The organism is Acinetobacter sp. YH12097 (assembly GCF_013419225.1).
Taxonomy (GTDB): Bacteria; Pseudomonadota; Gammaproteobacteria; order Pseudomonadales; family Moraxellaceae; genus Acinetobacter; species Acinetobacter amyesii.
Map to the genome: position 1 here is coordinate 1 of NZ_VPAN01000026.1, position 45,911 is coordinate 45,911.

The 45,911-nt window shown below is 40.6% G+C and carries 45 protein-coding genes and 1 pseudogene; 28 read left to right on the forward strand and 18 right to left on the reverse strand.

Features of this window, described 5'->3' with window-relative positions:
* Nucleotides 1-133: 133 nt before the first annotated feature.
* Nucleotides 134-1,102, forward strand: a pseudogene (locus tag FTU37_RS11220) (TonB-dependent receptor); the annotation flags it as partial.
* Between the two features lie 63 nt (nt 1,103-1,165).
* Here FTU37_RS11220 and FTU37_RS11225 read toward each other — a convergent pair.
* The 4 genes from FTU37_RS11225 to FTU37_RS16745 all read right to left on the reverse strand — a co-directional run bounded on the left by FTU37_RS11225 (nt 1,166) and on the right by FTU37_RS16745 (nt 3,713).
* A complete protein-coding gene (locus tag FTU37_RS11225; RefSeq protein ID WP_180124368.1) occupies nt 1,166-2,230 on the reverse strand; it encodes an aldehyde reductase in 1,065 nt (354 codons plus the stop codon).
* 325 nt (nt 2,231-2,555) lie between these two features.
* Nucleotides 2,556-3,044 (reverse strand): hypothetical protein, encoded by a 489-nt coding sequence (locus FTU37_RS11230; RefSeq protein WP_180124369.1) that lies wholly within the window; start codon nt 3,042-3,044, stop codon nt 2,556-2,558.
* A 190-nt stretch (nt 3,045-3,234) separates the two neighbouring features.
* Nucleotides 3,235-3,480 (reverse strand): hypothetical protein, encoded by a 246-nt coding sequence (locus tag FTU37_RS16740; protein WP_257225318.1) that lies wholly within the window; start codon nt 3,478-3,480, stop codon nt 3,235-3,237.
* A gap of 56 nt (nt 3,481-3,536) precedes the next feature.
* A complete protein-coding gene (locus FTU37_RS16745) occupies nt 3,537-3,713 on the reverse strand; it encodes an SMI1/KNR4 family protein (RefSeq protein ID WP_257225319.1) in 177 nt (58 codons plus the stop codon).
* A gap of 416 nt (nt 3,714-4,129) precedes the next feature.
* On the opposite strand from FTU37_RS16745, the gene rlmF reads away from it, so the two are divergent.
* Together rlmF and bfr are read left to right on the forward strand one after the other, a co-directional pair.
* Nucleotides 4,130-5,104, forward strand: a complete 975-nt coding sequence (rlmF, locus tag FTU37_RS11240; RefSeq protein ID WP_180124382.1) for a 23S rRNA (adenine(1618)-N(6))-methyltransferase RlmF — start codon at nt 4,130-4,132, stop codon at nt 5,102-5,104.
* 361 nt (nt 5,105-5,465) lie between these two features.
* Nucleotides 5,466-5,930, forward strand: coding sequence for a bacterioferritin (bfr, locus tag FTU37_RS11245; RefSeq protein WP_067762676.1), 465 nt, complete (start codon nt 5,466-5,468; stop codon nt 5,928-5,930).
* Nucleotides 5,931-5,987: 57 nt separating this feature from the next.
* Here the strand turns inward: bfr and FTU37_RS11250 are convergent, their stop codons facing one another.
* Complete coding sequence (locus FTU37_RS11250) at nt 5,988-6,521, reverse strand: peroxiredoxin (RefSeq protein ID WP_373686317.1); 534 nt, start codon at nt 6,519-6,521, stop codon at nt 5,988-5,990.
* Nucleotides 6,522-6,744: 223 nt separating this feature from the next.
* On the opposite strand from FTU37_RS11250, the gene FTU37_RS11255 reads away from it, so the two are divergent.
* The 6 genes from FTU37_RS11255 to FTU37_RS11280 all read left to right on the forward strand — a co-directional run bounded on the left by FTU37_RS11255 (nt 6,745) and on the right by FTU37_RS11280 (nt 11,933).
* Nucleotides 6,745-7,476, forward strand: coding sequence for a YqiA/YcfP family alpha/beta fold hydrolase (locus FTU37_RS11255; RefSeq protein ID WP_180107865.1), 732 nt, complete (start codon nt 6,745-6,747; stop codon nt 7,474-7,476).
* Between the two features lie 86 nt (nt 7,477-7,562).
* A complete protein-coding gene (bioA, locus tag FTU37_RS11260; RefSeq protein ID WP_180124371.1) occupies nt 7,563-8,855 on the forward strand; it encodes an adenosylmethionine--8-amino-7-oxononanoate transaminase in 1,293 nt (430 codons plus the stop codon).
* Complete coding sequence (locus tag FTU37_RS11265) at nt 8,852-10,018, forward strand: 8-amino-7-oxononanoate synthase (protein WP_180124372.1); 1,167 nt, start codon at nt 8,852-8,854, stop codon at nt 10,016-10,018. The genes bioA and FTU37_RS11265 overlap by 4 nt, the downstream gene beginning before the upstream one ends.
* Nucleotide 10,019: 1 nt before the next feature.
* Nucleotides 10,020-10,793 (forward strand): malonyl-ACP O-methyltransferase BioC, encoded by a 774-nt coding sequence (bioC, locus tag FTU37_RS11270; protein ID WP_180005440.1) that lies wholly within the window; start codon nt 10,020-10,022, stop codon nt 10,791-10,793.
* Complete coding sequence (bioD, locus tag FTU37_RS11275) at nt 10,794-11,435, forward strand: dethiobiotin synthase (RefSeq protein WP_168379573.1); 642 nt, start codon at nt 10,794-10,796, stop codon at nt 11,433-11,435.
* A 39-nt stretch (nt 11,436-11,474) separates the two neighbouring features.
* A complete protein-coding gene (locus FTU37_RS11280) occupies nt 11,475-11,933 on the forward strand; it encodes a nucleoside deaminase (protein ID WP_180124373.1) in 459 nt (152 codons plus the stop codon).
* A 104-nt stretch (nt 11,934-12,037) separates the two neighbouring features.
* On the opposite strand, the gene FTU37_RS11285 is transcribed toward FTU37_RS11280, so the two are convergent.
* From FTU37_RS11285 to FTU37_RS11305, 5 genes are all read right to left on the reverse strand, one after another.
* Nucleotides 12,038-12,451 carry a biopolymer transporter ExbD gene (locus tag FTU37_RS11285; protein WP_078190075.1) on the reverse strand — a complete coding sequence of 138 codons (414 nt, stop codon included), beginning with the start codon at nt 12,449-12,451 and terminating at the stop codon, nt 12,038-12,040.
* 18 nt (nt 12,452-12,469) lie between these two features.
* Entirely contained in the window at nt 12,470-12,895 is a 426-nt protein-coding gene (locus FTU37_RS11290; RefSeq protein ID WP_078190074.1) for a biopolymer transporter ExbD, read from the reverse strand.
* A gap of 14 nt (nt 12,896-12,909) precedes the next feature.
* On the reverse strand, nt 12,910-13,773 hold the full coding sequence (locus FTU37_RS11295; RefSeq protein WP_078194237.1) for a MotA/TolQ/ExbB proton channel family protein: 864 nt from the start codon (nt 13,771-13,773) through the stop codon (nt 12,910-12,912).
* A 28-nt stretch (nt 13,774-13,801) separates the two neighbouring features.
* Entirely contained in the window at nt 13,802-14,500 is a 699-nt protein-coding gene (locus tag FTU37_RS11300) for an energy transducer TonB (RefSeq protein WP_180124374.1), read from the reverse strand.
* 148 nt (nt 14,501-14,648) lie between these two features.
* Nucleotides 14,649-17,360 carry a TonB-dependent receptor gene (locus FTU37_RS11305; RefSeq protein WP_180124375.1) on the reverse strand — a complete coding sequence of 904 codons (2,712 nt, stop codon included), beginning with the start codon at nt 17,358-17,360 and terminating at the stop codon, nt 14,649-14,651.
* Nucleotides 17,361-18,134: 774 nt separating this feature from the next.
* On the opposite strand from FTU37_RS11305, the gene FTU37_RS11310 reads away from it, so the two are divergent.
* The 6 genes from FTU37_RS11310 to FTU37_RS11335 all read left to right on the forward strand — a co-directional run bounded on the left by FTU37_RS11310 (nt 18,135) and on the right by FTU37_RS11335 (nt 27,581).
* Nucleotides 18,135-19,862, forward strand: a complete 1,728-nt coding sequence (locus FTU37_RS11310) for an ABC transporter substrate-binding protein (protein WP_180063870.1) — start codon at nt 18,135-18,137, stop codon at nt 19,860-19,862.
* Between the two features lie 67 nt (nt 19,863-19,929).
* Nucleotides 19,930-21,693: an ABC transporter substrate-binding protein gene (locus FTU37_RS11315; RefSeq protein ID WP_373686319.1), complete on the forward strand. Its 1,764-nt coding sequence runs from the start codon at nt 19,930-19,932 to the stop codon at nt 21,691-21,693.
* Nucleotides 21,694-21,716: 23 nt separating this feature from the next.
* Complete coding sequence (locus tag FTU37_RS11320; RefSeq protein ID WP_180124376.1) at nt 21,717-23,732, forward strand: M3 family metallopeptidase; 2,016 nt, start codon at nt 21,717-21,719, stop codon at nt 23,730-23,732.
* Nucleotides 23,733-23,742: 10 nt separating this feature from the next.
* On the forward strand, nt 23,743-24,681 hold the full coding sequence (locus FTU37_RS11325; RefSeq protein ID WP_078190067.1) for an ABC transporter permease: 939 nt from the start codon (nt 23,743-23,745) through the stop codon (nt 24,679-24,681).
* Between the two features lie 7 nt (nt 24,682-24,688).
* Nucleotides 24,689-25,828: an ABC transporter permease gene (locus tag FTU37_RS11330; protein WP_078194230.1), complete on the forward strand. Its 1,140-nt coding sequence runs from the start codon at nt 24,689-24,691 to the stop codon at nt 25,826-25,828.
* Between the two features lie 13 nt (nt 25,829-25,841).
* Nucleotides 25,842-27,581, forward strand: coding sequence for an ABC transporter ATP-binding protein (locus FTU37_RS11335; protein ID WP_180026725.1), 1,740 nt, complete (start codon nt 25,842-25,844; stop codon nt 27,579-27,581).
* Nucleotides 27,582-27,631: 50 nt separating this feature from the next.
* Here the strand turns inward: FTU37_RS11335 and rluB are convergent, their stop codons facing one another.
* From rluB to FTU37_RS11350, 3 genes are read right to left on the reverse strand one after another with little or no spacing between them, the layout of a single operon-like run.
* Nucleotides 27,632-28,750, reverse strand: coding sequence for a 23S rRNA pseudouridine(2605) synthase RluB (gene rluB, locus FTU37_RS11340; RefSeq protein WP_180005438.1), 1,119 nt, complete (start codon nt 28,748-28,750; stop codon nt 27,632-27,634).
* A gap of 41 nt (nt 28,751-28,791) precedes the next feature.
* The gene (gene scpB / locus FTU37_RS11345) at nt 28,792-29,388 is read right to left on the reverse strand and encodes an SMC-Scp complex subunit ScpB (protein WP_168379583.1); all 597 of its coding nucleotides are present in this window, start codon (nt 29,386-29,388) and stop codon (nt 28,792-28,794) included.
* On the reverse strand, nt 29,385-30,179 hold the full coding sequence (locus FTU37_RS11350; RefSeq protein ID WP_078190062.1) for a ScpA family protein: 795 nt from the start codon (nt 30,177-30,179) through the stop codon (nt 29,385-29,387). The genes scpB and FTU37_RS11350 overlap by 4 nt, the downstream gene beginning before the upstream one ends.
* Nucleotides 30,180-30,518: 339 nt before the next feature.
* Between FTU37_RS11350 and FTU37_RS11355 the strand changes: the two genes are divergently transcribed.
* Entirely contained in the window at nt 30,519-31,238 is a 720-nt protein-coding gene (locus tag FTU37_RS11355) for a GNAT family N-acetyltransferase (RefSeq protein ID WP_180124377.1), read from the forward strand.
* 14 nt (nt 31,239-31,252) lie between these two features.
* On the opposite strand, the gene FTU37_RS11360 is transcribed toward FTU37_RS11355, so the two are convergent.
* The 3 genes from FTU37_RS11360 to FTU37_RS11370 all read right to left on the reverse strand — a co-directional run bounded on the left by FTU37_RS11360 (nt 31,253) and on the right by FTU37_RS11370 (nt 33,052).
* On the reverse strand, nt 31,253-31,579 hold the full coding sequence (locus tag FTU37_RS11360; protein WP_180108966.1) for a hypothetical protein: 327 nt from the start codon (nt 31,577-31,579) through the stop codon (nt 31,253-31,255).
* A 103-nt stretch (nt 31,580-31,682) separates the two neighbouring features.
* On the reverse strand, nt 31,683-32,300 hold the full coding sequence (locus FTU37_RS11365) for an L-threonylcarbamoyladenylate synthase (RefSeq protein WP_078190059.1): 618 nt from the start codon (nt 32,298-32,300) through the stop codon (nt 31,683-31,685).
* A gap of 89 nt (nt 32,301-32,389) precedes the next feature.
* Nucleotides 32,390-33,052 (reverse strand): elongation factor P hydroxylase, encoded by a 663-nt coding sequence (locus FTU37_RS11370; RefSeq protein WP_180011969.1) that lies wholly within the window; start codon nt 33,050-33,052, stop codon nt 32,390-32,392.
* A gap of 97 nt (nt 33,053-33,149) precedes the next feature.
* On the opposite strand from FTU37_RS11370, the gene FTU37_RS11375 reads away from it, so the two are divergent.
* The 7 genes from FTU37_RS11375 to FTU37_RS11405 all read left to right on the forward strand — a co-directional run bounded on the left by FTU37_RS11375 (nt 33,150) and on the right by FTU37_RS11405 (nt 38,242).
* Nucleotides 33,150-33,707 (forward strand): DUF177 domain-containing protein, encoded by a 558-nt coding sequence (locus FTU37_RS11375; RefSeq protein ID WP_078190057.1) that lies wholly within the window; start codon nt 33,150-33,152, stop codon nt 33,705-33,707.
* A gap of 77 nt (nt 33,708-33,784) precedes the next feature.
* Complete coding sequence (gene rpmF / locus FTU37_RS11380) at nt 33,785-33,967, forward strand: 50S ribosomal protein L32 (protein WP_004279227.1); 183 nt, start codon at nt 33,785-33,787, stop codon at nt 33,965-33,967.
* A gap of 205 nt (nt 33,968-34,172) precedes the next feature.
* A complete protein-coding gene (gene fabD / locus FTU37_RS11385) occupies nt 34,173-35,153 on the forward strand; it encodes an ACP S-malonyltransferase (RefSeq protein ID WP_180005433.1) in 981 nt (326 codons plus the stop codon).
* A complete protein-coding gene (gene fabG / locus FTU37_RS11390; protein WP_180124378.1) occupies nt 35,150-35,884 on the forward strand; it encodes a 3-oxoacyl-ACP reductase FabG in 735 nt (244 codons plus the stop codon). Before fabD ends, fabG begins: the two co-directional genes overlap by 4 nt.
* Nucleotides 35,885-35,969: 85 nt before the next feature.
* Nucleotides 35,970-36,206: an acyl carrier protein gene (gene acpP / locus FTU37_RS11395; RefSeq protein WP_078190054.1), complete on the forward strand. Its 237-nt coding sequence runs from the start codon at nt 35,970-35,972 to the stop codon at nt 36,204-36,206.
* A gap of 191 nt (nt 36,207-36,397) precedes the next feature.
* Nucleotides 36,398-36,871, forward strand: coding sequence for a peptidoglycan-binding protein LysM (lysM, locus tag FTU37_RS11400; RefSeq protein ID WP_180008199.1), 474 nt, complete (start codon nt 36,398-36,400; stop codon nt 36,869-36,871).
* 108 nt (nt 36,872-36,979) lie between these two features.
* Complete coding sequence (locus tag FTU37_RS11405) at nt 36,980-38,242, forward strand: hypothetical protein (protein ID WP_180124379.1); 1,263 nt, start codon at nt 36,980-36,982, stop codon at nt 38,240-38,242.
* Between the two features lie 69 nt (nt 38,243-38,311).
* On the opposite strand, the gene hemJ is transcribed toward FTU37_RS11405, so the two are convergent.
* Both hemJ and FTU37_RS11415 read right to left on the reverse strand, forming a co-directional pair.
* Nucleotides 38,312-38,764: a protoporphyrinogen oxidase HemJ gene (gene hemJ / locus FTU37_RS11410; RefSeq protein WP_180022661.1), complete on the reverse strand. Its 453-nt coding sequence runs from the start codon at nt 38,762-38,764 to the stop codon at nt 38,312-38,314.
* Nucleotides 38,765-38,832: 68 nt separating this feature from the next.
* Nucleotides 38,833-40,062 (reverse strand): beta-ketoacyl synthase N-terminal-like domain-containing protein, encoded by a 1,230-nt coding sequence (locus FTU37_RS11415; RefSeq protein ID WP_078190050.1) that lies wholly within the window; start codon nt 40,060-40,062, stop codon nt 38,833-38,835.
* A gap of 273 nt (nt 40,063-40,335) precedes the next feature.
* On the opposite strand from FTU37_RS11415, the gene FTU37_RS11420 reads away from it, so the two are divergent.
* The 5 genes from FTU37_RS11420 to FTU37_RS11440 all read left to right on the forward strand — a co-directional run.
* The gene (locus FTU37_RS11420) at nt 40,336-41,796 is read left to right on the forward strand and encodes an EcsC family protein (RefSeq protein WP_180124380.1); all 1,461 of its coding nucleotides are present in this window, start codon (nt 40,336-40,338) and stop codon (nt 41,794-41,796) included.
* Between the two features lie 155 nt (nt 41,797-41,951).
* Nucleotides 41,952-42,326 (forward strand): 30S ribosomal protein S12, encoded by a 375-nt coding sequence (gene rpsL, locus FTU37_RS11425; RefSeq protein WP_000246374.1) that lies wholly within the window; start codon nt 41,952-41,954, stop codon nt 42,324-42,326.
* 178 nt (nt 42,327-42,504) lie between these two features.
* Complete coding sequence (gene rpsG, locus FTU37_RS11430) at nt 42,505-42,975, forward strand: 30S ribosomal protein S7 (RefSeq protein WP_005011815.1); 471 nt, start codon at nt 42,505-42,507, stop codon at nt 42,973-42,975.
* Nucleotides 42,976-43,105: 130 nt separating this feature from the next.
* Nucleotides 43,106-45,241, forward strand: a complete 2,136-nt coding sequence (fusA, locus tag FTU37_RS11435) for an elongation factor G (protein WP_168379594.1) — start codon at nt 43,106-43,108, stop codon at nt 45,239-45,241.
* Between the two features lie 93 nt (nt 45,242-45,334).
* The coding region (locus FTU37_RS11440; RefSeq protein WP_180124381.1) for a GTP-binding protein at nt 45,335-45,911 on the forward strand (577 nt) is incomplete at its 3' end.

A 45,911-nucleotide genomic window follows, 5' to 3' on the forward strand; every position in this document is an offset into this window, starting at 1 on the left:
GTAACTTGGACCAGTGTTGATCATTTAGCATTGTTCGAGGCATAGCGAGTGTAAAATTGGGTTTGGCGATTTAATTTTACTATCTCGCTATTTTTTTAATCAACAAATGTCAACAGACCCTAATATTCAGACAGATCAGCATAACCCTGCTACATCCAGTGGATATTCAACTAACTTATATAACCCCGGTCAAAATGGATTCATGGCGGTCGCACCAAGTGTCATGCCATTAAATGACAATACGTTTGCAAGTTATACTTTGAGTGATCAAATTTCATTACTTCAAGACAAACTTCAATTTATTCTCGGTTTACGTTACCAAGATATGGATTTGAAGAATTTTAGTTCACAACGTAAAAATAGTGCTGATTGGCGTTATGAAGAAAATGCTTGGTCACCTAGTTTAGGTCTTGTAGTTAAACCTTTTGGTGAAAATCTTTCTTTATATGCCAATTATGTAGAGGGTTTGAGTCAAGGTAAAACAGTTACAGATGAAAGTGATCTGAATTTTGGAAAAACTTTTGCACCTTTTAAAACCGAACAATATGAAGTGGGTGCTAAATACCAAAATGGATCATGGTTAAATACACTTGCTTTGTATGAGATTAAAAAGCCTGACACTATGGTAATTGATGGGGCGACTACTGATGGTGCAGAAACACGTGCTCGAGGCATTGAATGGAGTTTCTCAGGACAAGTTCGTGATGGTTTAACGATATTAGGTAACATGGCTTATCTTGATACGGAATATACCAAAGCATTAGGCAATAAAGGCAATGAGCTTCTAGGTATGCCAGATCTTACAGCGACAATTGGTTTGGATTATGCCTTACCTTTACTCGACGGTTTATCTGTGAATGGTCGAGTAAACTATGTAGGTGAACAATATGTTGATTCAGCAAATACCTTACAATTACCTGATTTCACGACAGTGGATTTAGGTGCACGTTATAAAACAAATTTAGGTGGTGTATCTACAACATTTATGGCAAATGTCGACAATGTGACCAATAAAAAATATTGGGAGGGCGTATTTAATGAAAACTTTGCCACGATTGGTGCAGACCGTACCTATAAAGTTGGTGTGACTTTTGATTTCTAAGTTAGATTAGTTTTTTAATATAAAAAGCCACCTATTCAAGGTGGCTTTTTATTGATGAGTGATTCACGGAATATATTGCTTCACAACACCGTCATCGAGAAGTTGTTGGAAATGCTCAACCACACTGTTTTGAATATCACGGTATTCGATCCCTAATTCTTTCTTGCTCTTAGCTGCATTAAAGTAAATTGGGTAGCCCATATTGAGTTCAACAAATTTACGAGGGAAGCCGGCAAGAGGGCCAAATGCCTTAAAAGCAAACTTCGGTAAGGTATTGCGCGGAAATGGAAATTTATTCCCAAAATGTGCGCGCAATAATTTGCCCATATCTAATAGGCTTAATGTGCCACCACTAATTATATAACGTCCGCTCGCTGCGGGATTGAGAGCTGCTTGTATGTGCGCATCGGCAACATCGCGAACATCGACGATACCATTCCACATTGGTGGAACACCCGCCAAAGTCATACCATTGGCAAACTGTTGTAGCACTTCAACGCTTCCTGACTGTGTTGACGCAGTTAAAGATGGCCCCATGACCAATGCTGGATTGACACAGACCAGATCCCAGCGGTTCTGTGCTTTTTGCATTTCCCACGCTTTGCGCTCAGCCATTACTTTTGAATATGGATAAGGCTGATGAGTTTCTGAACTGGAGGTATTCCAGTGAGACTCATCAAATTCATTATGCTCGGTCTGTAGAATATCAATGGCATCACCATAGGTTGATGCGATGCTTGAAGTCACGACAACACGTTTTACTGACTCAGTTTTATTGACACTGTTGAGCACATTTTCAGTGCCTAAAATGGCTGGCTCAATAATATCTTTAATCGCGTCTTTATAGTTGGTCACTACAAAAGGAGATGCCATATGGATCACAATGTCACAACCTTGCATGGCTGAATCAAATGCACCCTCATCTAATAAATTGGCTTGGAATAGTTTTAAAGTGCCAGTTGTACCAGCTGCAATTTTTTCGAGATGTGCAAATCCTGATGTTTTATTCAGATCACGAACTGTGGCATGCACTGTATGACCTAATTCAAGTAAGTTTTTAATTACCCAACTGGCAATATAGCCTGTCGCGCCTGTGACGAGTATCTGTTTTGTTGTCTTGCTATTCATATTCTTCAACTTTAATTGACGCATTTTTTTATCATATTGAGAATATTTAGTTTTGTCTTTGATTGATTTGAAAAAATATATGTTGATGATTGGGTTTAATGCGCACTAAATTCAGCAGAGAATGCATGTGAATGCTGTAAAAGTACTTTTTTATGATCTTAAAAAGTGTGAATATGGGATGAATGTTGGATAGATGCATATTATTATGATTATGGACGCAAAATCTCACAAATAAATGGACAAAGAGTCATATCTAACTTGTGAGCTTTAATTTAAAGCCTAGATCTTAGGTCTTGGTTTTTTATTTCGTATAACCTCTATGATGTTAAATAGGCTTCAAAAGCCACCCATGAATGACATTAATCTGATGCTGTATAGCATCTATTAAATGAGGTGAATTTTCGATTGTCCATGTTTCATCGCACCAGTCACAAGCGTCATAGAGGTCACCTATCCATTCGGGATAGTAAGCTATGTTATTTTCAAGTCCTCTTGGTGCATCAAGGAACCCTTTTTCTAAATTACTAAAAATTTTACATAGCTTAAGAGGGTTTAAATTACCATTTTTATAGTCAGCTAAAACATCTAAAAAGAATTTAGCTGCCAATATTTCGGCTTCTAAACAATTGGATGAAAATTCAGAATCTTTTATCTGTATTACACTGAGTAATAGTGGTTCATAATTAGGATATAGTTCAAGTAATTCAGCAGGAGTATTTTCATTGTTATCAATATATTCAATTAATTTTTTTCTCCTTTCTGAGTAAGAATATTCTCCATAATAAAGTTCTATATATAACGCTTTTAATGTCATTGATTATTCCAACTGATTCTTGATTTTCTCTAAAATTAGCATAATACACGTGATGCGAAGTTGAAAAAATTGATACTATAGACTTAATTTTTATATATTTTTTAAATTTAAAGCCTAGATCTTCGGTCTAGGCTTCTTCATTTTGTATAACAGCCATCATTTTAAATAAAAAATAGCCTTTTGAAACCTTTTAATATTCAATATCTTCATGTAATGAATTTATAAAATATACAAATCTATCAACTAAATAAAGAACTTTTCTCTTATCCTCATTTACACCGTAATCATAGAAATCATCATGTAGGACTAAGACAATTTTAGGTTGATATTTTATCCATGGAAATCTGTAATCAAAGCAAATAAAGTCGCCTCCAGGCGTCATACCAAATCCAATTAACTTGCCACTATAGTCATCGTCACCTTCAGGGAACTGCATACCTTCTATTCGAGGCGTATGTATATATCCACCAAATTCAGCAATACAAGAAATATTTAGCTCTCCATTAGTATCAACAAAATCAAAGCTACTAATTTGGGGAAAAATCCATCATGTTGTGAAATAAGTTTAATATATTCAGGTGGGAATTCTACACCTAGAGTATTAGCAAAGTTTTGAATTACTTTCTTTTCAACTTCACCATTTGGATATAGATCGCCAATATCTTGCATTACTCAATACCTTTAATTATTTTCATTCATAGTTCCCACATCGTTAATATTATCTAAAATTAACATAATACACGTTATACGAAATACTATTTTTTATTTGATATAAATCGTTGCTTTATGCTGGTGCGAAAAACCCAGACATCACCGAGTGGACTTTTTTTGATTCCTCATGTTGTTTGGCTATTATTTAATCAATGTTTCACAGTTTTGTTTAATGAGATTGAATGCTATAGCAAACAAAAATGTCCAGATAAAATAAGAATAGGCTTCCAAGTGGTTATGGATTTTGCAGATAGGCAAATAAAAGGATTGGGGCGTCATTGTCAGTTAAATTCACGTACAATATCGATTCATTTGCAGGTATAGATCCTGCCTTATCAGATGATTCTGTTCTCCCGTTAAATATTGGCATACACATGGCGCAAGCAAAGAAATCTTTTCCGCAGCAAAAATCGGAATTACATGCACGAAATCTGCATCGCAGTCGTTACGATTTTCCTCAGTTAATCAAGAGCTGTCCGGAACTTGCACCTTTTGTCAGCCCAAATAAATATAACGATTTATCGGTAGATTTTTCTGATCCTCACGCTGTGAAAATGCTCAATAAAGCATTGCTCAAGCATTTTTATGGCATTCAATATTGGGATATTCCCAAAGATTTTCTTTGCCCGCCTATTCCAGGCAGAGCTGACTATATTCATTATTTGGCTGACTTGTTGAGTGCCAACAATAAAGCTCAGATTCCAACTGGACACGCTGTTCAAGTTTTAGATATTGGGGTTGGCGCGAACTGTATTTATCCGATTATTGGTCATCGCAGCTATGGCTGGAAATTTGTAGGCTCAGACATACATGCTGCATCGGTTAAAAGTGCTCAATTTATTGTGGAGGCCAATCCGAATCTGCGTAAAGGCATTCAGATTCGATTGCAGAAAAAAGCGAGCAATATTTTCAATGGTGTGATTAAACCTTCAGATCGTTTTGATTTGACTATGTGTAATCCACCATTTCATGCCTCACAAGATGAAGCCAACGCGACAGCAACGCAAAAATTAAGAAAACTGGGCAAGCCAGTTGATCGGAGCAAGGTGGTATTAAACTTTGGCGGTCAAAAGAACGAACTCTGGTGTGATGGCGGCGAAGAGCGATTTGTCTGCCAAATGGTACAAGAGAGCATCCAGTTTGCTGAACAATGTCTTTGGTTTAGTACGCTGGTTTCCAAGAAAACAACATTGCCAGTGCTTTTAAAGGCCTTAGCGAAGAGCGGTGCAGTGGATGTGAAAACCATTAAAATGACGCAGGGACAAAAAGAAAGCCGTTTTGTCGCTTGGACTTTTCTAGATTTAAGGCAACAGCAAGCGTGGAAGAATGCACGTTGGACTTCAGCTTAAGTCTGTCTTCGTTGGAGATTTTCGCCTTGTCTTTGACAGCAATGCATAGGGCATCAATATAAAGTTTCCCATAGCGATAAGCTCAGTGTGTTGAATCAATCTGGAGATATTTTTGCTAAACAAGACGCATTGTTAATTGTTACAAAAAACAGCATCCAGCGATTTTTGATTATTTCGTGTTCTAAATGCCTTAAATTTTCTGCAAGGGCTTCTTTTATATGTGAAAAATGCGCGGAATTGAACTGCAAATGCGTATGTTTATCATTTAAATTTTATATAAATCATAAACTTACAAAAATTATATTTTGCATTCATTTTGAAACTTGTCCATAATATTTGAAAAGGGTATGGAGTGAAGAAAATGCGTGGCAATCCAGAAGTCGTAGACTACTTAAATATGCTGATCGGTGGCGAACTGGCTGCTCGTGATCAATACTTAATTCATTCCCGTATGTATGAAGATTGGGGCTTAAGTAAAATCTTTGAACGTATCGATCATGAAAGCCAAGAAGAAGGCTCACATGCAGATGCATTGATTCGTCGTGTATTGTTCCTTGAAGGTACGCCGAATATGAATCGTGATGATATTGAAGTCGGTACAGACGTCGTGACCTGTTTAAAAGCAGATTTGGCGCTTGAATATCATGTTCGTGAGAAACTAGCACAAGGCGTAAAATTGTGTGAAGAAAAAGGTGACTATGTGACCCGTGACATGCTACGTCAGCAAATGTCGGATACTGAAGAAGATCATACCTACTGGCTTGAAAAGCAAATGCGTTTGATCGAACTGATTGGCTTACCAAACTATATTCAGTCTCAAATGTAAATTGCGAAAGAATCTAAAGACCCAGCACAAGCTGGGTTTTTTATTAAGTCATGAAAACTATTGTTGTAGTTTTTTGATATCTGCCAAAACTTGCGCCGCATGTGTCTGTGTATTCACACTACTGTAGTGATACACAATAATGCCTTTCGGATCAATCAGAAAGGTTTCACGTTTGGCAACTTTCAAAATCCCTAAGTTTCGTACAATACCTAACTGTGTCGCCAGTTTATGTTGTTGATCGGCAAGAATTGGAAAGGGAAGTCCGAGTGCTTTAGAGAATTTTTGATGTGATGCAACATCATCTAAGCTTGCGCCCAAAACAACAGCATTAGTTTTTAAAAATTGTGGATATAGGGTTTTAAATTGATTGGCTTCTTCTGTACAACCGGGTGAGTTGTCTTTAGGGTAAAAGTACAGAACGAGCCATTTCCCTTGATATTGCTTCAGTTCGTGCCATTTTTCATTTTGATCTTGCAATTTAAAGTTGGGTGCGGGTGTGCCTACCCATTGTTTTTGTTTGTTTTGATTGGTGCTGAGTATGGATGTTTCAGCAACTGTGATTTGGGTAGTTGCTATTAAAGCACATGTCATGAAACAGATTTTTAGCAATGAAGAAACTTTCATAGAGCATCAGTTTATATTGTTCTTTATCTGATCTTAGCAAATTTTAAAGCGCTGTAGGCTAGCTGATTTTATATTTATTGAAGTAGATTTCGAATGTCTTTTGGCAAATCGGTTGATGTGCTGAAATGCCACTATCAAACGTGCTCTGAACTTTTATACTATTTGGAATCGTTTAATTTTAGAGTTTGCATTGAAACAACAGATTTTACTTATTACTGGATGGGGCGGAGGTCGTAAATTACTTGCTCCTTTACAGCAGGCATTGATCACCCAAGGTTATCAGGTCGAATTATGGAATATTTTTGATGCCTTAAATCTAGCAGTGCTGGAACAGAAAGTTGAATTGGCGCAGCAATTTGATGTGATTATTGGCTGGTCCCTTGGTGGTCAATTGGCGACGATTTTGGTAGATGAAATTCAAAAAAAATATCAACAACAGAAAGTGCTGATCACATTAGGCTCAAATCCAAGTTTTGTAGCTGATGAACAGTGGCCTGCTGCGATGGATCAAGCGAGTTTTCAAAGCTTCAAACAATCTTTCGAGCAGGATGCGATTTCTACCTTAAAGAAGTTTGGTTATATGGTTTGTCAGGGTACTGATAGCACTAAGCAAGATTTCATCACCTTGCAAAGTTTGATTCAAGCGCAAAATTTAGATGTGCTTCGAGCAGGATTGAACTGTTTGGAGAAGCTTAATAATGTCAGTATCTTGAAAAATTACACTGGTCATCAATACCATTTGTTTGCTAAGCAAGATTATTTGGTTAGTTACAAAGTTGGACGCTTACTGCATAATTTAGCTGTAAAGTTTTTGGAGACTGAATTGGTTTCTGGCTCACATGGCTTTCCATTGTTTCAATCTGAAGTCATAAGTTGCAAAATCTGCCAATATTTAAAGAAAATAGAACAAATCTCTGAATAGCTGGGCTTTATGGCAATTTATTTTTCATTGCCGTGGGTTTAACATCTTGCCACATTGATGTTTTAGCCTGATACATGGAGTGAGGGATGGCCAATTTAACCGATCTACAATTTGATCAGCAGCATATTTGGCATCCCTATACATCCATGACTCAGCCCCTTCCAACGTTTAAAGTGAAACGTGCGCAAGGGGTGATGATTGAGCTTGAAGATGGTCGTCAATTGATTGATGGTATGTCTTCATGGTGGTGTGCGATTCATGGTTATAACCATCCCGAGCTAAATCAAGCTGTGACCGATCAACTGCAACAAATGTCACATATCATGTTTGGTGGATTGACGCATGATCCCGCGATTCAATTGGCTAAATTACTGTTAAAAATCACCCCGCCCAGTTTAGATAAAATCTTCTTTGCTGATTCAGGTTCGGTTGCTGTCGAAGTAGCCTTGAAAATGGCAGTGCAGTATTGGGCGTCTTTGCATCAACCGAATAAAACCAATTTTATCACACCGCGTTCTGGCTATCATGGCGACACTTGGAATGCGATGTCTGTGTGTGATCCCGTGACAGGGATGCATCAGATTTTTGGTTCAAGTTTGCCAAATCGAATTTTTGTTCCTGCGCCGCAAGTTGGCTTTGACCAAGCGTGGAATCCTGCGGATATTGCTGAACTAGAAAAGACTCTCTCTGAACAGCATGAAAATATTGCGGGATTGATTCTTGAGCCGATTGTGCAAGGTGCAGGAGGCATGCGTTTCTACCATCCTGAATATTTGCGTCAAGCTAAATTACTCTGCGAAAAATACAATATCTTGCTGATCTTCGATGAGATCGCGACAGGTTTCGGGCGTACAGGAAAACTCTTTGCTTGGGAATGGGCCGCAGTTGAGCCAGATATTATGTGTATTGGTAAAGGACTGACAGGCGGTTATTTGACCTTGTCTGCAACCCTGACTACGCAGAAAGTCGCGAATACGATTAGCCAAGGCGAAGCCGGCGTGTTTATGCATGGCCCAACCTTTATGGCAAATCCTTTGGCTTGCGCTGTGGCTGTAAAAAGTACCGAACTGCTGCTGTCTCGAGATTGGCAAGCGAATATTCAACGTATCGAAGCTCAATTAAAGTTTCATTTACTAGCACTTTCATCGCTTGAACATGTCAAAGATGTGCGAATACTTGGTGCTATTGGTGTGGTGGAATTGACCTTCAATGTAGATATGAAAACGCTACAACAGGAGTTTGTCCGTCGTGGTATTTGGATTCGTCCATTCGGTAAGCTAGTGTATGTGATGCCGCCATATATTATTTCTGAGCATGAATTAAAAATTTTGCTAGAACAAATGGTTGAGGTGGTGAAAAATATGGAGCAGTCGGTATGAATCTGCTCAACCATTTTTCAGATCAACTTGATCAACTGAAACAGCAAGGCAACTTACGTCAGTTCACTTCAAGTCATCAGCACGATCGTTACATTAGTATTCACGATCACAACATGTTGAATTTAGCGTCAAATGACTATTTAGGTTTGGCTTCAAACCTACATCTACGTGAACAGTTTTTTGATGAAACCCCGAACGCACAGCGTTGGATGAGTTCATCCTCTTCGCGGTTACTGACGGGAAACTTTCCTGAATATGAACAACTTGAATCAACATTAAGTGATGCCTTTCATGGCCGATCAGCACTGTTATTTAACAGCGGCTATCACATGAATATCGGGATTTTACCTGCACTGGCAGACAGTAAAACCTTGATATTGGCGGATAAGTTAATTCATGCCAGTTTGATTGATGGCATCCGATTATCGACTGCGAAATATGTACGTTATCGCCATAATGATTTGGCGCATCTTTCTCAGCTTTTATACAAATATCATGAAGATGAGGCTTTTGAGCGGATCATTGTGGTGACGGAATCGATTTTCAGTATGGATGGTGATGAAACTGATCTTGCCGCATTGGTCGCGATTAAACAGCAATTTGCTAAAGTCATGCTGTATGTTGATGAGGCGCATGCAATCGGTGTGCGCGGTGAGCTTGGTTTAGGCTGTGCTGAACAATATCGGGTGATGGATGATATTGATCTTTTAGTCGGGACATTTGGTAAAGCACTGGCTTCAATAGGGGGATATCTCATCTGTCATGCGATTATTCGTGACTATTTGATTAACTCGATGCGACCGTTGATTTTTAGTACCGCACAGCCCCCGATCTGTATGGCGTGGACAGATTTTATTTTCAAGAACGTTTTAAATTTAAAAGCAGAGCGTCAACATTTACAGCAAATCAGTCAAAATTTGCAGCAAGCTGTGCAAGCCAAAGGTTTTGATTGTCCATCTACATCACATATTGTGCCGGTCATTATTGGCGAGTCGAATAAAACTGTGGCAAAGGCTCAAGCTTTGCAAGCGGCAGGTTTTTATATCATGCCTGTACGTCCACCCACTGTGCCGCAGCATAGTTCGCGCTTACGCATCTCTTTGACTTCCAACATTGGTCAAGAAGAGCTGCATACATTAATCAAGCAACTAATGGCAGAGTAAGATGCTGGATAAATCTCAAATTAAGCAGCGCTTTTCTAAAGCTGTGTTGACCTATGATCAGCAGGCTGTGGTTCAAAAAAGAATCTGCACAGAGCTGGCAGGACTGATGGATCAGTATGTCGGGAAAAAACATTGGCATCAGGCTTTGGAAATTGGTTGCGGTACAGGAATGTTCACGCAGGAAGTGTTAAAGCATTGTTCAATTGATACTTTATATTTGAATGACTTGTCTGAAAATATCGTCACTTTGCAAGATGCTACCTTTTTGCAAAAGACCCATACCCATCTGCTGATGGGTGATATTGAAAAGCAGGCGCTTCCGCAAAACTTAGACTTGGTTATTTCAAGTTCTGCTTTGCAGTGGATGTCCGATTTACCGCAGTTGTTTAGCAAAATATATGAAGCTTTAAAGCCACAAGGATATTTTGTATTCAGCAGTTTTGGTACGGAAAATTTGCGTGAAATGAAGCAACTGACGGGCTGCGGTTTGGATTATTTTGAAATTCATCTGCTGCAACGGTTTTTGATGGATTGTGGTTTTGAATTTGTCATGATGAAGCAAGAGGTACAGCAATTGTATTTTGAGCATCCCCGCGATGTGCTTCAGCATATTAAGGCAACGGGAGTGACTGCAACGGCACAACATCGCTGGACAAAAAGCACTTTGCAACAGTTTTATCTGGATTATGCACAGTTTGTACATGCTCCTGATTCAGAGGATTTTCAGTATCCGCTGACCTATCATCCCATCCAATGTATTGTAAGGAAAAAATAAGTGGCTCAAATTTACTTTATCAGTGGAATAGACACAGGCATCGGTAAAACTTATGCGACGGGTTATTTAGCGAAATTGTGGAATGAGCAGGGCCAAAAAACTATTACCCAAAAGTTGATCCAAACGGGCAATGTCGATATTTCTGAGGATATAGAACAACATCGTCAAATTATGGGTACGGGGTTGTTGGTTGAAGATGAAACCAAACTCACGATGCCTGAAATATTTAGTTATCCTGCGTCGCCACATCTCGCCACCAAAATCGATGGACGTGACATTGATTTTGCTAAAATCGAATACGCGACAAAACGTTTAACTGAAAAATATGACAACGTTTTACTCGAAGGTGCGGGTGGGTTGATGGTGCCATTAACCACGGATCTTTTAACCATCGATTATGTTGTAGAAAAACGATATCCCGTTATTTTGGTGACATCAGGTCGTTTGGGCAGTATTAACCATACGATTTTAAGTTTGGAAGCATTGAAAAGTCGGGGCTTGGCGCTTTATGCACTGGCTTATAATTTAAATGACGAGTCGAAAGATGCATTGATTTCTAAAGATACCGCTGAATTTTTAAAAGCGTATTTGGCAAAACACTTTGCACAAGCCTTATGGATTGATGTTCCTGTATTGGCATAATGGGCTAACTTTTTATATTGACAATCATTGGGCGTATTTATGACGGATCATACGTTTATAGAACTTGCGATTCAACTTGCAAAAGAAAATGTTGAGCAAGGTGGTCGACCATTTGGTGCTGTGATCGTTAAGCAAGGCATTGTGGTGAGTACAGGGGTGAATCAAATATTAATCTCAGGTGATCCGACATCTCATGTCGAGTTAAATGCATTAAGACAAGCCGCACAAAATTTAAATACGACGTCTTTGAAGGACTGTGTCGTTTATGCGAGCGGACAACCGTGTCCAATGTGTTTGGCAGCTCTGCGAATGGTTGGAGTTGAAAAAATTGTGTATGCCTATTCAAATGCTGATGCAGAAGCCTATGGCTTATCTACAGCAGAGATTGCCGAAAAATTAAGACATGAACCTCATGAACAGCAAGGGTTGAGTTTTAGTCAGTTAAAGCCAAACTGTGATCATGAGCTATATGAATTTTGGAAGCAGAAAAATACTTAATAAATACTAAGAGTTTCTTTCTGAGTCACTAACTGTATAGATTTCTGTGAAGAATTAAAAAAGCCAACTGAGGTGATCAGTTGGCTTTTTTTGTTGGAGAGCAATTATTGATTTGCTGAGACACCAATTTTTTTGACATTCAAACGTTGTGCTGCTGCCATCACCATAGCGACATCTTTATATTCTGTCATTTTGTCAGGTTGCACTTTGATCGTATCTTGATCTGCTTGTTGTGCAACACCAGCAAAAAGTGTTTCTAAAGCTTGCTTATTGGCAACGGGTTGACCATTCCAAAATAATTTACCCTGCGCATCAATGCGTAAGGTGACCGGCTCAGGCGGCTTTTCATTGGTTGGCGGTGGCGTACCGTTTGGTAAATCAATATTGATCGAATTATTTGGAATTGGAATTGTGATAATAAACATAATGAGCAAAACCAACATCACATCGATCAATGGCGTCATGTTGACGTCCAACATAACATCATCGTCTTTATCGGAACCGACATTCATTCCCATACCTTGTCCCTCATCCGATTATGGTGCGGCAACAGGAGTAGTGACAAAAGCAATTTTGCCAATTCCTGCTGCTTGTGTCGCACTAATGACTTCATCAATCGCTTCATATTTTGTCACCTGATCGCCACGGATATGAACTTCAGGTTGCGGACGCTTTTTAGCTTCCGCTTGTAGTCGACTGATCAGCGTATCTTTATCTGCAATGTATTTTTCATTCCAGAAGATATCGCCATTTTTATTGACAGCAATCTGAATATTGATCGGTTTGGTTTCATAAGGTGTGTTTTTTTCCTCAGGTAACTTCACCGGAACTGTATGGATTGCAACAGGTACTGTAATTAAGAAAATAATGAGCAGCACCAACATAATATCAACCAAAGGTGTTGTATTAATGGCTGAAATTACATCATCTTCGTCACCATCTGAATTGACCATCATTCCCATGGCTGATGCCTCTCTTATTTTGTGTCGTTATTATTGTTTTTGATCTCACCGCTTAAAAGTACGGTGTGTAGATCTGAACCAAAGGTACGAACATTATCTAGAACTGCTTTATTACGACGCGTTAACCAGTTATAGCCAAGAACCGCAGGTACTGCTACAGCCAAACCAATTGCCGTCATAATTAGGGCTTCACCGACTGGGCCTGCAACTTTATCAATAGATGCTTGACCTGAAATACCAATTGCCGTTAAAGCATGGTAAATACCCCAAACTGTACCGAACAAACCCACAAATGGTGCAGTCGAACCGACAGTTGCGAGAAAAGCCAATCCACCACTTAAATGGCTTTGAATTTTATCGATAGCACGCTGGATTGAAATAGTCACCCATGTGTTGAAGTCGATACGTTCCAGCAGATTACCGCCATGTTTTTTGGTTGAATTAATGCCTTTTTCTGCAATAAAGCGGTATGCACTCGATTCGTCTAAGGTTTCTGCTGCGCTATCAATTGAAGCAGCATCCCAAAATTTAGCTTCGGCTTCTTTGCCTTGACGTTTAATTTTAGCTTGTTGAATAAATTTAGTGACCATGATGTACCAAGTTCCAATCGACATCAGGACCAAGATAAAGAGTGTCGATTTAGCAACGATGTCACCTTCACGCCATAGTGCTTCTAAGCCATACGGGTTATAGACTTCTTTGGTTGCTGTAGGCATTGGTGGCGGTGCAGGTGTATTTGTTGTATTCGTAGTTTCTACTTGTGTTGTTGCAGTATTTGCAGATTCTTCAGCAAATGCTGCTTGCAGTGGGAGTAATGTACTTGTTACTAAAACTGTAGCAGATGCAAAAATACGCGCAGATTTCATCATTTTATTCATTTATATTCTCCAAATTTTTGTAGATTCATTAATCAAGTTTAAATTCGTATTCAATATCAAACCAATCTTCAACTGGCTCACCATTTTTGAGTGCAGGCTTAAATGTACATAAGCTGAATGCTTTGCTAGCAGCCTTATCTAGAGATTTAGTACCACTCGATTTTTTGACCTTCACTTGTTTCGCACTGCCGTCAGGCCCAACCAATACAGAGATGCGGACAGTTCCTACTTCTTCTGCCATTGCAGCTTCACGAGGGTAATCTGGTTCTTTACATCCAACGCTTCCCTCAGATGCACCACGTGTTTCCCCAGCTGGTTTTGGAGCAGGGGCAGGAGCGGGTGCTGCCGCAGCGACTGGTGCAGGTGCTGCAACAGGGCTAGGAGATGGAGAGGTTGTAGGCGTAGGTGTTGAAACGGCTTTAACTGTTTGTGTTGGTGCAGCTTTTTCAACAACCTTTTGTTCAGGTTGAGGGTCTTGTGTTTTGAGCACTTCCTTAACGAGTTTTGGTAGTTCAGGTGGTTTTTCAATTGGTTTCGGTTTTTCTGGCTCAGGTTTTTTATCTTGAATAATGATTAATTCAACAGGTTCTTCTACAGTTTTCTCACCTTTTTTGGACAGGCCAGTAATTAATCCGTAGAGTACAATGAGATGCAGAAGAATGACTGCCCCAATTCCGATCAGGCGTTTGCCGGAATTATTTTCTAATTCGGAAAAGCTTTTGCCCATTACTACTCCTGAAATGTGAGACAAACAATCAATAGTGAAATTGGCACTTGAGATATAAGTGTTTTTTGCATTTTTTATGTTTGACTAATTAATTAAATAAATAGTGCCAGTACAATTCCAGTTGGAATCGTACTGGCAAATTTAGCTTTTAGAACTTGTAAGTACCACGGACATAGAATGTACGACCAGTAGGATCGCTATAACGAGGGTCATAACCATATTGGAAGTTATCTAATACGTTCGATGCAGCAGGCTCTTCAGCAAATAGGTTTTTGATACCACCAGTGATTTCTAAGTTTTTGAAACCACTGTATGTTCCTGCAACGTTATACAGTGTGTAATCAGGCACACGGTGTTTATCAAATTTTTCTTCGCCGATTTGGTTTTGGTCATCGTAGCCACGGAAGAACTGTTGTTCGAAGATGATTTTCCAGTTTTCATAGCTCCAATTTAGGTTCGCTGTGTGCTTCCAACGTAAAACAGCAGGGTCGTCATACACACCTACTAAGCCTTCCCAATCACCGCCTTTTTCTTCTTGGTAGTCATTTTTGATGACATAGGTACCATTAATGCCAAAGCCAAAACGACCCGTCGCGGTTAATGGTGAAAGATAATCTAAGCTAATGTCGATACCTTGAGTTTTAATACCCCCTGTATTCATTAGAATGGTATTGATGTATTCAATACGACCATCGGCACCACGCACGAATAATGAAGCATATTTCTCAGGATCTTCAAAAATTGAAGTTTCACCCACTTGGCCAACTAATTCTTCAATTTCAATGTTGTAATAATCAACAGCTAAAACTAAGTTTTTAATTGGTTCGTAAACAAAACCTGCGGTAAATGTTTTAGATTCTTCTGGCTGAAGATCTGGGTTACCACCTTGCATACGGTAGAACTGAGTATTACATTCGGTTTGATATTGAGGTGAAGTTGGATTACCGCCTGGACAAAGGACAGGGTCGTTATATTTTGCACCAGTGTAGGTTTTGCTTTGTTGCGCATTAATTTCCCAAAGGCTTGGAGCACGGAAACCAGTACTGTATGTACTACGGAACATAAGTTGCTTCATTGGTTCCCAACGAATACCGACTTTTGGATTGAAAGTGTCGCCAAAATCGCTGTAGTCGTCATAACGTGCTGCAAGTTGAGCTTCAATCGTTTTGGTAATTGGAATTTGAAGCTCAGCAAAAGCGGCAGTAATATCTCGGTCACCTTTACTCAGAGGTTTATCAGGGTCAATACCACTACCCGGTACAAGGCGTACTAACTCAGAGTTTACTTTTGCTTCCCAATCTTGAGTTGTAAAACTTCCACCAAATGCAAAACCAACATCACCAGCTGGTAAGGTGTAAATCGGGCGGCTCACGGTAAAGTCAAATGTTGTGGAATCAAGTGTTGCTTCGTTTGTTGTACCACTCACATTTAATGAGTTCCAAACGTTAGCATCTGCAGATGGACCAAATGGGTTGATTGTGCCGTCATTTAATCCTTCTTGTAGTTTGTTACGATTTAAGTATCCACTTACAAAGCTATCTGATGCTTCGCCTTTTGCGTAAGTTACGCCACCGTTGATATCCCAACCGTATGCTTCACCTTCAAGTCCAGCAAAAATACGATGAGATTCATTGATAGATTGTGAAACACGGTTACCGGCTTGAGAGCGTAAGTAGAGTTGTAATGGATCACCACTTAGACCATCTACACCAGGGGTAATGCCCATTCCAGGGTAATATTGGCTAGAGTCTGGAATCGTGACAGAGCGACTATATACGTCTGGAGCAATAGAAGTCGTCACTTTGCTTTTTGCATACACATATTCACCAATAGCGTTGAAGTTATCGCTAAGTTTGATGGTTGCACGACCAATTGCAGACAAGTCCTCAGTTTCTGGCTGAATACCAATTAAAGCCTGCGTATTGAGGAAACATAGTCCGCCATCTTCAACTACATTGACTAAGTTATTACAGTTTGCAGCTCCACCGTATGGGTTCGCTAATACACCTTCAGGATTTCCGTCTGCATCTAAAGGCCCGCCGTTTGGATCAAGAAAGTTAGCAGGGAAGCCATTTGCTGAACCAGCATCGATACCTAACTCAGGTAGAAGGCCACCACGACGGCTGACTTTACGATCTTTAGCCATAATTTCTTTGGCTTTACGATAGTCAATTGCGCCATAAACGTTAAAACCTTGTTCATCTAAGTCGCCATAGCCACCAAAAATCGAAACATCGTATTCTTCGCCGCCTTTATCTTCTGGTTTGAGTAAACCACCGCTAATACCTAAACCTGTGTATTGTTTTTTGGTAATAAAGTTAATTACACCTGCGATTGCATCTGCACCATAAATTGCAGAGGCACCATCACGTAAAACCTCAATACGTTCGACCATTGCAAGCGGAATGGTATTTAAGTTGGTTTCAGAGGTACTAAATGGGCTATAAGCCAAACGACGTCCATTAAGTAGGACAAGGGTTTTATCTGATCCTAGGCCACGTAAGTTCGCTGTTGAGCCTGATGTATTACTTGCACCAACGTTTTGCGCTGTACTGTATCCCGCTTGGTTCGCACTAATTTTTATTAAGGCTTCTTCAGTCGTTGTAACCCCTTGTTTAGTTAATTCTTCAACTTTAATCACCGTAATAGGTGAAGAACTTTGAGCAGAAACCCCTTTAATGGATGAACCAGTCACAGTTACTTTGGCTACTTTCGTTGGCTTAACTGTTTCTTCTTCATTTGTTTCTGCTGCATGCGCTAAAGATAAACACAGCATACTTAAACTAAGAGTACTTAATTTAAGTATTGTTTTGCTAAATGGTGTGCCCCCCACAGATTTAGCATTTTTTTTCTCTTTCATAGTAAAAGTATTCCTTTTTGTTGTAGTTAGCGATATTGCTTGATTCTTTTTAAGCAATTCAAGTGCCAAATTTATATTTAAATTTTATTTTCAAATATAAAATACTAATAAATATCTACATTATTGGTTTTAAAGTGGAGAACTTTAAGATGAACGGTAAGTATATTTTTTTAAAGTTATCCTTTTAATTAGGTTTTATTAGGAATTTAACTTTTGATCAAAAAAAAATTTAAAAACATGATTGGGTGCAAATTAAACCTCAAAAAGTGTGATTTAATTCATATTTATGTGTTTGATTTATAAGGCTAATAAGATAAATAAATAAAAAATAAAAAATTATAAATTCAGTGGCTTAGTTGTCTTTTATCTGTCATTTCATCTGATCGTGATCCATTATGAATCAGGAATGTATTATATTTGTGCAGAATGTGCATGGATGAGTACACATCCAAGAGTTGAATTTTTGATAAAAACGAGCTTTACTCGGAAAGTCACTATTAGTATAAATTTATCTTAAAAAATGAATTTAAAAGGATATTTAATTCAGATAACTTTCAACCAAGGAGTGGTGGCATGAATTTCGCTTTATATTAATTGCTGTATTAAGTTCTACGTTTAAAACTCAATTTAAACTGGATTGTTTTATTTTAGTGAGGGTGGCTTTATTTAAAGTCTGCTTGCGGCTTTGTATTATTAAAAAATCATCAGAAAGGAAAAGGTTTGGAAACTAGAAAATTTAAAATAGCGCTCCTTGCATTATTAATTTCAACAGGGATGATGGCCGAGGTTCAAGCTTCTGCACAATCGAATAAAGTTTTAAATATTGCATTTGAAGCACCGGATGATGGTTTTGATATGGTCAAAACCTATAATTATTATAGTGGCAATATTGCGGAAGCGATTTTTGAACCCTTATTGAAATATGACTATCTAGCACGTCCTGTCGTTCTTGTCCCAAATACCATTGAAGCGATGCCAAAGATTGAACAAGAAGGAAAAGTCTATACCTTCAAAATCAAACGAGGTATCCATTTTTCAGATGATTCTGCCTTTAAGGGAAAGAAACGCGAGCTGGTTGCGCAGGATTACATTTACGCGATTCAACGAATTTTAGATCCGGCTAATCGTTCTCCGACCTATTCATTTATTGATGGCAAGATCTTAGGGGGGGATGCGGTCGTTGCGGATGCAAAGAAGTCTGGGAAATTTAATTACAATGCGGCAATTGCCGGCCTAAAAGCGATAGATCCTTATACGTTGCAAATTACTTTGACGCGCCCTGACTATAATTTTCAATATATTTTGGCCTATGTTACGTTTGGAGCAGTTTCAAAAGAAGTTGTTGAATTTTATGGCAATAAAATTGCACAACATCCTGTAGGAACGGGGCCGTATCAGCTCAGTAAATATGTGCCACGTAGCAAGATCGAACTGGTTGCAAACCCGAATTATCGTGGTTTTGTTTGGAATTTTAAATCGACAGGCACAGCTTGGGACAATCAGTTAGTTAAAGAAATGAACGGGAAGAAAATGCCGCAAATCGGCAAAGTTTCCGTCAGTATTATTGAAGAAGAACAGTCACGGTGGTTAGCATTTAAAACAGGGCAGCTGAATTTTGATAAATTGACCTCAAATGCAGTACCGCAAGCCTTAGATTCGCAAAATAAACTTAAGCCTGATATGCAAAAGCTCGGCATTAAGCATTATCCAAATAAAGATGCTGAAATCACCTACAGCATGTTCAATATGCAAGACCCGCTTGTCGGTGGTCAAAGCCTTGAAAAGATTGCGTTACGCCGTGCTATCAGCATGTCATACAATCAAGCTGAAGCGATTAAACAGTTATATCAAGGGCAGGCCGTAAAGGCTGAAATGTTTTTGCCAGAAGGTGTGAGTGGCTTTAATCCAAAATATCGCAGCAGTTTGGGATATAACCCATTGCTGGCCAATAAATTACTGGATCGATTTGGGTATAAGAAAGGTGCTGATGGTTATCGAACCTTGCCCGATGGTAAAGCGTTGACCTTAAAAATAAATACTGAAAATAGCTCTAAATCAGTGATTCAATCTGAGTTGTGGAAAAAAAATCTCGATGCCATTGGGATACGGGTACAGTTTAAGGTCAGTAACTTTGCTGATAATTTAAAAGAAGCAATGCAATGTAAATATATGATGTGGTCAGGAGCGTGGATTGCAGATTATCCTGAAGGGGAGAACTTTGCTCAATTACTATATGGGCCAAATTCAGGACAAGGGAATTTAAGTTGTTATCAATCTAAAGCTTATGACGCTTTATATAAACAAGCAATTGTGTTGAAACCTAAAGATCGTGAACCTTTTTATGAAAAAATGAACCGTCAAATTGAGGCGGATAACCCTTGGATTATCCATTCTACACGGATTCGTAATTGGTTAATTCACCCTGAAATTCAGGGGTATAAAACACATCCAATGATGAACACCAGTTGGCAATATCTCGATATTCAGCCTAGTAAAAAATAATTGAGTCAGGATTACAATGAAGCGAAATTCGAATTTTACGCTAACCAAATTTGCTACAGCGTGTTTGATGGGGGGAGTGCTATTCAGTGCGATGCCGACATTAGCAATGGCAAAGAATCCAGCAGATCCAAATAAAGTTTTACGTCATATTTTCCCTGTCGCAGAAACAGGTTTTGACCCAGTTGGCGTACATGATCTGTATTCTGCACATGTGAATACCTCAATCTTTGAAACCTTATATACCTATGACTATTTAGCATCACCAGCAAAGTTGGTTCCTAAAACGGCGGCTGCGATGCCAGAAATCAGTGCTGATGGTTTGACTTATACCATTCGCCTGCAAAAAGGCATTTATTTTGCTGATGATCCTGTATTTAAGGGCAAGAAAAGAGAGTTAACCTCGGCTGATTATGCATATACCTTTAGACGTTTAGTCGATCCACAACTTCGCTCACCAAACAGTTGGCTACTCGATGGCCGCATTTTAGGCATGGAGAAGGTTTTAGATAAGGCGAAAAAAACAGGTAAGTTTGACTATGATGCACCAATTGAAGGCATACAAACTCCTGATCGTTATACCCTTGTCATTCGTTTAAATTCTCCAGATCAAAACTTTCCAATGTTATTGGCTCATCAACCTGCATCGGCTATGGCGCGTGAAGTGGTCGAAAAATATCGAGACAAAGCGGGTTTTGTGATGGGTAAACCGGTGGGTACAGGGCCATATATTTTGACGCGCTGGACACCTGGCTCACGAATTATTTTAAAGGCCAATCCCAACTATCGTGGTTTTGTCTGGGACTTCAAGGCATCAGATGCCAAAGATGAAAAGATCGTAAAAGCCATGCAAGGCAAAAAAATGCCACAAATTGGTGTGATTGATATTCAGGTGATGGAAGAATCACAATCACGTTGGTTGACCTTTGCAAAAAATGAAGCTGATTTGTTGGTGCTCGATGGAGATTTGTCGGTACAAGCCTTAAAAGATGGAGAGCTAAAGCCTGAGTTGGCTAAAAAAGGCATCCAAATGTCGCGCATTTCTGACCCCTCTATCGACTATCACTATTGGAATATGCAAAACCCTGTGGTTGGTGGTTTTAGTAAAGAAAAAATTGCATTACGTCGTGCAATGGCGATGGCTTATTCAGCAGATAATCAAATCAAAATTTTGATGAATGGTGATGCGCAAAAATTACAAAGCCCAATTCCACTCGGTGTTGTCGGCTATGACCCGAATTATAAGTCGAGTATTCCATATTCGGTCAAAGCGGCAAATTTATTGCTCGATCGTTATAACTATAAAGTCGGCGCAGATGGTTGGCGTACTCAACCGAATGGTAAACCGCTAACGATTGAAATGACGATAGCGGGCAATAGTAGCCGTAGTCAGCAGTCGGGCGAATTTTGGAAGAAAACTTTAGATAGCATCAAAATAAAAATGACAACAAAGTCGATGCCATTTGCAGAAGCTTTAAAAGCCGAAAAACAGTGTAAAACCATGTTTAAAGCATCTGCATGGATCGCAGACTATCCAGATGCAGACAATTTTATGCAATTGTTCTATGGCAAAAATATCAATGTCACCAACAACGGCTGTTCAAAAATACCTGAATACGACCGTTTATATGAACAAACACAGCGTATGAAACCGGGACCAGAGCGGGATGCAGTCTATCGGAAAATGTCACGCATATTAGAAGTGTATATGCCTGTCCAAATTAATTATGCACGTTACCGTAGTGTGTTGTCGCAACCACGCGTGATTGGTTATAAAAAGCATCCAATTTTGGCAACAGAATGGATGTACATCGATATTGACCCGAAAAAATAAAATGGAACAAAACTGGAGAAATTATGAAAAATAAAGCTTTGAAACTCACCACCCTCAGTATGTTGATGATCGGCGCTAGCCAATTCGTTCAAGCCGAAGATTCAATACGGAGTACTTTGCCAAAGTTCCAAGCCAAAGAAATACCTGCGCTGTGTGATGCCAAAATTCAGCAAGTGAAAACATATTTAGCGGCATTTGAGCAAAAAAAGATAAAAAATAATGCAAAAGCAGCACCTGTTTTGGCGGAGTGGGATCAAATTTTTGCCAAATTTGAAGATTTTTATGGACCAATCGGACTATATAGCAACGTCGATCCTGATGAGGCTTTACGTAAGGCTGCGGAAGATTGTGAAATTAAAATTATGGAGTTTCAAACTTCGGTTTATCAAAATCCAAAACTTTATGAGCAAATTAAAAAACTCAAAACCAATGACGAAATTGATAAAAAAATGCGTCAAGACATCTTGGATGGTTTTGAAAATACAGGGGTGCAATTTACACCTGAAAAACGTGCACGTTTGAAAGCTATCTTTGATGAATTGGCAAAAATTGAACAAGAATATGCGCGTAATGTACGAGATAATAAAGAAAAACTGGAGTTTACACCGGCGGAGTTGAAAGGCTTGCCAGACAGCTATATTTCGGGCTTAAAGAAAAATGAAAAGGGCAATTATTTGCTCGGTTTTGAATACCCAGAATACCGTCCATTTATGGAACTAGCAGAAAGTGATGATGCGCGTAAGCGTTACCAAACTGCATTCACGCGTCGTGGTACTGAGAAAAACTTAGTATTGTTAAAGCAAGCAATGGATTTACGTTATGAAATTGCGCAGCTCTTTGGCAAAAAAAGCTATGCCGAATGGGTGTTGCAACACCGTATGGCAAAAGACCCTGAAACAGTGAATAAGTTCTTAGCCGATGTTCATCAAACGGTGGCACCTTTAGAGAAAAAAGAAGTTGAGACTTTACGTGAGTTCAAAGCGAAAAGCCTGAAAATTCCACTCGAAAAAGCTGAAATCAATCGCTGGAGTGAGAGTTATTGGAGTGAAAAACTTCGCAAAGAAAAGTATCAAATCGATCAAGAAAAATTGCGTGACTATTTCCCAACCCAAGCATCTCAAGAATGGATTTTTGCCATTTCATCTGACCTTTATGGTATTGAATTTAAGCCTGCGAAAGTTGATGTTTGGCAGTCAGAAGTTGAATATTATGATGTAAAAGATAAAAAGACCGGTGAGCTGCTTGGTGGTTTATATATCGATAAATACCCACGTGAAGGGAAGTACGGTCATGCAGCTGTTTGGGGCGTAAAAGGTGGTAGTACCTTGACTAAGCGTAAACCGATTTCTGCTTTAGTGACCAACTTTAACCGTAAAGGTTTAAATAGTGATGAACTTGAAACCTTTGTTCATGAGTTTGGTCATGCTTTACACGGTATTTTGTCCAATACACGCTATGCATCTCAATCGGGGACTTCAGTAGAGCGCGACTTTGTAGAAGCGCCTTCACAAATGTATGAAGAGTGGGCACGTCGTAAAGAAACTTTATCTACGCTTGCAAATTACTGTAATCCAGCGTGTCCACCTGTAGATGATGCCCTGATTAATAAATTAAAAGCAGTTCATAGCTATGGACGTGGTTTACATTATGCACGTCAAGCCTTGTATGCAAAATATGATATGGCACTTCACTCATCAGATGCTTTGAGTGTTAAACCTTTAGATGTTTGGAAGAAAATGGAAGGCGAGACAGCTTTAGGCTATGTCTCAAGTACTGAATTCCCAGGACAATTCAACCATATCATGGGCGGTTATCAAGTTGGCTATTATGGCTATATGTGGTCTGAAGTGATGGCACTCGATATGTTGTCTGCTTTCGGAGATAACCTAAATAACCCTGAAGTGGGACAACGCTACCGCAAAACGATCTTGTCGCAAGGTGGTCAATATGAAGCAGAAAAATTGGTGCATGATTTCTTAGGTCGTAAACCTGATAACAAAGCTTTCTTTGATGAAATTACTGGACAACGAGTGAAGTAAGGACAACTTTATGCTGGCATATATCATACGGCGTATATGGCAGATGATCCCAACGATGTTGGGGGTTGTTCTGCTCATATTCTTCTTATTTAACTGGGTAGGTGGGGACCCTGCATATATTCTAGCAGGCAAAATGTCGAACCCAGAGCAAATTGAAAACATCCGTCAACAGTTGGGGGTTGATCAACCCTATTATGTACAATTGTGGATTTTCATTAAGCAGATTTTAACTTTTGATTATGGAATGAGTTGGAGTACAGGTGAGTCGGTGTCAGATATTATTTTGACCCGTCTAGGACCGTCACTGACGATTTTAATTCCTTTAACTATTTTGCAAACGATCATTTCAATTGGTTTGGCACTTGCTGTGGCTTCAGTTCGTGGCACATTAACCGATCGTATGATTATGATGCTTTGTACGATTGGTATGTCGATCAGTATTTTGGTTTACATTATTGTTTTCCAATACGTATTTGCATATCAGTTGAGTTGGTTTCCGGTTCAAGGCTGGAGTGATCACTTTAGCGAAAACTTATTTAAATACGGTTTACTGCCTATATTAATTATGTTGGTGGTGAGTATTGCGCCAACTTTGCGCTTATACCGCAGTTTTGTATTGGATGAAGTCAATCAAGACTATGTTCGAACTGCGCGCGCAAAAGGTGTGGGTGAAAGCCGTATTTTAGGTGTACATGTACTGCGTAACGCCTCAATTCCAATTATTACCGATGTCATGTCGAGTCTACCGGCACTGCTGATAGGCGCTTTCCTGATTGAACGATTCTTTGGTATTCCGGGTATTGGTCGTGAAGTCATTATTGCTGTTGAACGCAGTGACTTCCCTGTCATTAAGGCGATTACAGTCTACGTTGCAGCGGCTACAATGATTTTTAACTTAATCGCGGATTTGATTTATAAACTTGTCGATCCTCGCGTTCAGTTGAAGTAGGTGGCCTATGCTAGGAATATTCAATAAGACCAAAGCAACGGCATCAACACCTGCATCGACTGGCTTGTGGAAGTTGGCGATGCGACGCCTAAAGGCCGATAAATTAGCGATGGTGTCGTTGTTCGTTGTACTGTGCTATTTCGTGGTGTTGCTATTGTCGATGACAGGCATGGTTGCATCCAATTGGAATAAAGAAGTGGCTGTTAGTTATGCACCTCCAAGTTTTATTGGGGCGGAACTCAATGAAACAGCCAAAACCAAAGCATCAGCAGAAGATATGGCATTGCCTGAAAATCCTGTTGATCCTTTAAAAGATGTAATTGCTGAACTGAATGCAGAGATTGCGACTGAGCAAGGTGGTGCCAATGCAATTGACTACTATGGCGTTGTCGATCCACTAGCAGAAGATATGAAGGCGATTGATCAGCAATTGGGTGGTCATTTGTTAGATCAACAAAGTGAGCTAAAACAAACTTTACCATTTGGTGCGGATAAATGGGGGCAGGATGTCCTGCAAAAAACCATTAAGGGTGCTGAAACATCTATTATTGTTGGCGTGGTAGCTGCATTACTTGCTGTCGTGATTGGGACAATTTTAGGGGCAATTTCTGGCTACTTCGGTGGTTGGGTTGATGATATTTTAAACTGGTTCTATAACATTTTTACCTCGATTCCGTATTTGCTCTTGGTTCTTGCGATTGCTGCTGTACTACAACAAAAGGGGATCTTGTCAATTGTCCTCATTCTAGGACTTACTGGGTGGACGGGGGTATATCGTCTGATTCGTGCAGAGTATATGAAGCATACTTCGCGTGAATATGTGCTTGCTGCCAAAGCGATAGGGGTGAGTCATTTCCGACGTATCTTTGTGCATATCTTTCCGAACGTCAGTCATATTGCATTGGTGCAAATCTCGATTTTAGTGGTGGCCTTTATTAAGTCAGAAGTGATTTTGAGCTTCTTGGGATTTGGTGTTCCTGTTGGGGTTGTGTCATGGGGCAGTATGCTTAATGAAGCACAAAGTGAATTGATTTTAGGTAAATGGTGGCAACTTATCGCAGCATCTGTAGCGATGGCGGTTTTGGTTACGGCATTTTCAATGTTTACTGATGCATTGCGTGATGCATTAGATCCAAAATTGAAATAAGGAGGAGTAAAGGATGACGGAACAAAATCAAACTGTTAAACCAACGCTCCTCAGTGTTCAAAACCTGAAAGTGAGCTTTAAAGCTGAAGATAAAAGTTATATCGAAACGGTCAAAGGAATATCTTTTGACATTCCTGCCAATACAACTGTGGCGCTTGTGGGAGAATCTGGCAGTGGCAAGTCGGTGACCTCGTTGGCAACCATGGGGCTGTTGCCACGTGATCAAAGCCGTATAGATACGAGCAGTAAAATAGTTTTTGAAGGGCGGGATTTACTGAGTCTGTCACCAAGAGAAATGCGCAATATCTGCGGTAAAGATATTGCGATGATTTTTCAGGAACCGATGTCGTCACTCAATCCTGTCTTTACGGTGGGTGATCAAATTGCAGAAGTATTACGACTTCATCTAGGTATGGGACGTAAGCAGGCAAGAGCACGGACTTTGGAATTATTGAAGGAAGTGGGTATTCCTTCTCCTGAAACGAAAATTGATGCCTATCCTAGCCAAATGTCAGGTGGTCAACAGCAACGTGTCATGATTGCTATGGCGATTGCATGTGAGCCGAAGTTATTGATTGCCGATGAGCCAACCACGGCACTTGATGTGACGATTCAAAAGCAAATTTTAGATTTACTTGAAGCCTTGCAAAAGAAACGTGAGATGTCGATGCTATTCATTACGCATGATTTAGCATTGGTAAGCGAAATTGCCGATCAGGTGATTGTCATGCGTCATGGAGAAATCCGTGAACAAGGCTTGGTCAATGAAGTGCTGGATCATCCTAAAGATATCTACACTCGAGCTTTGCTTAAGTGTCGTCCACAGATGTCAGAGCGTCCTTATAAATTACCGATGATCAGTGATTTTATGCGTCAAAATGGTGATGAGCTGATTGAGGATGTGCATTTATCTGAGGAAACCCGTAGACAACGAACGCGTGGTCTTACGGGTAACGAACAGATTATTTTAGATGTCAAAGACCTGAAAAAATCTTTTTATAGCCGCAAGGGTTTATTTGGTAAGGATGAATATCAGGCGGTCAAAGGTGTCTCGTTTCAACTGGCGAAAGGTAAAACGCTCGGGTTGGTTGGAGAATCTGGCTCAGGTAAAACCACAATCGGCCTTTTACTGATGCGTCTACAGGAAGCGACAGGTGGTCAGGCGCTGTTTGAAGGTCATGATATTTTGGCGATGAGCGAAAAAGAATTTACCCAATATCAGCGCAAAATACAGATCATTTTCCAAAACCCATATGCTTCACTTAATCCACGTTTTACTGTGGGTCAAATTCTGATGGAGCCGATGCAAGTGCATCAGATTGGGAAGGATGATGCAGAACGAGAGCAAATGGCGTTTGATTTACTTGAACGTGTCAGTTTGCCTGCACAAGCATTTTATCGCTATCCACATGAGTTTTCTGGTGGTCAGCGTCAACGTATTGCCATTGCACGATGCTTGACCTTAAAGCCAGAAATTTTGATCTGTGATGAGTCTGTCTCTGCATTAGATGTTTCGGTTCAAGCCCAAGTTCTGAATTTATTGCAAGACTTACAAGATGAGTTTGGTTTGAGCTATATCTTTATTTCACATGATTTATCTGTAGTGAAATATATTTCTGACCAAATCATGGTGATGAACCATGGTGATATCGTTGAAATTGCAAACTCGGATGAGTTGTATAGATCGCCGCAGCATGAATATACCAAGCGTTTGCTGAGTGCGATTCCACAAACCACTGAACAATTTGCTTAGTAATCATAAAAAAAACCGCTCAAATGAGCGGTTTTTTTATACTTAAGAAATTAAAATTTCTTAAAGCCTTTGTTGTTTCCGCTAAATGCGCGACTTGGCACAGAGTCATTACGACGCTCACGATTGCCAAAATTGTCGTTACGACGTTCACGGTTACCGAAGTTTTCACTGTTGCGATCATTACGGTTATTGTTGAACCCTTCGTTGCGACGCTCTGAACGGTTAAATCCATTGCCTTGGAAAACACCTTCAGTACGACCAGTACGACGTTCGCCACGGTTGTCTTGATAACCATTGCTTTGTTGTGGCTGGTTTTCGTCACTGTCACGACGTTGTTGGCGTAAGTAACCACCACGACGTGCTGCCATTGGTTTATCTTGCATACGTTCAGTACGACGTTTCGCCATACCAAACAGGCCAGTACCTTGACGTGGTTTAAGCTCAACGGACTTGGTTAAGTTGTCGATATCTTGTTTATCTAGCTCGATCCAGCGACCAGTACGTAGTTCGCGTGGCAGAATTACTGAACCATAACGTGTACGTAAAAGACGGCTCACTTTTAAGCCTTGAGATTCGAAAATACGACGAACTTCGCGGTTACGACCTTCTTTTACGACCACTTGATACCAACGGTTAATACCGTCACCACCAATTTCAGAGAATGACTCAAATTTTGCAGGGCCATCATCTAAAACAACGCCTTGTAACATGTTGTTTTTTAACTGAGGAGTGACTTCACCCATGACACGAACGGCATATTCACGTTCGATTTCGCTAGAAGGGTGCATTAAACGGTTCGCCAGTTCACCATCATTTGTGAACAGCAATAGACCTGTAGAGTTGATATCTAGACGACCTACCATTACCCAGCGATCACCGGTAATTTGAGGTAATTGTTCAAATACCGTTGGACGGTTTTCAGGGTCATTGCGTGAACAAATTTCGCCTTCTGGTTTATAGTAAATCAACACACGGCGACGAATTTCGTCTTCAATTTGGAACTGAACTTTACGACCATCGATGCGAAGCTCATCACCCGGTTCAATACGTTCACCCACTTGGGCAACTTGCCCATTTACGCTCACACGACCAGCGGCAATGACTTCTTCCATATAACGGCGAGAACCCAAACCAACGCGTGCGAGCACCTTTTGCAATTTTTCACTCATGACAGCATAACCTTAGAAATTATCATCAACAGTTCACCTATTTATGACTTCGGTGCATTCGCATCGAGGGCCATAAAAGCTTCCTTGGCATCCTGCAGGGGAGGCAATTGGCCCAAAGAGGTTAGACCAAAAGCATTTAAAAATTGAGGCGTTGTAACTAACAACGCGGGTCGTCCTGGGAGTTCACGAAAACCAGATTCTTTAATCCAGTTCCAGTCAAATAACGTACGTAAAATTTGACTATTGTTGGTCACCCCACGGATTTGCTCAATATCTGCGCGGGTTACCGGTTGATGGTAAGCAATGACAGAAAGAGTTTCGAGCAAGGATGGCGATAAACGAGTTGGTCGTTCAGGCCAGGTCTGTGCAATAATATTACGATATTTTGCACGTACTTGAAAACGGAAACCTTGAGCGGTTTCAACAAGTTCAATTGATCTGCCGTGTTGCAGCATTGAAAGTTGCTGCAAATATTGGCGTAATTCAGTTTTACTGAAACGGTCTTGGAAAGCCTCTTTTAAACGGGCAATACTCACTGCCGCTTCACTGGCAAAAATAATGGCTTCAAGCTGCATCAAAATTTCATGCAGATTATCTTCTGAAGTCACCGCAGTCATTTGTTTAAGTTCAGTGTTCATGCACGTGCTCCCTGAATTGCAAGCGGTGCTTCTACACCTGATGCGACAATTTGAACTTTTTGTTGGCGTGTCAGTTCCAACACGGCCATAAATGTCACGACAACACCCATGCGGCCTTGGCTTGGTTTGAGTAAGTCCGCAAAGTCTAATACTTCACCTGACTCAAGCTTAGTTTCAATATAAGCAATACGTTCTTCGAGTAAGACAGGCTCTTGCAAAATTTGGTGGGTAACTGGTTCTGGTCGATTAAAAACACAGAGTATGGCATCACGAAGTAATTGAATGTCATAGCCATCATTGGTTTCGACAATAGTTCCTAAACTGACATTGGTATCGAAAGTATCTCGATCCAATACCGACATTTGACCTAATCTTTCCGCAGCTTGTTTGATGCGCAAATAGGTTTCTAAACGGTCAATCAATTCTTGTTTAGGATCTTGTTCATGTGCTGCGGTCGATTTAGGTTTTGGCAATAATAGACGCGATTTTAAATCGGCCAATAGGGCTGCCATCACCATATAGTCTGCGGTTAATTCAATATCTAGAGATTTCATTGCATCCATATAGGACAAATATTGGGATGCAATCGGGGCAATATCGACTTGTAATAAGTCGAAGCCATTTTTTTGAATCAGGTAAATCAGAAAGTCGAGTGGTCCTTCGAAATGCTCTAATAGAATTTCAAATGCAGCGGGTGGAATGTACAAATCTTCTGGAATAGCTTCTTGCCACTCATCCAAAACACGAATGTGTGGAGCATCTTCCATAGAATTATGGACAGTTTGGTTCATTGCAATTATAGGCCACGCGAATTTTCAAAGGCATGCAGACAGCTTTCGCTTCGATCTCACATCGAAAGTAAAAGCACAAAAGTTATAGGGAATAGTGTAATGGAAAAATGCGTTTAAAGAAATTACTGAACGGTTGAATTGGGTAAAAAACTTAAAATTTATAGGGAATAGGCTTTATTTATACACATGTAAAATTTTAAAGCTGTGATATCGATCACATCTTGTGTTAATTGTAAAAAATACACTCATCAATCCATGAACTCATTTAAGCTGTGATATCTGGATGATGGGCGTCCAGCATGAAATGATTTGAATGAATTGACTAAAAGTATATTTGCTATGCCACAACAATATAATCAATGGGGTCAGGCCGTAGGGATGACGTTGGCGCAGTTTGAACTATGCCAGTTCAGATGTAAAACCGAAGTCGGGCACTCTGTTCGACTTATTCCAATGCTGCCAGATCAGCTTGATGATAGTCTTTTACAGCGGCTATGGCAGACAGTACAACAAGAACCTGATGAACGCTGTTGGACGTATTTGCCTTATTCTCAAATTCAAAGCATGCAGCAATTGCGTGATTATTTTCAGCAATCCTTTCATTTTACCGGTTCGATGCATTATGTCATTGAGGTCGGTGATGCCATTGTAGGATGGGTTGGTTTGCTCAATGTACGCCCAGCACATGCTGTCATCGAAATTGGCAATGTCTATTTTTCAAGTTTAATGAAGCAATCAACCGCAGCAACAGAAACCATTTATCTATTGTTAAAAGCGTGCTTTGCAGCAGGTTATCGACGGGTGGAGTGGAAGTGTGATGACTTGAACACGCCTTCGAAAAATGCTGCTTTGCGTTTTGGCTTTCAATTTGAAGGGTTGTTTCGTCAACATGTGATTGTGAAAGGTCGTAATCGTAATACCGCTTGGTTTGCGATGTTGGATCAGGATTGGCCAATGTTGTCTCAAGCTTATGCAGCATGGCTCGATACAAATAATTTTGATGAGCAAGGGCAACAAAAAATTCATTTAAAAGAATTTATGCAGCTTTATAGCGCTTGAGGAAAAGCGCACTATCAAGGTTTTGAGCCTGTTGGTAAGACTCTCTGCTCAAGTGCAAATTCGATGATGAGTTGGCACTGCGCTTGCGAGCAGAGATTTTGATTAGCTTTACGTTTAAACAGTGATTTGACCGTTGATGCATGCAGAAAATAACGAAAAACCTGCGGCGGTGTTGTCGCTATTGGTGAAATTAAATTTTTATCTATTGCCCTTAGTTGAGCCGTGGATTCTAAAGTCCAAGGCTCAGTGGCATATATAGCAAAATGATTGAGACTGCTTTGCTCGGAGACACTGAGGTCTGTCGCATTTTGCAGCTTGAGTAACATTTGAAATAAAGTCATCAGGTCGATTCCTTTATCGAAAGGTGCTTTAACCGCGTTTTGAGCAGAGGACTTTTACATGCTGTGCCTCTGATCGGTAACAGCATGTATTTAACAGTACATGCTATTCAAAGGCACTGACATCACCGACACCACGGCGAATCACTTCAGGGTATTCACCTGCAAGGTTTACAACGCTAGTGGTATTTAAAGTACCTAAACCGCCATCAATTAATACATCTATTCGTTTGCCGATTTGCAGTTCAATTTCGTAAGGATCATCAATCGGTTCTTTTTGACCCGGTAAAATTAAGGTCGATGTTAATAAAGGCTCACCCAATTCTTTGAGTAATAATTGGCAAATCGGGTTGCTCGGAATACGCAGTCCAATGGTTTTCTTTTTAGGATGCATTAAACGGCGAGGAACTTCACTGGTCGCAGGCAAAATAAAGGTAGTGACAGCAGGGGTGTTATTTTTCAATAAACGATACATGGCATTGTCGACTTTGGCATACGTGGCAATGTCAGATAAATCTGCACAAATAATCGCATATTGATGTTTAGCATCGAGCTGACGAATTTGGGCAATGCGTTCCATGGCATTTTTGTTCCCAATCTGGCAACCGATGGCATAGGCGGCATCTGTAGGATAAACCACCACATCGCCGGCACGAATCCGTTCAACGGCTTGCGTAATTAAACGGGGTTGAGGATTTTCCGGATGTATTCTTAAATGCAACATGTCGTTTTCCTCTTATTATTAAAAGCTCTAGACATTATGTCGCGGTCTATTTGCTTTGTGCAATGTGAAATGCAGTCAAATTGTATAATTTAATCAAGCATTTCACGTTGAAATTCATTCGCCTGTAACATTTTGCCAGCACGTGTACAGTGACAAATGCATTGGATAAAGCGCCAAGCATCGCGTGGAAGTTTGGCTTCGCCCTTAAAATAAGCCTGTAATTGTGCATAGACATTATCTTTAAAGCTGCTGCCATCACCACCTTCACCAGTGAGGTTATCAAGTGAGACACGAAACTTACGCCCAAATGCTTTGGCAAATAACCATTCGATCGCTTGGGGCTTAATTTCTACCTGTTCAAAGAGGGCTTGTTGCTCTTTACTACGACCATCAGGTGCATACCAATAGCCTAAATCGGGAAGTAAACGACGTTGATCACCAGCAATAGTCCAATGACTAATTTCATGCAAGGCGCTATTGAAATAACCATGAGCAAATTGAATACGGGCAGGGCCGTTTGAATCAGCAGGAAAGTATTCGGGCTCAAAGTCACCTTTCACTAAGCTCACATTCAGGTGGGAAAACCAATGATTAAAGTGTAAGATGAGCCATTCGACGTGTTCTGTTTCTGTGGAAAGTTTCTCCCAAGCCGAGAGTTGCACTTGGTCGGTTGAAATGTCAGAATCAAGCGTTGAAATTGTGCTCATAAGTGATGAAACATTCACTTCTGTTTGCGGCTGCAACAGATGCATAACTTAAGTTACCCAAATGGTCTGTCTAAATAAGTACAAAATTGTATCTTAATCTTTGACAGAGTACTGATGAATTTGTAGAATTGCCGCCTTAATTATGTCAGCAAATACCTTTCCGGCACAGATTGAGCCGTTTAAATGGGCTGAACAGGGCTTTAAATGGTCAGGAACACTGCCATTATCTCGCTTTGTTCGTATTGCTCGTGAAGCTGTTGGATCAATTGATGATCAATTGATTAACATAGACTGTAAGCTATCAATGGATGCTTATCATCGCATTGTATGGCTAGATGGTCATGTTGAAACAAATGTTCCAATGGAATGCCAGCGTTGTCTGGATACTGTTGAGATTCCACTTGTTTTAAGTTTTCATCTAGCTCTTGTAGATGACGAGTCACTGATAGAGCGCTTGGATGAGGATGCTGATTTCATCGTTTTAGGTGAAAGTGAAGCAACAACCAAAGGTTCATATGATGCACCTGCGACTGCTGATTTACTCTCACTGATAGAGGATGAATTGTTATTGTTGATGCCTTTGTCACCTAAGCACGACGCTTGTGAACATAAGCATCAACCTGCCGCTGAAGAGCTTGTTGAAGAAAAACGGGACAACCCGTTTGATGTTTTGGCAGGTTTGAAGGGTAAACTTAACTAATTTTTGTGTTATACTCTTGAGTATAAGACAATCGAATTTGTTCTGATCCATTTTTTCGATCTTTGTAAGGAGCCATCATGGCCGTTCAGCAAAACCGTAAAAGTCGCTCTCGCCGTGACATGCGCCGTTCACATGACGCTTTAACCGAGAATGCATTAACTGTAGACCAAGCTACTGGCGAGACTCACCGTCGTCACCACGTATCTAAAGATGGTATCTACCGTGGTCGTCAATTATTCGCTAAAGCATCTGCTGAATAATTGGTGATGTATTAAGCGTCAAGCTTAGTAGAAAAAATGGGAGCGTTAAGCTCCCTTTTTTTGTACCGATTTTTTGTTGCATTTGGCAATTACCAAGACAAAAATTAAGTGTTAAATTTCCGTCCCTGAAACAAGCTTACATGGGATTGTGTTGAATAAATGTCCAAATAGCATAAATTCACCAGTCTTGATAAAGGATTTTTTTATGTCTGCTAAACAACTCGAGCAAGCAGCTCAAGCTACTAAAACTGCATTCGTGTTCCCAGGTCAAGGGTCACAGAAAGTCGGCATGCTCGCTGAACTTGCAGAACAGTTTAGTAGTGTGCAAGCAACATTTGCAGAAGCATCAGAAGCAGTTGGCTTTGATCTTTGGCAGATTGCGCAAAGTGGTGAAGGGTTAAACCAAACAGAATTTACTCAACCTGTACTACTGACGGCCAGTATTGCTTTATGGCGTGTGTGGTTGGAGTTAGGTGGTGTTGCACCGAAATACCTTGCAGGTCACTCATTAGGTGAATACAGCGCCTTGGTTGCTGCAGGTGCGATGAGCCTAGGTGATGCCGTTAAACTGGTGAACCTACGTGGTCAGTTAATGCAAAGTGCTGTACCTGAAGGTCAAGGTGCAATGGCGGCAATTTTGGGTCTAGATGATGCCAAAGTCATTGAACTTTGTGCTCAAGCAGAAGGCCAAGGTTCAGTAGATGCTGCAAACTACAATGCACAAGGTCAAGTTGTCATTGCGGGCGATAAAGCCATGGTTGAAGCGGTTATGGCTGCTGCTAAAGAAAATGGCGGTAAGGCAATCGCACTTCCGGTTTCTGTGCCATCGCATTGTGCATTGATGAAACCTGCTGCTGAACAGTTTGCGACAGCATTGGAACAAACTGCCATTGAGCTGCCTACTATACCTGTAATACAAAATGTAGGCGCTGAAATCGCGACTGATGTAGCGCAATTACGTCAGGCGTTAACTGCACAGTTATACCAATCTGTACAGTGGACAAAGACCATGCAGTATTTGCAAGACCAAGGTATTCAGTACATTGCTGAATGTGGTCCGGGTAATGTCCTTGCGAATCTCGCAAAACGTTTGCCAAATATTGAAAAAGCATTCCCACTCGACACGAAAGGTCGTATGGAAGATGCACTGAATGCCATTTTAGTGGCAGAAGGGAAAATTGCATGACACAAGAACGCAAAGTTGCTTTAGTAACAGGTGCGAGCCGAGGGATTGGAGCAGCAATTGCTCAGCAATTGATTCAAGACGGTTATTTTGTTGTAGGTACTGCAACTTCAGAAGCGGGTGCGGAAAAATTATCTGCAGCTTTTGCTGAAAAAGGTGCGGGTAGAGTTTTAGATGTACGTGATGCAACTGCAATTGATGCATTGGTATCAGACATTGAGCAAAACTTTGGTTCTGTATTGGTTTTGGTGAACAATGCGGGTATTACCAAAGATAATTTGTTACTTCGTATGTCAGAAGATGATTGGGATGACATTCTCAACATTCATTTGAAAGCCGTTTATCGACTTTCTAAACGTGTTTTAAAGGGCATGACCAAAGCACGTTTTGGACGAATTATTAATATTAGTTCTGTGGTTGCACATTTTGCTAACCCAGGACAAGCAAACTATTCTGCTGCAAAAGCAGGGATTGAGGCCTTTGGTCGCAGCCTTGCAAAAGAGATGGGAAGCCGCCAAATCACTGTAAATGCAGTGGCTCCGGGCTTTATTGCAACAGAAATGACAGAACAGTTAAGCGAAGAAATTCGTAAAAAGATGAGTGATCAAGTGGTTTTAAACCGTTTAGGTGAGCCGCAAGATATCGCAAATGCCGTAAGTTTTCTTGCTTCTGAAAAGGCAAGTTACATTACCGGAACTGTATTACATGTAAATGGTGGTTTATACATGAGCTAAGCGCTCAAGTATAAACTTTCAAAACGATTTAGATTCAATTAAACTAACGGCATTAAAAACGCCACAAGCAATGAGGAGAATTCCTGTGAGCGATATCGAACAACGCGTAAAACAAGCAGTAGCTGAACAACTTGGTCTTAAAGCAGACGAGATCAAAAACGAAGCTTCTTTCATGGATGACTTAGGTGCAGATTCTCTAGACCTAGTTGAATTAGTTATGTCTTTCGAAAACGATTTCGACATCACTATTCCTGATGAAGATTCAAACGAAATCACTACTGTACAATCTGCAATTGACTATGTTTCTAAGAAACTAGGTTAATTTTAGATTTCAGCGATGCTGATTTAAAAAGCCACCATTCGGTGGCTTTTTTTATGCTGAATATTTTGTTTTTACATTAGCTTACGTTTCTGTCACCAACAACAACTCAAAAGCGGTTATTTTTTAGCTATAAAAATAGAGTTTGAACAATAGTTAAATTATTTAAAACAGTAAAAACAACGGAGAAAAACATGGGTCTTTTTGATTTTGTAAAAGGAATTGGTAAAAAAAATACAGCGCCTGCAGAACCTCAGGCAGCGCCAGCAACACCTTCTGAACCATCTGCACAAGAAATTGCCAATAAGTTATTGGGTCATATCAAAGCACTGGGCTTACCTGTAACTGGCTTGTCTGTGAGTTATAACGGGACTTCAGATCTAGCAACAGTGAAAGGTCAGGTGCAAAGCCAAGCAGATCGTGAAAAGATTATCTTGGCGGTAGGGAATATTGATCATGTGGCGCAAGTGGATGATCAGTTGACTGTAGCAACGCCAGAACCAGAAAGTAAATTTTATACAGTTAAATCAGGCGATAATCTTTCTAAGATTTCTAAAGAATTTTATGGTGATGCAAATCAATACAATAAAATTTTTGAAGCAAACCGCCCTTTGCTAAAAAATGCCGATGACATTTTCCCAGGTCAGGTGCTTCGTATTCCTGCATAAATATTTGTGTTTAAAGTAAAAAAAGCCATCTTGTGATGGCTTTTTTTTGTATGCGTGAATGGTGAAGTTGAATATAATGCGGCTGAAATAATTCAAAATAAGAAATCAATGAAACAAAAAATCATCTTTATTTTCTTGCTGTTGCTTGCAGTTGTTGTGTGTTTTTGTCTTTGGCTGCGGTGGGATGAGCGTATTGATCCTCGGGTGCTCAAGTGGCAGCAGTCTGAAATTTCTTATCATTCAAATTACACACAAGAGCCGTATTTTAACTTGCTTGGGCTGAATGCCGCAGATCGGTTTTCGGCATTGAATGTTGGGCGCTATCGTTATCATCAAGATTGGGCATTTAGTTTGTTGGGGCAAGAGCATCAGAATGTATTGGGCCAGCCATTGAATGCGAAGCTAACACGTGAAAAGTGGTCAGAAGAACAGACGAATTTAGTTGCGGAGTTTCAGCAATTGCTGGTCGATGATCCTAAGGCAGCTAGCGCATTTGTTGTTGAGCATCATCAGGTGCTCGGTGCGCTGATACAGCAAGAAAAGGTGCCGTTGCAGCGCTTTAACACATGGTTGCAGCATGCAGACCAATACCGCAGTTTAAGTATGCCGAGCAATTCCGCATATCCAGACTTTAAGTATTTAAATCAGTTGGCGATCCTTTATCAGATCAATATTGCGTTAAATAAAGAGGATAAGCTGGATGCATATATGGCTGAATATCAAAGATTGCAGCAGATGCTTGAGCGCCCGATCTCATTGGTTGAAAGGATGCTGATTCAAAGCTGGCTGGCACGTTATGTTCGAATTATACGTAATGAGCAATTAAAGACTGGACAAGTTGTTTATTTAGAGCCTTTAAGTGCCAGTCAGTTAAGTTTGCGCTCAGCAGCGCAATTGGAAGCCTATGGCGTATATGCGGTGTTGAAGCAGGTGCAGCAATTATCGGACTGGAATACCTCGTTGATGTATTGGTTGTATTTGCCAAATCAAACTGCAAATCAATTGTTTAAGCAATATGAAGAGGCGGCACAGCTATCTGAGCTTTCTTATGATTCGTTTAGGATGCAGGCTGGTCAAAAACAGGGACAGTATTCATCTTGGCATATCAAAAACTATTTGGGCAATACTTTGTCCAATATAGAGGGGGTGCCTTGGGAGCGCTATGTGCTTGCAGGGCACATTTTGAATGATCGAATTATGATTTTTAATTTGTTGAATCAGGGTGCGACTGATTTAACGCAGTTGAATCAAAATAGCCACGGCCGACGTTTCTTTAAGAAGGAGGGTATGCTGTGTGCTGAGGTGCCGTATCCGCGTGAGCAATTTAGAGCACACAATTGGAATATTTTAGATAGCTGTGTGCAGTTGTAGTTTTTGTATATAAACATTTTGGTATAGAAATAAAAAAGCCCCAATGAGTAGGGGCTTTTTTACAGTCGTTTAGAAGCTTGGCTTCACTACAACTAAAATGACAACCGCAAATAAAATCAAAGTGGGCATTTCATTAAAATAACGCCAGAATTTATGCGACTTATAATGTGCATTTTCGATAAGCTTTTTACGGTAATAACCACAAACAAAATGATAAATCACCAATAGTCCAACTAATCCAACTTTTAGGTAGAACCAAAGCGCTTCATGGTAGTGTCGAGTTGCATCACCCCAATCGACGAGGAAGTGCGCCGTGATCAGTGTAGCAATCATTGCGGGCCACATAATGCCGCGGTATAGCTTGCGTTCCATGATTTGAAAGCGCTGATGACTCGTAGCATCATCACTCATGGCATGGTAGACATAAAGGCGAGGGAGATAAAATAGCGCTGCGAACCAGCAAACAACTGCGATGATATGTAATGCTTTGACCCAGAGGAAAGCATCTGATGGAGCATCCATATATTGACCCTTAAAAGGGCGGTGGGTGTGTGCTTTGGCACCGAAGCGCCAAAGCAGCAAACTTTATATTAAGCTTCCCATTTTTTGAAAACGAGGCAAGCGTTTACACCGCCAAAACCAAAACTGTTACTCATCACAGTATTCAATTTTGCATCACGTTTTTCAAGTACGATATCAAAAGGTTTTGCACCTTCGTCAAGTTCAGTCACGTTGATGTTTGGTGCAATAAAGTCATTTTGCATCATCAAAATAGAGTAAATCGCTTCTTGTACACCTGCAGCACCCAGGCTGTGACCAGTCATCGACTTGGTCGAGCTGAGTGGAGGAACTTGTCCTTCACCGAAAGCACGTTCCATTGCTTTAAGTTCAGTGACATCACCTGCCGGAGTAGATGTGCCGTGTGTATTTACATAGTCAATTTTGTCTACGCCGTGTTGTTTTGCTTCTTCAAGCGCCATCAGGACACAACGAGTAGCACCTTCACCTGATGGTGCAACCATGTCTGCGCCATCTGAGTTTGCTGCATAGCCGACAACTTCAGCCAAAATGTTTGCGCCACGTGCTTGAGCATGTTCAAGAGATTCTAGTACAACGAAGCCACCACCACCTGCGATCACGAAACCGTCACGGTCAGCAGAGTAAGGGCGTGAAGCAGTCTCTGGGGTGTCATTATATTTTGAACAAAGTGCACCCATTGCATCAAATAAAAGACTTTGTGACCAATGGTCTTCTTCACCACCACCGGCAAGCATTAAGTCTTGTTTGCCCAATTGAATCAGGTTGTATGCATAACCAATGGCATCTGCAGATGTTGCACATGCGCTAGTAATCGTATGTGCAATACCTTGCATTTTAAATGCCACGCCCACGTTTGCAGTAATGGTGTTGGTCATGTTACGAGGTACAAAGAATGGACCAACTTTACGTGCACCTTTGGTGTCTAGAAGTTCTTTCATTTCAACAACAGATGCAGTTGAACCACCACCTGAACCACCCGCAATACCGTAGCGTGGATTACCGCCAATTTGTTCTGCTGTTAAGCCTGCATTTTCTACCGCAGCCAAAGCTGAGTTGTATGCATACATTGCGCATACGCCCATAAAGCGTTTTAAGCGACGGTCAATACCGTCAAAGTTTTGTTCTGCAGCTGCACTGACATGACTTTTGAAATTAAGTTCAGCATAACTTGGGTTGAAACGTGTTCCAGAAATCCCGTTTTGCAAAGAATGAGTGACATCTTCTAATGTATTACCAATGCATGAGTTGATGCCCATACCAGTGATTACAACACGTTTCATCTACAGATCCTTTATAGGTAGTGTGTGAGCAAGCTATTGAAAGTATACGAAGGAAACTTTCTAAATAGACGAACTCATATAATTTGATTGGAATAATGATAGCAGAAAGCTTTTTGAATTCTTATGGCAAATCCTATGCCTATTTTTGACTGAGCTAATTTGCAACGATGCAGCAAAAAACTTAACTTAAAGATACATATTCAAGTTGTGATAAAGTTTGACTACACCTAGTATTTATCAAGAATTTCAAGAATAGTCTGAATGGGGTAGGGAATGGCGAAAACGAATAATAAACCAACGGCTGGTCTGCTCTCAAACGCCTTTGGAGTGGCTAAAAAGCTCAGTTCTACAGGGGTGTCTATTATCAATCATGTTGCACCCGAATCTGTAACTAAGGTCATTCAACCACAAAAAAATGGTCAAACCTTGGAAGGTCAGTCACGTCAGACGAGCGTATTTGATGTGAAAAAATATGATAATCCACAGCAAATCCTGCGTGAACACGTTCCGAATGTTTCTAGACAATTATTCGGTCGACATTTTAATACCGTAAATAATGTAGCCAATTTTGTTGCCCCTCAATTTAGCGACAAGATTTCGGACTATCTTTTTGATCGATTGAATCATTTTAGTTCGGATATTTCATCTGTAGATGCAGTGCTTGATGAAGCTGGGGTGCGTGATTTAGAAGAGTTGACACAAGATGTCGATCGTTCGCGTCGCATTAGTCAGGCCTTGGGTGAGCAAAATAAATGGATTGCTTCAATTCAAGGGGCTTTAACAGGTGCGACAGGTGTCATCGGTTCAAGTATAGATATCCCTGCGTCACTGATTATGACTTTGCGAGTGATTTATCAAGTTGGACGTTCTTATGGTTTCGACTTAAGTAAAGAAAGTGACCAAGATATCGTGCAGTTTATTTTTAAACAGGTCGACCTGAGTTTAATTGCAGAAAAACAAACCTTGCTTATGGCGATTAAAGCCCTGAGTAGCACGCTGCAGAATAGTGATTTGCATCAGTTGCAGCAATTGGTGGGTTCAGACACCGATGCAGCAGCATTGAAAAAATATGTACTGGATGAAAATGGTCGGTTCAAGTGGGCATGGCTCAATCAAATGCCAAAAGTTTCACTGTTCAACCAGCTATCACGCTTATCTCCTGTGGCGAGTGCTGGTGTAAGTGTGGTGTATAGTCGCCGTTTGGTGGATGAAGTGAATCAGAAGGCACAGCAAGTCTTTTCTAATGCGCGCCAATATATTTTGCAGCATCAAGATATCACCTTGTCACCTTTACATGCCTATGAGCGCTCTCTTGAGTTACTTGCTCAAGCGACACCTAAATTACTAGAAGGTATTAAGGCGAAAGATATCGATTTGGCTGAACCAGTATTGGATCAGACCATAGATGTTGCAGGTCACGAGAGTATCCGCGCAGTAAAAGTCACTAAAAAAGCACAAGCTAAAACCGCTGATGCAGGCGAAGTGGCGGTAGCGCAGGAACAAAAAGTCTCAGAAGGTTTGGAGGCACTCGCAGAAAAAGTTGTTGAGCCTCATGCACCCGTGGCTGCGCAAAAACCTGCTTTAGCTGAAACGGATGAGTTTGATGTGTTGGAAGCTGTACAGGATGATGATGTCCCTGTGGCGAAAGCTGCACCCAAAGCTAAGCCGCGTAAAGCCAAAACAGCAGCCGTAGATAAAGTTACAAAAAAATCAGCAGATTCTTCTGAAAAATAACCTATTTATTTGTGGGTGAAAATTTGCGCAACTCACGATGAATAAATGTTTTCGATGATCGTATATTGTTGACCAATTTTAAGTCTTCGCTTACAATTGCATGCCCTCAAAAAGTAGTATTTTTTGGGGCTTTTTATTAACGGGAGAATTGCCAAATGGCAACAACAAATCAGTTGATCCGTAAGGGTCGTACAACTTTAGTTGAAAAATCTAAAGTTCCTGCGTTGAAGGCTTGTCCACAACGTCGTGGTGTTTGTACACGTGTTTACACAACTACACCTAAAAAACCTAACTCAGCAATGCGTAAAGTTTGCCGTGTTCGCTTAACTTCAGGTTTCGAAGTTTCTAGCTACATCGGTGGTGAAGGCCATAACCTACAAGAGCACAGTGTTGTTCTTATCCGTGGTGGTCGTGTTAAAGATTTACCAGGTGTACGTTACCATACCGTTCGTGGTTCTTTAGACTGTGCTGGTGTTAAAGATCGTAACCAGTCTCGTTCTAAATACGGTGCTAAACGTCCTAAGAAATAATCTGAAAAGATTGGCTTCTTAGTTCGTTAGAACTGCAATCCTTTATCGTCTCGCTTGTCTGATTTCTGCATTTTTTGTGAAAATTCCAAGCGACGTATAGTAAGGCCAGCGAAAGCACATGACACTTTGTGCACCTGCTGGAATAACCTGAAGTGTCATATTTATTAGGTGTATTAAAATGCCAAGACGTCGCGTAGTTGCTGCCCGTGAAATCCTTCCGGATCCTAAGTTCAGCAGCCAAACAATCGCTAAATTCATGAACCACGTAATGCAAGATGGTAAAAAATCTATTGCTGAAAGTATCGTTTACGGTGCTTTAGACCGCGTTCAAGAAAAATCTAAAGTAGACCCAGTTGAATTTTTCGAGACTACTCTTGAAAAAGTTCGTCCTATGGTCGAAGTAAAAGCACGCCGTGTTGGTGGTGCTACATACCAAGTTCCTATGGAAGTACGCCCATCCCGTCGTACTGCCTTGGCTATGCGTTGGTTAGTAGATGCTGCTGCTAAGCGTTCTGAAAAAACTATGGCTTTACGTCTTGCTGGCGAGTTGCTTGATGCAGCTGAAGGTAAAGGCGCAGCGATCAAAAAACGTGAAGATGTGCATCGTATGGCTGAAGCCAACAAAGCCTTCTCTCACTACCGTTTCTAAGCGGATAAAACAGCCCCTATTCAGGAGGGTGGTTGAGCGGTTGTCACTGTTCTGTCATCGAATCGCTTTAAGTTGCTATGCAGCTTAAAGCGTCCTGTTTTAACAACAAAATTTAGGAATGCTAGAAATCATGGCTCGTAAAACCCCAATTTCTCAGTACCGTAACATTGGTATTTCAGCGCACATTGACGCTGGTAAAACTACAACTTCAGAACGTATTTTGTTCTACACAGGTGTATCTCACAAAATCGGTGAAGTACACGACGGTGCAGCAACAATGGACTGGATGGAGCAAGAGCAAGAACGTGGTATTACCATTACTTCTGCTGCGACAACTACATTCTGGTCTGGCATGAGCCAACAGTTTAAAGAACACCGCATCAACGTAATTGACACCCCGGGACACGTTGACTTCACAGTTGAAGTTGAACGTTCTATGCGTGTTCTTGATGGTGCGTGCATGGTTTACTGTGCTGTAGGTGGTGTACAACCTCAGTCAGAAACTGTATGGCGTCAAGCAAACAAATATAAAGTGCCTCGTTTAGCATTCGTGAACAAGATGGACCGTACAGGTGCAAACTTCTTCCGTGTTGTTGAACAAATGAAAACACGTCTTGGTGCGCACCCTGTACCAGTTGTGATTCCAGTTGGCGCTGAAGATAACTTCCAAGGTGTTGTTGACTTAATCGAAATGAAGTCAATCATCTGGGACGAAGCTTCTCAAGGTATGAAATTTGAATACGGCGACATTCCAGCTGATCTAGTTGAAACAGCTCAAGAATGGCGCACTAACCTTGTGGAAGCAGCTGCTGAAGCTTCTGAAGAGTTAATGGACAAATACCTAGAAGAAGGTGATCTTTCTAAAGAAGACATCGTTGCTGGTATCCGTGCTCAAACTTTGGCTTGCGAAATCCAGCCAATGCTTTGTGGTTCAGCGTTCAAAAACAAAGGTGTTCAACGTATGTTGGATGCTGTAATTGAATTCTTACCTGCGCCGACTGACGTTGAAGCGATCAAGGGTATCCTTGACGACAAAGACGAAACTGAAGGCTCACGTGAATCTTCTGACGAAGCTCCGTTCTCTGCGCTTGCGTTCAAAATCATGAACGACAAATTCGTAGGTAACTTGACTTTCGTGCGTGTTTACTCAGGTGTTCTTAAGCAAGGTGACTCGGTTTATAACCCAGTTAAATCTAAGCGTGAACGTATCGGTCGTATCGTGCAAATGCACGCGAACGAACGTCAAGACGTTGAAGAAATCCGTGCTGGTGACATTGCTGCGTGTGTAGGTCTTAAAGACGTTACAACTGGTGATACACTTTGTGATGAAAAACACATCATCACTCTTGAACGTATGGAATTCCCAGAGCCAGTAATTGCGCTTGCGGTTGAACCTAAAACTAAAGCTGACCAAGAGAAAATGTCTATCGCTCTTGGCCGTTTAGCGAAAGAAGACCCTTCATTCCGCGTACGTACTGACGAAGAATCTGGTCAAACAATTATTTCTGGTATGGGTGAGCTTCACCTTGACATTATTGTTGACCGTATGAAACGTGAATTTAACGTTGAAGCGAACATTGGTAAACCAATGGTTGCTTACCGCGAAACAATCAAAAAGACTGTTGAGCAAGAAGGTAAATTCGTACGTCAAACTGGTGGTAAAGGTAAGTTCGGTCACGTATACGTACGTTTAGAACCGCTTGCTGAAGATGCTGGTAAAGAATACGAATTCGCTGAAGAAGTTGTAGGTGGTGTAGTACCTAAAGAATTCTTCGGTGCTGTAGACAAAGGTATCCAAGAACGTATGAAGAATGGTGTCCTAGCTGGTTACCCAGTTGTTGGCATCAAAGCTACATTGTTCGACGGTTCTTACCATGATGTCGATTCTGACGAATTATCGTTCAAAATGGCAGGTTCTTACGCATTCCGTGATGGTTTCATGAAAGCAGATCCTGTTCTTCTTGAGCCTATCATGAAAGTTGAAGTAGAAACTCCAGAAGACTACATGGGCGATATCATGGGTGACTTAAACCGTCGTCGTGGTATGGTTCAAGGTATGGACGATCTTCCTGGCGGTACTAAAGCAATTAAAGCTGAAGTTCCACTTGCTGAGATGTTTGGTTACGCGACTCAAATGCGTTCTATGTCTCAAGGTCGTGCGACTTATTCTATGGAATTCGCTAAATACGCTGAAACACCACGTAACGTGGCTGAAGGCATCATCGCTAAGTTCCAATCTGGCGGTAAAAAAGGTGACGACGAGTAATCTTTCGATTACTATAAGCCCAAACTAATTCATAGTTAAAAACCAAATGCTCATGCAGTATCCCTGCATGAGTAGTTTAAAAAGGAAGATCTCATGGCTAAGGCTAAGTTCGAACGTAATAAGCCACACGTTAACGTGGGTACAATTGGTCACGTCGACCACGGTAAAACTACTTTAACAGCTGCAATTGCAACTGTATGTGCAAAAAAATTCGGTGGTGAAGCGAAAGATTACGCTGCAATCGACTCTGCACCAGAAGAAAAAGCACGTGGTATTACAATTAATACTTCACACGTAGAATACGATTCTCCAATCCGTCACTACGCTCACGTAGACTGCCCAGGTCACGCCGATTATGTTAAAAACATGATTACTGGTGCTGCACAAATGGATGGTGCGATCCTTGTATGTGCTGCGACTGATGGTCCAATGCCACAAACTCGTGAACACATCCTTCTTTCTCGTCAGGTAGGTGTACCTTACATCGTTGTATTCTTAAACAAATGCGACCTTGTTGACGACGAAGAACTTCTTGAATTAGTAGAAATGGAAGTTCGTGAACTTCTTTCTACTTATGACTTCCCAGGCGACGACACTCCAGTAATCCGTGGTTCTGCTCTTGCTGCGCTTAACGGTGAAGCTGGTCAATACGGCGAAGATGCTGTAGTTG

Bases quoted from the DNA above. Each gene is read 5' to 3' on its own strand.
- fusA (WP_168379594.1), top strand. From the start codon at position 43,106: ATGGCTCGTAAAACCCCAATTTCTCAGTACCGTAACATTGGTATTTCA.
- FTU37_RS11265 (WP_180124372.1), top strand. From the start codon at position 8,852: ATGAATCTGCTCAACCATTTTTCAGATCAACTTGATCAACTGAAACAG.
- FTU37_RS11305 (WP_180124375.1), bottom strand. From the start codon at position 17,360: ATGAAAGAGAAAAAAAATGCTAAATCTGTGGGGGGCACACCATTTAGC.
- FTU37_RS11415 (WP_078190050.1), bottom strand. From the start codon at position 40,062: ATGAAACGTGTTGTAATCACTGGTATGGGCATCAACTCATGCATTGGT.
- FTU37_RS11315 (WP_373686319.1), top strand. From the start codon at position 19,930: ATGGGGGGAGTGCTATTCAGTGCGATGCCGACATTAGCAATGGCAAAG.
- FTU37_RS11360 (WP_180108966.1), bottom strand. From the start codon at position 31,579: ATGACTTTATTTCAAATGTTACTCAAGCTGCAAAATGCGACAGACCTC.
- fabG (WP_180124378.1), top strand. From the start codon at position 35,150: ATGACACAAGAACGCAAAGTTGCTTTAGTAACAGGTGCGAGCCGAGGG.
- rpsL (WP_000246374.1), top strand. From the start codon at position 41,952: ATGGCAACAACAAATCAGTTGATCCGTAAGGGTCGTACAACTTTAGTT.
- FTU37_RS11230 (WP_180124369.1), bottom strand. From the start codon at position 3,044: ATGACATTAAAAGCGTTATATATAGAACTTTATTATGGAGAATATTCT.
- FTU37_RS11295 (WP_078194237.1), bottom strand. From the start codon at position 13,773: ATGAATAAAATGATGAAATCTGCGCGTATTTTTGCATCTGCTACAGTT.
- FTU37_RS11330 (WP_078194230.1), top strand. From the start codon at position 24,689: ATGCTAGGAATATTCAATAAGACCAAAGCAACGGCATCAACACCTGCA.
- rpmF (WP_004279227.1), top strand. From the start codon at position 33,785: ATGGCCGTTCAGCAAAACCGTAAAAGTCGCTCTCGCCGTGACATGCGC.
- bioC (WP_180005440.1), top strand. From the start codon at position 10,020: ATGCTGGATAAATCTCAAATTAAGCAGCGCTTTTCTAAAGCTGTGTTG.
- FTU37_RS11285 (WP_078190075.1), bottom strand. From the start codon at position 12,451: ATGGGAATGAATGTCGGTTCCGATAAAGACGATGATGTTATGTTGGAC.
- FTU37_RS11420 (WP_180124380.1), top strand. From the start codon at position 40,336: ATGGCGAAAACGAATAATAAACCAACGGCTGGTCTGCTCTCAAACGCC.
- FTU37_RS11325 (WP_078190067.1), top strand. From the start codon at position 23,743: ATGCTGGCATATATCATACGGCGTATATGGCAGATGATCCCAACGATG.
- fabD (WP_180005433.1), top strand. From the start codon at position 34,173: ATGTCTGCTAAACAACTCGAGCAAGCAGCTCAAGCTACTAAAACTGCA.
- FTU37_RS11350 (WP_078190062.1), bottom strand. From the start codon at position 30,179: ATGAACCAAACTGTCCATAATTCTATGGAAGATGCTCCACACATTCGT.
- FTU37_RS11225 (WP_180124368.1), bottom strand. From the start codon at position 2,230: ATGAATAGCAAGACAACAAAACAGATACTCGTCACAGGCGCGACAGGC.
- lysM (WP_180008199.1), top strand. From the start codon at position 36,398: ATGGGTCTTTTTGATTTTGTAAAAGGAATTGGTAAAAAAAATACAGCG.
- FTU37_RS11375 (WP_078190057.1), top strand. From the start codon at position 33,150: ATGTCAGCAAATACCTTTCCGGCACAGATTGAGCCGTTTAAATGGGCT.
- FTU37_RS11300 (WP_180124374.1), bottom strand. From the start codon at position 14,500: ATGGGCAAAAGCTTTTCCGAATTAGAAAATAATTCCGGCAAACGCCTG.
- FTU37_RS11250 (WP_373686317.1), bottom strand. From the start codon at position 6,521: ATGACATGTGCTTTAATAGCAACTACCCAAATCACAGTTGCTGAAACA.
- bioA (WP_180124371.1), top strand. From the start codon at position 7,563: ATGGCCAATTTAACCGATCTACAATTTGATCAGCAGCATATTTGGCAT.
- rluB (WP_180005438.1), bottom strand. From the start codon at position 28,750: ATGAGTGAAAAATTGCAAAAGGTGCTCGCACGCGTTGGTTTGGGTTCT.
- hemJ (WP_180022661.1), bottom strand. From the start codon at position 38,764: ATGGATGCTCCATCAGATGCTTTCCTCTGGGTCAAAGCATTACATATC.
- FTU37_RS11370 (WP_180011969.1), bottom strand. From the start codon at position 33,052: ATGCATCTGTTGCAGCCGCAAACAGAAGTGAATGTTTCATCACTTATG.
- FTU37_RS16745 (WP_257225319.1), bottom strand. From the start codon at position 3,713: ATGCAAGATATTGGCGATCTATATCCAAATGGTGAAGTTGAAAAGAAA.
- FTU37_RS11280 (WP_180124373.1), top strand. From the start codon at position 11,475: ATGACGGATCATACGTTTATAGAACTTGCGATTCAACTTGCAAAAGAA.
- bfr (WP_067762676.1), top strand. From the start codon at position 5,466: ATGCGTGGCAATCCAGAAGTCGTAGACTACTTAAATATGCTGATCGGT.
- rlmF (WP_180124382.1), top strand. From the start codon at position 4,130: ATGGCGCAAGCAAAGAAATCTTTTCCGCAGCAAAAATCGGAATTACAT.
- FTU37_RS11405 (WP_180124379.1), top strand. From the start codon at position 36,980: ATGAAACAAAAAATCATCTTTATTTTCTTGCTGTTGCTTGCAGTTGTT.
- FTU37_RS11290 (WP_078190074.1), bottom strand. From the start codon at position 12,895: ATGGGAATGATGGTCAATTCAGATGGTGACGAAGATGATGTAATTTCA.
- rpsG (WP_005011815.1), top strand. From the start codon at position 42,505: ATGCCAAGACGTCGCGTAGTTGCTGCCCGTGAAATCCTTCCGGATCCT.
- FTU37_RS11355 (WP_180124377.1), top strand. From the start codon at position 30,519: ATGCCACAACAATATAATCAATGGGGTCAGGCCGTAGGGATGACGTTG.
- scpB (WP_168379583.1), bottom strand. From the start codon at position 29,388: ATGAACACTGAACTTAAACAAATGACTGCGGTGACTTCAGAAGATAAT.
- FTU37_RS11335 (WP_180026725.1), top strand. From the start codon at position 25,842: ATGACGGAACAAAATCAAACTGTTAAACCAACGCTCCTCAGTGTTCAA.
- FTU37_RS11320 (WP_180124376.1), top strand. From the start codon at position 21,717: ATGAAAAATAAAGCTTTGAAACTCACCACCCTCAGTATGTTGATGATC.
- FTU37_RS16740 (WP_257225318.1), bottom strand. From the start codon at position 3,480: ATGCAGTTCCCTGAAGGTGACGATGACTATAGTGGCAAGTTAATTGGA.
- FTU37_RS11310 (WP_180063870.1), top strand. From the start codon at position 18,135: ATGATGGCCGAGGTTCAAGCTTCTGCACAATCGAATAAAGTTTTAAAT.
- FTU37_RS11365 (WP_078190059.1), bottom strand. From the start codon at position 32,300: ATGTTGCATTTAAGAATACATCCGGAAAATCCTCAACCCCGTTTAATT.